The sequence below is a fragment of the Leuconostoc citreum genome, assembly GCF_004354555.1.
GTDB lineage: Bacteria > Bacillota > Bacilli > Lactobacillales > Lactobacillaceae > Leuconostoc > Leuconostoc citreum.
Map to the genome: position 1 here is coordinate 461,063 of NZ_PUFH01000004.1, position 57,671 is coordinate 518,733.

57 protein-coding genes and 2 riboswitches (2 of these 59 running past the window's edge) are annotated in these 57,671 nt (G+C 39.4%); of the genes, 48 read left to right on the forward strand and 9 right to left on the reverse strand.

The annotated features are described in order from the left end of the window. Both C5L21_RS04025 and C5L21_RS04030 read right to left on the reverse strand, forming a co-directional pair. A protein-coding gene (locus tag C5L21_RS04025; RefSeq protein ID WP_085698712.1) for an SAM-dependent methyltransferase crosses the window boundary here: on the reverse strand, positions 1–547 show its 5' portion. Its footprint begins 170 nt before the window's first position; the window shows 547 of its 717 coding nt (coding positions 1–547); the start codon lies at positions 545–547; the stop codon falls past the left edge of the window. 8 nt (positions 548–555) lie between these two features. Next, positions 556–1,140: a DsbA family protein gene (locus C5L21_RS04030; protein ID WP_133286079.1), complete on the reverse strand. Its 585-nt coding sequence runs from the start codon at positions 1,138–1,140 to the stop codon at positions 556–558. A 247-nt stretch (positions 1,141–1,387) separates the two neighbouring features. Here C5L21_RS04030 and C5L21_RS04035 point away from each other — a divergent pair, with 247 nt between their 5' ends. The 8 genes from C5L21_RS04035 (at position 1,388) to argF (ending at position 10,048) form a co-directional block, all read left to right on the forward strand. Then, on the forward strand, positions 1,388–1,966 hold the full coding sequence (locus tag C5L21_RS04035) for a GTP pyrophosphokinase (protein ID WP_004903269.1): 579 nt from the start codon (positions 1,388–1,390) through the stop codon (positions 1,964–1,966). Then, a complete protein-coding gene (locus C5L21_RS04040) occupies positions 1,963–2,760 on the forward strand; it encodes an NAD kinase (protein ID WP_004905897.1) in 798 nt (265 codons plus the stop codon). Before C5L21_RS04035 ends, C5L21_RS04040 begins: the two co-directional genes overlap by 4 nt. Positions 2,761–2,832: 72 nt before the next feature. Beyond that, on the forward strand, positions 2,833–3,735 hold the full coding sequence (locus tag C5L21_RS04045) for an RluA family pseudouridine synthase (RefSeq protein ID WP_004903264.1): 903 nt from the start codon (positions 2,833–2,835) through the stop codon (positions 3,733–3,735). 38 nt (positions 3,736–3,773) lie between these two features. Then, positions 3,774–5,138: a magnesium transporter gene (mgtE, locus tag C5L21_RS04050; protein WP_085698713.1), complete on the forward strand. Its 1,365-nt coding sequence runs from the start codon at positions 3,774–3,776 to the stop codon at positions 5,136–5,138. Positions 5,139–5,199: 61 nt separating this feature from the next. Continuing rightward, positions 5,200–6,180 carry an LCP family protein gene (locus C5L21_RS04055; RefSeq protein ID WP_004903258.1) on the forward strand — a complete coding sequence of 327 codons (981 nt, stop codon included), beginning with the start codon at positions 5,200–5,202 and terminating at the stop codon, positions 6,178–6,180. A 154-nt stretch (positions 6,181–6,334) separates the two neighbouring features. Then, on the forward strand, positions 6,335–7,567 hold the full coding sequence (locus tag C5L21_RS04060; protein WP_004903257.1) for an argininosuccinate synthase: 1,233 nt from the start codon (positions 6,335–6,337) through the stop codon (positions 7,565–7,567). 79 nt (positions 7,568–7,646) lie between these two features. After that, the gene (gene argH, locus C5L21_RS04065) at positions 7,647–9,035 is read left to right on the forward strand and encodes an argininosuccinate lyase (RefSeq protein ID WP_085698714.1); all 1,389 of its coding nucleotides are present in this window, start codon (positions 7,647–7,649) and stop codon (positions 9,033–9,035) included. Further along, the gene (gene argF, locus C5L21_RS04070) at positions 9,032–10,048 is read left to right on the forward strand and encodes an ornithine carbamoyltransferase (RefSeq protein ID WP_085698715.1); all 1,017 of its coding nucleotides are present in this window, start codon (positions 9,032–9,034) and stop codon (positions 10,046–10,048) included. Before argH ends, argF begins: the two co-directional genes overlap by 4 nt. A gap of 31 nt (positions 10,049–10,079) precedes the next feature. Here the strand turns inward: argF and C5L21_RS04075 are convergent, their stop codons facing one another. From C5L21_RS04075 to C5L21_RS04100, 6 genes are all read right to left on the reverse strand, one after another. Further along, entirely contained in the window at positions 10,080–11,423 is a 1,344-nt protein-coding gene (locus C5L21_RS04075; RefSeq protein WP_085698716.1) for an MFS transporter, read from the reverse strand. A 148-nt stretch (positions 11,424–11,571) separates the two neighbouring features. Then, on the reverse strand, positions 11,572–13,269 hold the full coding sequence (locus tag C5L21_RS04080; protein ID WP_085698717.1) for an NFACT RNA binding domain-containing protein: 1,698 nt from the start codon (positions 13,267–13,269) through the stop codon (positions 11,572–11,574). Between the two features lie 112 nt (positions 13,270–13,381). Next, positions 13,382–14,017 carry a copper homeostasis protein CutC gene (locus C5L21_RS04085; RefSeq protein ID WP_004901095.1) on the reverse strand — a complete coding sequence of 212 codons (636 nt, stop codon included), beginning with the start codon at positions 14,015–14,017 and terminating at the stop codon, positions 13,382–13,384. A gap of 120 nt (positions 14,018–14,137) precedes the next feature. Then, the gene (gene rpmF, locus C5L21_RS04090) at positions 14,138–14,308 is read right to left on the reverse strand and encodes a 50S ribosomal protein L32 (protein ID WP_004901089.1); all 171 of its coding nucleotides are present in this window, start codon (positions 14,306–14,308) and stop codon (positions 14,138–14,140) included. A gap of 97 nt (positions 14,309–14,405) precedes the next feature. Then, complete coding sequence (pnuC, locus tag C5L21_RS04095) at positions 14,406–15,221, reverse strand: nicotinamide riboside transporter PnuC (RefSeq protein WP_004901086.1); 816 nt, start codon at positions 15,219–15,221, stop codon at positions 14,406–14,408. A gap of 93 nt (positions 15,222–15,314) precedes the next feature. Further along, positions 15,315–15,851, reverse strand: coding sequence for a nucleoside 2-deoxyribosyltransferase (locus C5L21_RS04100; protein WP_004901083.1), 537 nt, complete (start codon positions 15,849–15,851; stop codon positions 15,315–15,317). A 241-nt stretch (positions 15,852–16,092) separates the two neighbouring features. On the opposite strand from C5L21_RS04100, the gene C5L21_RS04105 reads away from it, so the two are divergent. The 39 genes from C5L21_RS04105 to C5L21_RS04295 all read left to right on the forward strand — a co-directional run bounded on the left by C5L21_RS04105 (position 16,093) and on the right by C5L21_RS04295 (position 55,700). Continuing rightward, positions 16,093–16,770 carry a VTT domain-containing protein gene (locus C5L21_RS04105; RefSeq protein ID WP_085698718.1) on the forward strand — a complete coding sequence of 226 codons (678 nt, stop codon included), beginning with the start codon at positions 16,093–16,095 and terminating at the stop codon, positions 16,768–16,770. 37 nt (positions 16,771–16,807) lie between these two features. Further along, a complete protein-coding gene (locus C5L21_RS04110; RefSeq protein ID WP_085698719.1) occupies positions 16,808–17,356 on the forward strand; it encodes a transcriptional regulator in 549 nt (182 codons plus the stop codon). Then, positions 17,353–18,729 (forward strand): nicotinate phosphoribosyltransferase, encoded by a 1,377-nt coding sequence (locus C5L21_RS04115; RefSeq protein ID WP_040177165.1) that lies wholly within the window; start codon positions 17,353–17,355, stop codon positions 18,727–18,729. Before C5L21_RS04110 ends, C5L21_RS04115 begins: the two co-directional genes overlap by 4 nt. A gap of 9 nt (positions 18,730–18,738) precedes the next feature. Then, positions 18,739–19,074 (forward strand): hypothetical protein, encoded by a 336-nt coding sequence (locus tag C5L21_RS04120; RefSeq protein ID WP_085698721.1) that lies wholly within the window; start codon positions 18,739–18,741, stop codon positions 19,072–19,074. A 58-nt stretch (positions 19,075–19,132) separates the two neighbouring features. Continuing rightward, a riboswitch (Lysine riboswitch) is annotated at positions 19,133–19,307 on the forward strand. A 114-nt stretch (positions 19,308–19,421) separates the two neighbouring features. Continuing rightward, positions 19,422–20,723, forward strand: coding sequence for a diaminopimelate decarboxylase (lysA, locus tag C5L21_RS04125; protein ID WP_085698723.1), 1,302 nt, complete (start codon positions 19,422–19,424; stop codon positions 20,721–20,723). Positions 20,724–20,741: 18 nt separating this feature from the next. Further along, positions 20,742–21,446, forward strand: coding sequence for a 2,3,4,5-tetrahydropyridine-2,6-dicarboxylate N-acetyltransferase (gene dapD / locus C5L21_RS04130; protein WP_004905310.1), 705 nt, complete (start codon positions 20,742–20,744; stop codon positions 21,444–21,446). Then, on the forward strand, positions 21,446–22,609 hold the full coding sequence (locus C5L21_RS04135) for an N-acetyldiaminopimelate deacetylase (protein ID WP_085698725.1): 1,164 nt from the start codon (positions 21,446–21,448) through the stop codon (positions 22,607–22,609). Before dapD ends, C5L21_RS04135 begins: the two co-directional genes overlap by 1 nt. Before the next feature lies 1 nt (position 22,610). Beyond that, positions 22,611–23,486, forward strand: a complete 876-nt coding sequence (gene dapA, locus C5L21_RS04140) for a 4-hydroxy-tetrahydrodipicolinate synthase (protein WP_085698727.1) — start codon at positions 22,611–22,613, stop codon at positions 23,484–23,486. Next, on the forward strand, positions 23,486–24,211 hold the full coding sequence (dapB, locus tag C5L21_RS04145; RefSeq protein WP_040177154.1) for a 4-hydroxy-tetrahydrodipicolinate reductase: 726 nt from the start codon (positions 23,486–23,488) through the stop codon (positions 24,209–24,211). The genes dapA and dapB overlap by 1 nt, the downstream gene beginning before the upstream one ends. Before the next feature lie 62 nt (positions 24,212–24,273). After that, the gene (gene recX, locus C5L21_RS04150) at positions 24,274–25,074 is read left to right on the forward strand and encodes a recombination regulator RecX (protein ID WP_004905306.1); all 801 of its coding nucleotides are present in this window, start codon (positions 24,274–24,276) and stop codon (positions 25,072–25,074) included. 2 nt (positions 25,075–25,076) lie between these two features. Next, on the forward strand, positions 25,077–25,349 hold the full coding sequence (locus C5L21_RS04155) for a hypothetical protein (protein WP_012305310.1): 273 nt from the start codon (positions 25,077–25,079) through the stop codon (positions 25,347–25,349). Between the two features lie 68 nt (positions 25,350–25,417). Then, positions 25,418–25,987: a nucleoside tri-diphosphate phosphatase gene (gene ntdP / locus C5L21_RS04160; RefSeq protein WP_004901051.1), complete on the forward strand. Its 570-nt coding sequence runs from the start codon at positions 25,418–25,420 to the stop codon at positions 25,985–25,987. Positions 25,988–26,070: 83 nt separating this feature from the next. Continuing rightward, positions 26,071–29,586: a PD-(D/E)XK nuclease family protein gene (locus tag C5L21_RS04165; protein WP_133286080.1), complete on the forward strand. Its 3,516-nt coding sequence runs from the start codon at positions 26,071–26,073 to the stop codon at positions 29,584–29,586. 2 nt (positions 29,587–29,588) lie between these two features. Further along, positions 29,589–33,299: a helicase-exonuclease AddAB subunit AddA gene (gene addA, locus C5L21_RS04170; protein ID WP_048801540.1), complete on the forward strand. Its 3,711-nt coding sequence runs from the start codon at positions 29,589–29,591 to the stop codon at positions 33,297–33,299. 37 nt (positions 33,300–33,336) lie between these two features. Then, positions 33,337–34,026, forward strand: a complete 690-nt coding sequence (locus C5L21_RS04175; RefSeq protein ID WP_004901043.1) for a rhomboid family intramembrane serine protease — start codon at positions 33,337–33,339, stop codon at positions 34,024–34,026. Then, the gene (locus tag C5L21_RS04180) at positions 34,023–34,235 is read left to right on the forward strand and encodes a YqgQ family protein (RefSeq protein ID WP_004901042.1); all 213 of its coding nucleotides are present in this window, start codon (positions 34,023–34,025) and stop codon (positions 34,233–34,235) included. The genes C5L21_RS04175 and C5L21_RS04180 overlap by 4 nt, the downstream gene beginning before the upstream one ends. Positions 34,236–34,394: 159 nt before the next feature. Beyond that, positions 34,395–35,354, forward strand: coding sequence for an ROK family glucokinase (locus C5L21_RS04185; protein WP_004901040.1), 960 nt, complete (start codon positions 34,395–34,397; stop codon positions 35,352–35,354). Positions 35,355–35,508: 154 nt separating this feature from the next. After that, positions 35,509–36,297, forward strand: coding sequence for a type I methionyl aminopeptidase (map, locus tag C5L21_RS04190; RefSeq protein ID WP_004901039.1), 789 nt, complete (start codon positions 35,509–35,511; stop codon positions 36,295–36,297). Between the two features lie 15 nt (positions 36,298–36,312). Then, positions 36,313–36,948, forward strand: coding sequence for a sugar transferase (locus C5L21_RS04195; RefSeq protein ID WP_004901037.1), 636 nt, complete (start codon positions 36,313–36,315; stop codon positions 36,946–36,948). Positions 36,949–37,008: 60 nt separating this feature from the next. After that, a complete protein-coding gene (locus tag C5L21_RS04200; protein WP_004901034.1) occupies positions 37,009–37,791 on the forward strand; it encodes a DUF4422 domain-containing protein in 783 nt (260 codons plus the stop codon). A gap of 22 nt (positions 37,792–37,813) precedes the next feature. After that, positions 37,814–39,388 (forward strand): teichoic acid glycosyl transferase, encoded by a 1,575-nt coding sequence (locus tag C5L21_RS04205; RefSeq protein WP_085698731.1) that lies wholly within the window; start codon positions 37,814–37,816, stop codon positions 39,386–39,388. Between the two features lie 151 nt (positions 39,389–39,539). Continuing rightward, positions 39,540–40,730, forward strand: a complete 1,191-nt coding sequence (gene glf, locus C5L21_RS04210) for a UDP-galactopyranose mutase (RefSeq protein WP_004901024.1) — start codon at positions 39,540–39,542, stop codon at positions 40,728–40,730. 47 nt (positions 40,731–40,777) lie between these two features. Further along, positions 40,778–41,722: a glycosyltransferase family 2 protein gene (locus tag C5L21_RS04215; protein WP_004901022.1), complete on the forward strand. Its 945-nt coding sequence runs from the start codon at positions 40,778–40,780 to the stop codon at positions 41,720–41,722. Between the two features lie 18 nt (positions 41,723–41,740). Beyond that, positions 41,741–42,172: a glycerol-3-phosphate cytidylyltransferase gene (tagD, locus tag C5L21_RS04220; RefSeq protein WP_004901020.1), complete on the forward strand. Its 432-nt coding sequence runs from the start codon at positions 41,741–41,743 to the stop codon at positions 42,170–42,172. Between the two features lie 72 nt (positions 42,173–42,244). Further along, complete coding sequence (locus tag C5L21_RS04225; RefSeq protein ID WP_085698733.1) at positions 42,245–43,201, forward strand: glycosyltransferase family 2 protein; 957 nt, start codon at positions 42,245–42,247, stop codon at positions 43,199–43,201. Positions 43,202–43,219: 18 nt separating this feature from the next. Beyond that, a riboswitch (purine riboswitch) is annotated at positions 43,220–43,314 on the forward strand. Positions 43,315–43,370: 56 nt separating this feature from the next. Further along, positions 43,371–44,819, forward strand: a complete 1,449-nt coding sequence (locus C5L21_RS04230) for an NCS2 family permease (RefSeq protein WP_004901018.1) — start codon at positions 43,371–43,373, stop codon at positions 44,817–44,819. Between the two features lie 81 nt (positions 44,820–44,900). Further along, a complete protein-coding gene (locus tag C5L21_RS04235) occupies positions 44,901–45,125 on the forward strand; it encodes a cold-shock protein (RefSeq protein WP_004901017.1) in 225 nt (74 codons plus the stop codon). A 2-nt stretch (positions 45,126–45,127) separates the two neighbouring features. Continuing rightward, the gene (locus C5L21_RS04240; RefSeq protein WP_004901016.1) at positions 45,128–45,679 is read left to right on the forward strand and encodes an NUDIX hydrolase; all 552 of its coding nucleotides are present in this window, start codon (positions 45,128–45,130) and stop codon (positions 45,677–45,679) included. Between the two features lies 1 nt (position 45,680). Next, positions 45,681–45,977, forward strand: coding sequence for a hypothetical protein (locus tag C5L21_RS04245; RefSeq protein WP_133286081.1), 297 nt, complete (start codon positions 45,681–45,683; stop codon positions 45,975–45,977). 45 nt (positions 45,978–46,022) lie between these two features. Continuing rightward, positions 46,023–46,697: a 5'-methylthioadenosine/adenosylhomocysteine nucleosidase gene (locus C5L21_RS04250; protein ID WP_004901014.1), complete on the forward strand. Its 675-nt coding sequence runs from the start codon at positions 46,023–46,025 to the stop codon at positions 46,695–46,697. A gap of 81 nt (positions 46,698–46,778) precedes the next feature. After that, the gene (gene ytpR, locus C5L21_RS04255) at positions 46,779–47,435 is read left to right on the forward strand and encodes a YtpR family tRNA-binding protein (protein ID WP_004901012.1); all 657 of its coding nucleotides are present in this window, start codon (positions 46,779–46,781) and stop codon (positions 47,433–47,435) included. Position 47,436: 1 nt separating this feature from the next. Next, a complete protein-coding gene (locus tag C5L21_RS04260) occupies positions 47,437–47,577 on the forward strand; it encodes a hypothetical protein (protein WP_004901010.1) in 141 nt (46 codons plus the stop codon). Continuing rightward, positions 47,577–48,911 carry a UDP-N-acetylmuramate--L-alanine ligase gene (gene murC, locus C5L21_RS04265; RefSeq protein WP_004901007.1) on the forward strand — a complete coding sequence of 445 codons (1,335 nt, stop codon included), beginning with the start codon at positions 47,577–47,579 and terminating at the stop codon, positions 48,909–48,911. Before C5L21_RS04260 ends, murC begins: the two co-directional genes overlap by 1 nt. A gap of 164 nt (positions 48,912–49,075) precedes the next feature. Beyond that, the gene (locus C5L21_RS04270; RefSeq protein WP_004901002.1) at positions 49,076–49,795 is read left to right on the forward strand and encodes a Bax inhibitor-1/YccA family protein; all 720 of its coding nucleotides are present in this window, start codon (positions 49,076–49,078) and stop codon (positions 49,793–49,795) included. Between the two features lie 78 nt (positions 49,796–49,873). After that, positions 49,874–52,555 (forward strand): DNA polymerase I, encoded by a 2,682-nt coding sequence (polA, locus tag C5L21_RS04275; RefSeq protein WP_004901000.1) that lies wholly within the window; start codon positions 49,874–49,876, stop codon positions 52,553–52,555. A 116-nt stretch (positions 52,556–52,671) separates the two neighbouring features. Then, on the forward strand, positions 52,672–53,007 hold the full coding sequence (locus C5L21_RS04280; protein WP_004900997.1) for a MerR family transcriptional regulator: 336 nt from the start codon (positions 52,672–52,674) through the stop codon (positions 53,005–53,007). A 45-nt stretch (positions 53,008–53,052) separates the two neighbouring features. Beyond that, positions 53,053–54,399 (forward strand): type I glutamate--ammonia ligase, encoded by a 1,347-nt coding sequence (glnA, locus tag C5L21_RS04285; RefSeq protein ID WP_004900994.1) that lies wholly within the window; start codon positions 53,053–53,055, stop codon positions 54,397–54,399. A gap of 119 nt (positions 54,400–54,518) precedes the next feature. Continuing rightward, a complete protein-coding gene (locus C5L21_RS04290; protein ID WP_004900991.1) occupies positions 54,519–55,499 on the forward strand; it encodes a YitT family protein in 981 nt (326 codons plus the stop codon). Positions 55,500–55,514: 15 nt separating this feature from the next. Next, positions 55,515–55,700 carry a 2-hydroxymuconate tautomerase gene (locus C5L21_RS04295; RefSeq protein WP_004900989.1) on the forward strand — a complete coding sequence of 62 codons (186 nt, stop codon included), beginning with the start codon at positions 55,515–55,517 and terminating at the stop codon, positions 55,698–55,700. Positions 55,701–55,744: 44 nt separating this feature from the next. Here the strand turns inward: C5L21_RS04295 and C5L21_RS04300 are convergent, their stop codons facing one another. Further along, the gene (locus C5L21_RS04300) at positions 55,745–56,707 is read right to left on the reverse strand and encodes a LacI family DNA-binding transcriptional regulator (protein ID WP_004900986.1); all 963 of its coding nucleotides are present in this window, start codon (positions 56,705–56,707) and stop codon (positions 55,745–55,747) included. 185 nt (positions 56,708–56,892) lie between these two features. Here C5L21_RS04300 and C5L21_RS04305 point away from each other — a divergent pair, with 185 nt between their 5' ends. Next, on the forward strand, positions 56,893–57,671 hold the 5' portion of the coding sequence (locus C5L21_RS04305) for a sucrose-specific PTS transporter subunit IIBC (protein ID WP_085698735.1). It continues 1,180 nt past the right edge of the window; only the first 779 of its 1,959 coding nucleotides appear in the window; its start codon is at positions 56,893–56,895; the stop codon falls past the right edge of the window.

The window sequence follows — 57,671 nt, forward strand, 5'->3', positions numbered from 1 at the left end:
AATTTAAGATTTTTACATCTGTTTGTGCTGTGTCGGGCGCCCAGCTCATAATAACGACATCGTATGATATGTTCTGTAAGGCTATTTCAGCATCTAGTGGTATAATTTGAGTCCAAGGATCGGCTATTTCGATATCTTGTTCTTGCCATTGAAAGGTGTCTGTGGCTGTAACCAGCTCATTGCCCAGTGCCCGTAGGCCATAGGTAATGAGACCGTTGCCTGCCATGATTTCCAGTACGCGGCGGCCAGCAATAAAATGATTGAGGTCAGCCAACCACTTCAGATTAGGCAAATACCATACGCCAAACTGCGTAATCAACCATTGCCTAAAATTAGATAATAAATCATCTAATGGCATTAAGCTAGGATTTTTCAATATTTGTTTTTCTGTAAAACTGAGATTTGGTAGTTGCTTTTGCGGTAGTTTGTGAACTGCCAAACGCTGTAATACGTCTTTGGCAGCTTGAATTTTGAATTGTGCTAATCGGTCATCGGAGAGGCTTTTTTCGTAATCACTTAATGCCTCGAAAAAGGTTGTGTCCATCATCGTTTAATTTAAATTGATAAGTGTTGACGTAAAATGTCTGGTGCTAATGACTTGGCACAATGTGGCGCGAAAGTCGCAATTAGGTTGTCAATTGATAAGTTAGTTAATAGTTGTGTATCGATTGCTGTCGGGTCATCGATGGCAATACAAGGATCAGCTTTGGATAGCATTTGTTTTGCCAAAGCCTGATCTTCTAATACGGCCTGAAATGTTTCTGTGGCCTCGCGGTTAACCAAAAAATCATCAACATTTAGACGTGCTGTTTCCGCTATATCAGTGACTAATGCCAGTGAATAAGCTTGACTTGTTAGGGCATGCTGTAAATTAATTAAAAAACGGCGCGCTTTTTTGTTGCCTTCAACTTGAGCTGCCTTATAGTCCATAGCAATATGACAACTTTTTTGATCGTTATTGTCCGTAGTGATGTCGCGCAAGTAACTTGGCGTTAGCTTTGCCACAAGGTGATGATCTAAGAGTGGAATAAAGCGCAGATGAACACGCTCAGATAAGTCGTAGCTGAGTTGTAATAGCCGTTCCTCAGTTTTTAAACAATCCGTGGAAAGCGGATTAGAAAAATGATAAATGTCAAGCATGATAGACCTCCGAGATAGCCGATTATAAATATAGGGTTCCTTATCCAAAACCATATTTTACCTGTAAATGATTGTCTTGTCGACTGATAAGCTCAAAACCAAACAAGATGTGTGTTAAAATGGAGTTTGTAAACTAAACGAACAATCATGCTGCGCTATATTGCATACAGATATAGTGCAGCATAACTATGTGAATAAAGATGGGGCGGATGAGCAAGTAAGCATCCGTTTAGAAAGAGGTGTCGTCATGGAATGGGAACGTTTTTTTGTTCCGTATCAACAGGCGGTAACAGAGCTGAAAGTTAAGTTACGTGGTTTACGTGACCAGTACGAAAAAGAGGGGAAAAACTCTCCGATTGAATTCGTGACAGGTCGAGTAAAATCAAAGTCATCGATTGAAGAAAAAATAGTACGTCGTCATCTAGAGGAATCGCGTTTAGCATTAGATTTGCAAGACATTGCTGGGGTACGTATTATGACGAAGTACGTAGAGGACGTTTACACTGTTGTTGAATTGTTACGTGATCGCACAGATTTTCAGATTCTTGAAGAGCGTGATTATGTCATGAATGCCAAGCCTTCTGGATATCGTTCGTACCATATTGTAATTGAATACCCCGTACAAATGTATGGCGGGGAAAAGAAAGTATTAGCTGAGATACAAGTGCGTACAATCGCTATGAATGTTTGGGCTACGATTGAGCATGATTTACGTTACAAGCATGGCGATGAGTTACCAGCTGAAATGGCAGAACAACTGACTATTTTGGCAGAAGAAAACTTCGAATGGGATCAAAGAGTCAGTGAGATTCGGGCGACAGAATGAAGATAGCAATTTTTAATAATGATGCTAAAAATTCACAGATGATTACGCAATCGTTAGTTGCTTCACTTGAGAAAAATGGGCTAACCATTGATAATCAGCATCCAGATATTGTCATTACTGTTGGGGGTGATGGCACGTTGCTGGGTGCTTTTCAGCATTACGTCGATCAGATTGATACAATCCGTTTTGTTGGCTTACATACAGGCCATCTGGGATTTTATACCGATTGGTTGAGCACCGAGCTTGCCAATCTGGTGAGCAGCTTAACGCATGACAATGGTCAGCGTGTAAGCTATCCCTTGTTAGACATGACGGTTGTTCATGAAAGCGGTGAGCAGTATCATTTTTTGGCGCTTAATGAAGCCGCAATTAAGCAACCGGTCGGTACATTAGTTGCTGATATATACTTAGGTGGTCAATTATTCGAACGCTTTAGGGGTGATGGCATTGCCGTTGCTACGCCGACCGGCTCAACAGCTTACAATAAAGCTAATGGTGGCGCTGTATTACATCCAAAATTATCAGCAATCCAAATGTCAGAGATTGCTTCGATTAATAATCGTGTGTTTAGGACATTGGGGTCGCCATTAGTCGTTCCCAAAGGTGAAGAAATTATCGTCAAGCCAAAAAGTAATCATTTTTTGGTGATGTATGATCAATCTGAAATCAAAGGCCGACATATTAATGAGCTGCGTTTTCGTGTCGCTGATAAACAAGTGCATTTTGCGGCATATCGACATGTCGATTTTTGGCAACGTGTCCATCGGGCGTTTATTAATGATATTGAGTCATAACAATATTTTATATTTATTGAGAGGAATATATGCACAAAACGGCTTTGTTTTGCTGCATTTACATAGTTAGTCATGCAATTTACTTGGACATATTCAGGCACAGAACAACGAAAGGTGAGAACATTTTTACAAGCGCATGGGGTCTCACATCGTATGTTTAGCCAAATGAAGCATAATGGTGGTGCCATTTTAAAAAATGGGCAACAGGTTTATACCTCGGATTATTTAGATCATGGGGATCAAGTGACGATAGTCATGCCAACTGAAAAAGGGAACGATTTAGTTGTGCCTGATTATCGACCACTCGATATTATTTTTGAAAATGAGCATTGGTTAGTTGTCGATAAACCATATGGGGTAACAACTGTACCTGGCCACGCTGACCGTCTACATACACTGGTTAATCAAGTGAAAGGTCACTTGGAAGAGATTAATGCCGAAGATTTAGTGCCTCACGTGGTGACAAGACTAGATAGAGATACATCTGGTATTGTGCTATTGGCTAAACATCGCTTTGCGCACGCTGTTTTGGATCAACAATTACAGGATCACACAGTAGAAAAATTTTACTTAGCTTATCCCAGTGGTATTCTTACCGAAGATCATGGTGACATTAATGCTCCGATTGGGCGTGTAGAAGGCGATTTTATTAAACGAGAAGTTCGTGATGATGGCAAACCTTCACGTACCGAATATTGGGTCGAACGCCGTTATGATGAAAATGGCGAGCAGCCAATGACGCGTGTGAAAGTGCAATTACATACGGGGCGCACACATCAAATCCGCGTCCATTTTAAAAACATTGGCCACCCACTGGTTGGCGATGATTTATACGGCGGCCCATTGTGGCATGGCTTAAAAAGACAAGCATTACATGCTTATCACATGCGTTTTTACGACCCATTCATTGAGGATTACCGTGAATTTAATACAAAGTTACCAGAGGATTTAAAAGGGTTGCGTGATTTGATTTAAACGATAATAAGCATAATAGCAGGAGGTGTACGGTTAATATGACTGAGCAAATTGAAGAATTAAACCAGACAATTCAGCACCTTTCAGACTTAATTCAGTCTGGACAAGACAATACATTTATCGATAGTTTTGAAGCACTACATGAGTATGAAATGGCACAAGCGTATGCTGGTTTGCCAGAACAATTTCGTAGTGTTGCCTGGCGGTTACTTTCTGATGATATCCTAGCCAGCGTTTTTGACAATCTGGATGTTGATGAGGTTGACATCGTTGCGTTACTGAAAGAAATGCCACCAAGACGCGGTGCTCGTATTTTGCAAGAAATGTACGCCGATAATGCGGCCGACGTGTTACAAGAAATGCCACCGCGGCTAGTTGCAACCTATCTTAGTCTGATGCCAAAATCAGAAGCCGATGAAGTGCGCCAACTCATTAATTATGATGAGCAAACTGCCGGTTCGTTAATGTCGACAGAATATTTAGCTGTTGAAGAAAATTTACATGTTGACGATGTGATGCATTTGGTTAAAAAGCAAGCACTGGAAGCGGAATCAATTAGTTATGTTTACGTGCTCGATAAGCAAGAACATTTGATGGGTGTTATTTCTTTACGAGATTTGCTGACCCATGCTGATGATTTACCAGTGATTAATATTACCAATGAGCGTATCATTAGTGTTAAAGCTGGTGATGATCAGGCAGATGTTGCACAAATTGTGGCTAATTATAACTTCCTTTCTATTCCTGTTACCGATGATAATAATCGTTTGTTAGGTGTTATTACAGTTGATGATATTGTTGATGTTATTGACGAAGAGGCCGTCGAAGATTACTCTGGTTTGGCGGCCGTTAACGTCAGTCAAATTAACGATACGCCTTGGCACTCTGCTGCTAAGCGTATTCCTTGGCTAATTGCATTATTGTTATTAGGTATGACAACCGCAACTTTAATTAGCTCTTACGATGGCTTAGTGAGGCGTGCTTCAATCTTAGCTGCTTTTATTTCTTTAATTACTGGAACAGCTGGAAATGCTGGGACACAAGCCTTAGCCTTAGCGGTGCGTCGTATTGCCGTGGGCAGTGATAAAAATGGCTTAAGAGATTTCTTTAGCGAAGTTATTGCTGGCATTTTGGTGGGTATCGCTACTGGTTTGTCAGTGTTTATAGTGGTCGCGCTATGGAAACAAAATGTTGTCTTAGGCTTTGCTGTAGGATTAGCAATGACAATTGCTATTATTGTTGCCAATCTAGCAGGTTATCTCATTCCTGTTGTGATTGATAAAATTGGCTTTGACCCAGCAGTGGCGAGTGGGCCTTTTATCACCACATTATCCGATTTAACCTCTGTGCTAATTTACTTTAATGTCGCACAACTGTTTATTACACATTTCATTGGTGGTTAGGGTTACAATGATTACCTTTTGCTAATTTTTTTAGAAGTCGTTTAATTAAGGAGTAAGTGTCATGACACGTGAATCATTACATCGACAGGGTAAACAAAATGGCCGCAAAAAAAGCCATACAGTTCGTCGTATCATTTTAATTATTGTTGGCCTATTGTTGCTGTCTGGTGTTGCTGTAGGTGCGGTAACCTATTATAAAATGAATCGCACAATTAGTAAGATGCAGAAACCTTCTGCAACAACGAAAAAAGCTGATCAAGTCACTGCAAGCAAAGCGCCAGTATCATACTTATTGCTGGGTACTGATACTGGTGAGCTAGGCCGTGATTATAAAGGCCGCACAGATACTATGATGGTTATGACAGTTAATCCATCGAAACAAACGACGACAATGACATCAATTGCGCGTGATACCTTAGTCACTGTCAATGGCCAACAAATGAAAATTAATGCGGCTTATGCCTATGGTAATGCTGATTCAGCGTTATCTGCTGTTGAAAATTTATTGAACATTAAAATCAATGGTGGCTATTTCCTGGTTAATATGGCAGGCATGATTAAAATGGTTGATGCCGTTGGCGGTGTTGATGTGATATCACCATTAACATTTACAACTGAAGGGGATGACACGCAAGCTGACTCTAAAAAGCAATATTCGTTTGTTGCTGGTCAAAGCTACCACATGGACGGCAACGAGGCGTTGGCTTTTTCAAGGATGCGACACGAAGATCCAGATGGTGATTATGGTCGTCAAAGAAGACAACAATTAATCATTCAAGCAGTCCTCAAGCATGCGGCAAGTGTTGGATCACTGTTTAATGATACGTTGTTAAACATGTTATCTAATAATATTCAAACTGATGTGTCTAGCAGTTCTATGAGAAATTTGGCGTTTAACTATCGTTCAGCGTTATCTCATGTTAAGCAAGATCAGCTGCATGGTACAACACAAAGCATGGGGGATTTAGGTGCGGTTGAGGTTATGACGCCAACTGAAATTGATCGTGTCCACCGTGCCATAACTGAACAAATGACGAAATAAAAAAGCAGATTAAGGTTATCTGCTTTTTTTATTGCAAAAATATACATTTTTATCGCTGTTATTCAGCCTTAAAGTGTATATAATCAGTAAATGGTTGAATAAAAAAACGGTGGGCGGTATTATTAATGCATACATAAACACGGAGGTCACTAACATGACAGAAAAATTAGTATTAGCTTATTCAGGTGGTTTGGATACTTCAGTTGCTATTCCTTGGTTAAAAGAAAAAGGATACGATGTTATTGCAGTGGTCTTAAACGTCGGACAACATGGCAAAGATATGGTTGCTATCCAGGAAAAAGCACTTAAAGTTGGCGCTAGCCAGTCTATCGTTATTGACGCACAAGCTGAATTTGCAGACCAATATGTTGCACCAGTGATTAAAGCCAATATGTTATATGAGGGCGAATATCCAATGGTTTCAGCTCTCTCACGACCTTTAATTATTAAAAAATTAGTGGATATCGCACACGAAAATGAAGCAGTTGCTATTGCACATGGCTCAACAGGACACGGTAATGATCAGGTTCGGTTTGAAGCAGCAATCCATGCTTTGGACCCAGATATGAAAATTGAAGCACCTATTCGTGATTTTCAATGGTCTCGAGAAGAAGAAATTGAATATGCTCAGCAACATGATGTGCCTGTACCAATTAATTTAGAGTCACCATACTCAATAGATGAAAACCTATGGGGACGTGCTAATGAAGCGGGTATTTTGGAAAATCCTTGGCATCAGGCACCCGAGGATGCTTATGCTTTAACGACAGCAATTGAAAATACACCTGATATACCAGAATTTGTTGACGTCACATTTACTGCTGGCATTCCAACAGCATTAGATGGTAATGAAATGCCATTAGCCGATTTAATTATTAAACTCAATATCATGGCAGGCACGCATGGTATTGGGCGTATTGATCATATTGAAAATCGTTTGGTTGGTATTAAATCACGTGAGATTTATGAAGCACCGGCAGCAGCTGTTTTGATGACAGCACATAAAGATCTCGAAGATTTGACATTGGAACGCGATGTGGCTCACTTTAAGCCAATGGTGGAACAACAACTTGCTAATTTAGTTTATGAAGCTAAATGGGTATCACCGCTATTTGATAGTCTTATGGCTTTCGTTGATGAGACACAGAAAAATGTAAACGGTGTTGTGAAGATGAAGTTATTCAAGGGAAGTGCCATTGCTGTCGCACGTCAATCAGAGCATAATTCACTTTATGATGAGGATTTAGCAACATATACCAGTGCCTCATCCTTCGATCAAGCCGCGGCAGTTGGCTTCATCAAATTATGGACATTGAGTAACACGGTGTACGAACAAGTGAATCATGTTCACAGTCAAAAGCCCAGTCAATTGAAGCTTAAAAATTAAAAAAGATGGCGAAAGCCATCGTACATAAATAGGGAAAGGATTATATTGTTTATTGGCAAAACAATATTGTTAAAATGTTATGACAACAACAAAACTATGGGGTGGCCGCTTCACTGCTAAGGCGGCAGAATGGGTCGATGAGTTTGGTGCATCAATTCATTTTGATGAGCAAATGGCAGCCGAAGATATCGAGGGTTCAATTGCCCATGCTAAAATGCTTGGTAAGCAACAAATTATTTCAGAATCTGAGTCAGCAGAAATTGTTGCTGGATTGGTGGCCTTAAAAAAAGAGTTAGATGATGGCATGCTAGCATTTGATGTTAAAAATGAAGACATTCATATGAATATAGAAGTGCTGTTAACACAAAAAATTGGGGCGGTAGCAGGTAAATTACACACAGCACGTTCACGAAATGATCAAGTTGCAACAGATTTTCATTTGTGGGTGAAACATCGCTTGCCACATGTATTGGATGCGTTAACTGAATTACAAGAAACTCTGTTACAGCTAGCAACACAACATGCTGGAACAATTATGTCAGGCTATACACATTTACAACATGCGCAACCAATTACTTATGGTCATTATCTTTTAGCGTATTGTGAGATGTTTCAACGTGATTATGATCGTTTTGAGTTTAACCAAAAGCATACCGACATGTTGCCACTCGGAGCAGCAGCTTTAGCTGGCACAACGTTTCCAATCGATCGTGAGTTTGTTGCAGAGCAGTTAGGTTTTAATGATATCTACCATAACTCATTAGATGCCGTGTCTGATCGTGATTTTGCATTAGAATTTTTATCTAATGCGGCCATGCTGATGATGCACTTATCTCGTATGGCAGAAGAATTGATTTTATGGTCAACGTATGAATTCAATTATATCGAATTGTCTGATGATTTTTCGACAGGATCATCGATTATGCCACAAAAAAAGAACGCAGACTTTGCAGAATTAGTGCGTGGTAAAACAGGGCGCACGTATGGTGCATTAATGGCACTTTTGACAACGATGAAAGCACTTCCTTTAGCATACAATAAAGACATGCAGGAAGATAAAGAACAAGTCTTTGATGTGATGGATACTGTGCTGGCTGCGATTAAAATTTTTACGGGTATGTTGAGTGAAATAACAGTGCATAAAGAACGCATGTTAGCTAGTACGCAAGATGATTTTTCTAATGCCACCGAACTAGCTGATTATTTAGCAACAAAGGGTGTTCCTTTTCGTGAAGCACACGCGATTGTCGGGCAATTAGTGTTGACTGGTATTCAAACCCATACGCCTCTTCAGAACATGGCTTTAGCTGATTTACAGGCAGCGGCACCGCAGATTGAAGCTGATATTTATCTTGTGTTGCAATCAGAAACAGCTGTCAATCGACGTACTTCAATTGGTGGTACTGCTGTAGCGAACGTACAAAAAGAAATTGCACGTCAGTATAAAAATTTGGAGGCGCGTCAATGAGTTCACATTTTCAAGGGAAATCTTTTTTAAAAGAAATTGATTTTACCAAAATTGAGTTAGAAACCTTAATTGATTTAGCAGCACATTTTAAGTATCTCAAGCAACAGCATATTCCTCACCAATATTTACAAGGAAAAAATATTGCGTTGTTATTTGAGAAAACCTCAACACGGACGCGTTCTAGTTTTACAGTGGCGGCAAATGATTTAGGGGCACATGCTGAATTTTTAGGACAACATGATATTCAATTGGGTAAAAAAGAATCATTAGTAGATACGGCTAAAGTATTTGGTCGGATGTATGATGGTATCGAGTATCGTGGCTTTTCTCAAAAAACTGTAGAAGATTTAGCGACGTATTCAGGGGTGCCGGTTTGGAATGGCTTAACCGATGCATGGCACCCCACACAGATGTTGGCCGATTTTCTAACAATTAAAGAGAAACTAGGTTCACTTGATGGTGTGACACTAGCATACATGGGCGACGGTCGCAATAACGTTGCACATTCACTATTAGTTACGGGTGCTATTTTGGGTGTTAATATTCATATTGTAGCACCTAAGTCTTTACAACCGAATCGCGATGTACAAGATATAGCACAGCAGAAAGCAGCCGAATCTGGTGCAACATTGATGATAACCGATGATATCACAGCGGGTGTTGCTGGCGCTGATGTTTTGTATACAGATGTCTGGGCCTCAATGGGCGAAGAATCAACTTTTGCAGAGCGCATTAAGTGCCTATTACCCTATCAAATTAATCAGGCATTGGTATCGGCAACAGGGAATCCTAACGTCATTGTATTACATGATTTGCCAGCTTTTCATGATTTAAATACAACAGTTGCCCAGCAAATATATGAAAAATACGGTTTAACCGAAATGGAAATTACTGACGAAATATTTAATGCACCCTTTGCTTATCAATTTGATCAGGCAGAAAATCGTTTGCATACGATTAAGGCTGTGATGGCAGCAACATTAGGTCATATGTTTTTACCGATAGGATACTAAAAAAGTTCGCATTGCGAACTTTTTTAGTATCCTAATTCTTTTTTTGGCGAACATGCAAGAAGACAAATAAAACAAGGGCACAGCTGATAAATATTGCTAAATAACCAATACCTGTCTGCGCGCCAGTGAGTACGCCTTGGTGTGGTTGTTGGCGCATGGCTTGTCCCAAAATTTGGGCCACAATAGCAGTCGCTGCAGCGCCAACAAGTTGTTGCATCGTGTTTAATACCGCATTCCCATCAGCTGTTTCGTGGTTCTTAAGTGCACCTAACGTTAAAGTCATGAAGTTAGCATAAGCTAGACCAACGCCTACCATCATCAAAACGTGTAGACCAAGTAGGGACCAGAAATTAAGTAAGGGTAAGAATACAACAAAGCAAATGAGTGCGGTTGTTGAAAAGCACAAGCCAACAAAAACTGGCCAAAAACGACCGATACGATCTAACAAAGCACCAGCTATTGGTGCAAGCAGTGCGCCGATTAAAGCACCTGGAAACATAAACATACCAGCAACAGTCGCATTATGTTGCTGATATAACTGCAAATAATTTGGCAAGATAAACGACAAACCGAGTAAGATAGCTTGATAGACTAGCATGCCATACATATAGGCATCGAAATACACATTACGAAAAAGCGTGAGATTAATCATTTTTTGTTTTTTGTTCACATGATAAAACATAAAGAGTGCTAGTAATCCGATAAAGTATAACGGTAGTGATTTCTGTTCAATGGCTAACAATCCAGTTGCCAAGCCGATTGAAAGGCAGACAAATGATCGCAAGGGAAAAGGCTCAGTTAGACGAACAGGCTCTTTAGGAATACTAAACATGCCAATAATGAGCGAGATAACTAACAAGATAACAAGTGACCAAAAAATAGCCCGCCACCCAAAGCTGTTCAACAAAATGCCACCATAAGTTGGGCCAATGGCAGGTGCTAACGAAGTAATCATGCTGCCAATACCCATCATCATGCCGCGTGTTCTCATTGGTGAGTGAGTCAGTATAATATGAAACATCAGTGGTAAAGCAATGCCAGTGCCAATGCCTTGTAAGACACGTCCAGCTAATAACCAAGTTAGTGTTGGTGAAAAAGCATCACAAATAATACCGACCAGAAACAAAATATTTGCCGTCATAAATAATGTACGTATTGAAAAATTACGAATTAAAAATGCTGAAATGGGTATAATAACAGCAATTGCTAATAGGTAACCCGTAGTAATCCACTGCACAGCATTTGTCGTGACACTAAACTCAGTCATTAACTGTGGAAAAGTAACATTCATAGCTGTCTCAATCAAGACACCACTGAAACTTAATATGCCAGAAGCAATCACTGCCGGCATAACATGCCAATTGTTTGTTCTCATGAATTAGCTCCTTAAAAAATAAAAAGAGGTGTGACATTATCTAAAAAGATAATGTCACGCCTCTTTTGTCGGCATGTGTTTTAACACATGCTATCTGTACGAAACAACAGTTTTAAATTTACCAGACAAATAGGTGATTTGTCAAGGGTTAAGATTTTATTTTTAAGCGTGCTATAAGGTCGGGTTCGGGTGTTACATAAAGCGTTTGTTGACCTTCAAAAATAACGAATCCGGGTTTGGAACCATTGGGTTTACGTAGTTTTCCAGCTGGTAAATAATCTACGGGAACATTTGCCGATTGCCTTGCTTTACTGTAGTAGGCGGCCAATTTAGCAGCCTCTAGTAATGTTGTTTCAGAGGGCTGAGGTGAGTGGATAATAACATGTGAACCAGGTATTTTCTGAACGTGAAGCCAAATGTCACGGCGGTCGGCTTGTTTCAAAGATAAACGCTCATTTTGCAAATTGTTTTTGCCAACTTCGATTAGTGTGCCATCGGAACTTTCAAAACGGTCGGGCTTGGAAATTTTCGGCTTTTGCTTACTTTTTTTTGTAGTGCGAATGTAGCCACCGTTCATCAATTCAATGCGTATGTCAGCAACATCCTTGGGTGAGGCGACCTCTAATTGTGCAACAATGTTGTTAAAATAATCAATTTCTGCCGTTGTTAATGCCAATTGGGTATTGACATAGTTTACAGCAGTTCTTAACTTACGATACTTATTAAAATATTTTTCAGCATTCTTTAGTCCGTTTAATTTTGGATCAAGCGGAATATTTAATAACTTATTGTTGTCATAATAATTTTCAATCGCGACAGATGTCATGCCCTTTGTCACTAAATGTGGGTAGGTGATGAGTAAATCACCCATAACTTTCAGTGCATCAGCATTTTCAGCATCAGTTAAGGTCGCTAATAATTTTTTCTTTTTAGTATTATTTTTTTTCAGTTCGTTTTTAACGACGCGTACAAGTGAGCCGGCTTGTTGATTGACACGTTCACGTTCAGCCTTACCAACGTAATAGGCATCTAGCATGATCCCAAGACTATCGAAATGTTGCTTGGTCGCAAAGTCTTGTAGCCAATCAATGGCTGCATAACTCAGATTCCCCTGATCAGAGTGAAACAGTGTTGGCTTGGGTTGATCAAAAGCTGCTAGCCAATTTTTTGCATGCTGAATCCGATCGCCAGTTGTATCGATGGCTCGCGTTAAAGCTTTTGCTGAATCCCGACTAAAGCCTTGATAAGTTGCTTGAATATAGGCTGGCCATGCTTCAACCGGTTGGTCAAGAATCATTGTCGCTAAATCAGTTAAATCATTAGTGAAAGGGTTAAGCTTATGTTGTTCAGGCGGTAGAATGTAACGAGCACCGGGCATTAACGAGCGGACACGATTTTGGTCAGCGGGGACGTGTTTGATTAATTCTAAAATACGGGCGTCGCTTTCACGTACCAAAAAAATATTAGAATGACGCCCCATCATTTCAATTGTTAGTCGAATTTCTTGCACATCACCTAATTCGTCACGCGCATTAACGTAAAAATTAATCATACGATCATTAGCAACTTGTTCAATCTTTTGCAGCTTGGCGCCTTCAAGATAACGCCTTAGAAACATCACAAAGTTCGGTGCTGTTTGCGGATTTTCATAAGGAATATAGGTGATTTGTGCGCGAGCATAAGTCGGGTGGGCGCTTAGCAACAAAGGATAGTTTTGGCCATTTTGTCGCACGACTAAAACAATCTCGTTAGCATAGGGTTGGTGAACTTTTGTAATACGGCCACCAACAAGTTTTTCATTAAATTCATGCACAAGGGCATGTGTAAACAGACCATCCAGTGGCATTTCTTGTTCCTCACTTTTTGAATGTTGTTGATTCCAATACTAGTCATTTAAAAATGGTCACTTTATAATAATTAAAGCGACCATTCAATCAATATTTATTGTGATGTGACAGCTAAACTATTTTTGAGCCATGTACTTCTGTAACGCCTAATGTGTTGGCAATACGTTGCGCATTTGCGACAGTTACGCCACCACCAGGGAGAATAGTTAAATCCGGTGGTGAAGTATTGACTAAAGTTTGCAACTCGGATAGAAGATCGGTAATTGGTGTTTCTAACATGCCACCATGTGTTAGAATACGTTTGACATGATGATCAGACAGCCATTGCATCACGTTTTGTTGGCTTTCTTGGGCAATATGGTCAAATGCCATGTGCATAATGACTTCTAAATGTAACTCATGAGCATGATTAATGAGTAACATCATGGCATCAAAGTCTAGTTGATGGTTACGGACGACACCAAATGTCACATATTGACCACCGAGGTCTGCAATTTGCTGAAGACTATCTTGCATTTGTTGCAGTTCTGCATCATCGTAAGCAAAATCACCACCTCGTGGGCGAACCATAATGACGACAGGAACGTCTTCGACAGCCATCAAGGTGTCAATGATTGTACGCGTATCAGGTGTTAAACCACCGAGTTCTAAGTGGCTACTGAGTTCAATTCGATTAGCGCCTTTGCGGCGCGCTTGTTTGGCAGCTTCAACAGAGTCAACAGCCGCTTCTCTAATTGTAATTGTCATGTCACTATTCTACCACAAAAGTGACATGATGATGTTAAATGAGATGAAAAATCATTGTAATTTGTTATGTAAAGGAAATAAAAAGCCTACTTCTTAAATTAGAAGTAGGCTTTTATGTGATTACTTTTCAATCACTTGCTTGCCGTTATAAACACCAGAAGGTGATACACGGTGAGCTACGCGGTATTCACCAGTTGTCTTGTCCAAAACAATGTTAGGAACATTCAAACCGATGTGTCCGCGGCGGTTACGCTTATGAGACTTAGAGTTCTTGTTTGATGGGGTAGCCATAATGGCACCTCCTTTCGTTTCAATTTATCAACTAGTCAAGTTTATCTAAAATTGAGCCATTTGTCAATAGGTTTTTAAAAAATCGTGTCAAGGTTTTTTACTTGACACTGTTTTTTGCAAGCTGTGCGGTGATATCTTTGTGGTGGAACCAAGAAGATTGTAATAAGGCCAATATATCATTAGCAAAATACATTAAATAGGTTACCAGAATGACAATAGCTGAAGCACCTAAGGCACCACCAGCAGCAACCGTTAATCCCCACAAGATAATTTGCATGATACCTTGTAATAACCAAGCAAACCAACTCTCAGAAAAACGAAAGGTGGTTAGCACGGCACCAATTAAACCAGTACCAAGCACAAGTGAGTCAGATATTGGTCTAGGTGTATGCAAAATTTTTGTTTCAAAAAGATAAGCCGCAACGAAAGCAATAATTGCAACGACAGTTAGCATTGTGTACCAGAAAACTTTACCGTGTTTTTCACCACGTATATCAGTTTCATGAATGAAGCGGACATGCTGATTCGTATTTTTTACCCACCCTGGCATAATGAGCACGGGGATGTCAAGTAGAATCACGTAAGTGAGCTGTAGCATAGCATCAGCTGGATTACGGTGTAGCCAAGCTACATAAATATAGATAGCTGCAGATAACAGACCAAAAAGGCCATTCATAGGTTTGGCTTCTTTGAGACCAAGGACAGTAATCCAACCGAATGCTGCAGCAAAAAAAGTGGCGAATGTCATTGACGTGATGGCCGCGCCCATAGCAAAACTAGTGTAGGCAATAATCAGTAACCCGACACCCAATAACGTGTAAGATAGGCGAGTCCAACCTTTGAACTGCTGGCCATACCAGATTGGATTTAGAAGTTGCCAATGTGAAATGTGATTTGTTTGATTAATGTTCATGATAATTATCGGAATTAAGGCACTCTGATTGGTTGCTGTTTTTTAAACGGAGCTTTGAGAGAGCGGCCCGATACCTTTCTTAAATTTTGTGCTTTAAATTAACTTACCCATATACTTGTTTGGTGTAATATCAAAGAAATCATAATCAGCCAATGCATCAGTAGAGGTGACATGGGCATCTGTACCAAATGATAGCATTAAGTTAATTGGATGCTCATCAATATTACCAGCAAAAACAGAGACCACTGGTGTATGAGAAGCAACTGAGTAGCCAAGCTCCATAGCTGTTCCAGTATCTGCATCTTCAGCTTCAAAGACAGCAACGGTCAAGTCTGAATTGTCAATGGCTTTAATATCAGCCTTATAGGTCATGGCGCCCCATTCAAAATCTGGGGTGTTATTAGATGTGCCTAATGCTACACCGCCATACTGATGCAATAATGGCACATGAATATGGGCAATCGTTGGGTTAGCGCTTAACTTTGTAAAAGCTTCTTTAAGTAATTGTTCTTGGTGATCTGAAAACCAACCGGCAGCTAAATAAATATTTTTTGCCCCTGGTAATTTTTTACTATTATCAACGTGACGACTAATTTCTTCTAATTCTTTGATGAGCTTTGCTTCATTCATGTGTTTTCTCCTTCTTGTTATGAGTAACGTATTTAACTTTACATCAGATTATTTTCAAGATGTTGTAATATCAGCTAAATAGACAAAACTTGTCCAAAATCTATCTTACCTTATTCGGGAAAGATTTAAAATAATGTTGCACGATTTAGGTTTACTATCCAATATGTGATACACTTGAATTACTATAAAATGAGGAGTAACGTGTTTCTCTTGCATTAGAATTAAGGAACACAATAAACACATGTTTTTAATTGATTTCATCCTCCATATTGATGCACACATTGCCTCGCTTGTGACACAATTTGGACCATGGACCTACTTGATTTTATTTGCCATTATTTTTATTGAGACTGGTGTGGTCATTATGCCATTCCTGCCTGGTGATTCGTTGCTTTTTGCTGCCGGTGCCGTTGCAGCAACTTCTGCAGGTATTGCTGCTGGTTTAAATCATTGGGTCTTTATGGTATTATTCTTTATTGCTGCTGTTGCCGGTGATTCACTTAATTTTTGGATTGGTCGAACAGGTGGCTATCGCTTAGTTAAGCATCCAATTATTGGCCGCTTTATTAAGGAAAATCATATTCGAGAAGCTGAAGGTTTTTTCGAAAAGCATGGGGCAATGGCCATTATTATTGGGCGTTATATGCCAATTGTTCGTACATTTGTGCCATTTGTTGCCGGTATTAGTCAGTTTCCCTTTGTGCATTTCTTAAGAAACACAGTGATTGCTGCTTTTTCATGGAGTTTTATTGCGACTGGGGCGGGCTATATGTTTGGTAATATTCCCTTTGTTAAACGTCACTTCTCTGTTATTATTATCGGTATTGCCTTGGTGACTTTACTACCAACCATTATTGGGGTTATTAGATCACTAGTCATTAACCATCGTACAAAAAAAATTAATCAATCAAAAAAGTAAAGCTGCCTGAGGGTAGCTTTTTTAGTATAATAAGAGCATGAATAATATAGAAAAATTACAACAATTAACACATATAACAACAGCAGAAATCGCAGACGCACTTGATGTTGACGTGGCAACTGTGACAGCTTGGCAACAAGAAGAAAGTATGCCAACCGTCGGCGAATTTGAAGCACTAGTTGGCATTTTTTCAAGCCAGTTAGATGCGCAAGGTATTGTAACACAATCAGAAAAACATCCTATTCATATTCGCTTATCACTAGACTATCTGATGAATCTTGGGATAACAATGTCTGACTGGATTACACTTAAATGGGCATTTGAGGGACAATGGTCCGGCTTTAATCTAGCAGTGGGCTTCTTTGATAAAGGTCATTTGGTGCGCGTTGTGACGTTGCCAGAAGAATTTATGTCTGCTTTTGCAGGGTATTTAATTTTACAGACTGAGGGTGAATTTGAACCCTACATTGATGAATTTGACGATGACAAACTATATGACTGGCGTCTGATTAAAGTAGCTGGTGATCGTTTTGAAGATGTTACGCAAATGTTAATATCGACTGACTTACCGGAGATAACCTTATGACAGAAAATCTCATTTTGGCCACTGATGCTTATAAATTAACACATCATCTACAATACCCAACTGACATCACGAAACTATATTCTTATGGCGAGGCACGTGTTGGCGGGCGTTTTGATACAGTGAGTTGGTTTGGTTTGTCAATGATTCTACATGATTACTTTAGACAGCCAATTACGGATGAAATGATTGATGAAGCTGAGAGAGTAGCAAAACAGACGTTTAATACGACTGCTTATTTTAACCGTGACGTTTGGGAAAAAGTAAAAACGTTGGGCTATTTTCCTGTGAAAATTAAAGCATTACCTGAAGGTATGACAGTGCCAGTAGGTAATGCCTTGTTTACAATTGAGTCGACACAGGATTGGTTTGCAACAAGTTTAAATGCTTTGGAAGTTGTATTAATGCACGTTTGGTATCCAACGACTATCGCAACAAATTCTTTATACATAAAAAAAAGTTTGCAACCCTTGTTTGAAAAAACAGGCACACTAACAAATTTACCAGTTGCTGTTAACGATTTTGGATTACGTGGCGCAACATCTTTGATGTCTGGAAAACGTGGCGGGGCAGCCCATTTATTACATTTTCAAGGTTCAGATAATATGGCTGCTTCAAGTTATTTTGAGGCAGTTTACGGTGTTTCAGGTCGAGCGGCATCGGTCTGGGCAACCGAACATTCAGTAGCCACAGCTTACGGTCCGGGACAAGGTGAAATAGATTATGTTAATGCACAACTTGATCGGGCACCTGATGATGCGATTTTATCAATTGTGATTGATTCATATGATGCGCTAAATTTCGTGACCCATGTTATCGGATCAGCGACGATTAAACAACGAATACGTAGCCGTCAAGGTCGCATTGTGTTACGACCAGATTCTGGTGATCCTGAAATTATTGATTTGCAGGTCTTGAATTTGCTTGCTGATATCTTTGGAACAACCTTAAATGATAAAGGCTATCGTATTTTGAATGACAATGTTGGTATTATTCAAGGCGATGGTATGAAAGCAGATACAATTGTGTCATTATATGAAAAAATAATAGCTGCAGGCTGGTCAGCTGACAATCTCATTGTTGGATCAGGTGGTGGTCTTTTGCAAGAAGGATTCACACGTGATACGGAAAGATTTGCAATCAAAGCCGCTTACGCAGAAACAGCTGATGGGCGTCACATTAACATTCAAAAAAATCCTAAAACAGACATGACCAAAGCGTCCAAAGCTGGTTTATTGAAAGTCATTCTAGATGGCAATACAATTAAAACAGTAGCGCAAGATGTAGCTGGCGATGATTTGTTAGCGACTGTCTATGAAGATGGGAAACTTTCGGCGATTGATGGTCCAAGTATTATTCACCGTGCTAGTTTATGAGGTCAGTTAATGAATTATCAATTTAAAAAAGCAGCAGATATCAATCAAAATGTCACAACGCAGCATTTAGACGAAAAGGCTGCAGCACAAGCTTATCGGGATTTAGAGTCAAGAGAAAGACAACCAAAAATAGAGGTAGATACTACGCTAGTCGGTCATGGCATTCAGGCTTTAGCAACAGAATCAGCTATTGGCAAAGATGAACGTCAAGCGAAAGTATTAGCGCTTTTTAATAATGGTATGACGAGCTATATTGATTTAGCCTTTGAAATGAATTTAGCTGAATCAACAATTCGACAGTATGGGCGTGAATTAGGTTTAAAATTTATTGATACTGAATATTAGATTAAAAATTTGACATTTTTTAAACTGTCAGTTATGATTAAATCATAATAAAAATATAATTTCACATAGAGGTCGCGATAGACATAAGTCGCTTATCTGAGCTGTTGTAGCAGCCATGACGTTAAGCAAAAGGGGATATCGCCGAAATAGATAAAAACTACTACTTTGTCTGTTGGGCTAACAATTAATAATTGTTAGACTGTCGTTACATGTAACGGTGAGCTATGGAAACTGTCAAAATTGCTAAGCAAAAGCCTTTTGTCCGTGACCATGTCTCGAACAAAGGGCTTTTTATGTTGATAATGATGGCATATGATACTAAATCTATATGTCGTTTAGGAGGGCACATGAATTATCCAACAAATGAACAAAATCACCTCACCATTGACCATGTTGATGCGGTTGACCTTGCTAGTACTTACGGTACACCACTTTATGTTTATGACGTGACTAAAATTAGGCAAACAATGCGAGCATTTAAAGCCATTTTTGAAAAAGAAAATGTCCCATACGTTGTTAGTTATGCTTCAAAAGCATTTGCGACAAAGGCAATTTATCAAGTGGCACAGCAAGAAGGCATTCACGCAGATGTTGTTTCAGGTGGGGAACTTTATACTGCTATTCAAGCTGGTTTTAACCCAAAGCACTTAAGCTTTAATGGCAATAATAAAAATTGGGATGAACTGATGATGGCTGTTCAACAGGGTATTGGGACAGTTATTGTGGATAATTTTTTGGAGTTGCAATTATTGTCTGAAATCGCTGAAAAATGTCAAGTAGTACAAGATATTTTGTTGCGTATTTCACCAGGAATATCGGCCCACACCCATGAATTTATTAGCACCGGTCAGCAAGATTCAAAATTTGGCTTTGATTTACTAACCGGTCAAGCGAAGGCAGCGTATGATATTGCTAGTCAAGATAGCCATTTTCATCTACGAGGTCTACATGCGCATATTGGGTCGCAAATTTTTGATGTCACTGGCTTTGAAAAAAATGCTGCCTTATTAGCAGATACAGCACAAAGTTGGGGATGGCAGCCGGATATTATTAATGTCGGGGGCGGTTTTGGTATTCGTTATACTGATGAAGATGAACCACTACCAGAAAGTGACTATGTAAGTGCTATTATTCGTACCTTAAAAGGAAAAGCAGCCGAGTACGATTGGAAAATGCCAGAAATTTGGATTGAACCAGGACGTTCAGTGGTAGGTCCAGCAGGACAAACGCTTTACACTGTTGGCGCGCGAAAAGACATTCCTGATATGCGACACTATATAGCAGTCGATGGTGGTATGGGAGATAATATTAGGCCTGCATTATACGAGGCCAATTATGAAGCGGTTTTAGCTAATCAACCAAATATTCCAGCACAAGAAGTGGTACGTGTTGCTGGAAAATATTGTGAATCTGGCGATGTTCTTGTTTGGCAACAAAAATTGCCCAAGACGCAAGCAGGTGATATTTTATCCGTCTTAGCAACAGGTGCTTATGGGTATGCAATGGCTTCAAACTATAATCGCAATCCACGTCCAGCAGTTGTTTTTGTGGAAAATGGACAGCATCAGCTTGTCGTTGCACGCGAAACATATGAACATATTGCGGCCCTGGATCGTGACTACACGCTATCAGCAAATATGACACATTAAAATTGGGAGAAAAATATTATGACAACAGCAAATGATGCACAACAATTAATTAATTTTATTGCTAATGCGAAGAAAGTAACGCCCGTCAAAGTGACTTATAAGGGTGTATTAACTGGCGAAATTCCAGCTACTGTGCAACAGTTTGGTGGTGTATCTTTTGGACAATTAATTGGGGATTGGTCAGAAATTCAACCGTTAATTGCAGCATTGCCGGCCGAAAATGTGTTTGTCGAAAATGATGCACGAAATTCAGCCGTACCACTACTTGATAAAAAGGCTGTCAATGCACGTATTGAACCAGGAGCAATTATTCGCGAGCAGGTAACAATAGGTGACAATGCGGTGATTATGCTAGGTGCTGTGATTAACATTGGTGCTGAAATCGGTTCAGGAACAATGATTGATATGGGTGCCGTTTTGGGCGGAAGGGCAATTGTTGGCGAACAATCGCATATTGGTGCTGGCGCTGTGTTAGCAGGCGTAATCGAACCAGCTTCAGCCCAACCAGTTCGTATTGGAGATCATGTTTTAGTTGGGGCGAATGCGGTAGTCATTGAAGGTGTACAGGTTGGAGACGGTGCTGTGGTCGCAGCAGGGGCAATCGTGACAAAAGATGTGCCAGCTAATACCGTTGTCGCAGGCGTACCAGCCAAAATTATTAAGCAAATTGATTCAAAAACGCAACAAAAGACTGCTTTAATCGATGCCTTACGAGGTCTCTAATGTCTGAAATGAATTTTGAAACACTACAAACATTTCGTCGTGAATTACATCAAATACCTGAGACGGCACTTGAAGAATTTAAGACACATGATTATTTGTTAACCAAACTTAAGTCTTGGCAACAAGATTATATGACAATTAAGACAGTTGAAGCTTTGCCAACAGCCATTTTAGTCTATTTTCAAGGCACTAATCCAGTACGGACAATTGGTTATCGGACAGATATTGATGCCTTGCCTATACAAGAGGCAACGGGGTTAGACTTTGCATCACAGCATCCTGGCAAAATGCATGCCTGTGGGCATGATGTCCATATGACAATGGCCCTGGGATTGGCACAATATTTTAGTCAGCATCAACCAAAAGACAATCTTATCATTTTCTTTCAACCTGCTGAAGAGGCTGAAAGCGGTGGTAAAGTTGCCTACGATATGGGATTATTTGAAGGTAAATGGCGACCAGATGAGTTTTATGGGATTCATGACCAACCAAATTTGCCAGCCGGGACGTTAAGCACGTTGGCTGGTACGTTGTTTGCTGGCACAGCAGAATTAAAAGTTGATGTGATTGGTACAGGTGGGCATGCGGCGTATCCTCATTTAGCTAAAGATCCGATTGTTATTGCTGCCGAATTAATTATCCAACTTCAAACTGTTGTGTCGCGATCTGTTGACCCAATTGCTGGTGGGGTTGTGAGTGTTGGCGTCATTAACGGTGGATTTGCAAATAATGTCATACCAGACCAAGTGCATTTTGAAGGGACAGTCCGCAGTATGACGCGCACAGGGTTAGAAACAATGCTGACCCGTATTAAGAAAATTGCTGAGGGACTGGCAATTGCCAATGAGGTTACCATTAATGTATCGTTAGAAAGTGGCAGTTATTTACCAGTAGAAAATGACCCCATATTAGCGACCCAAGTAATTAATTTTATGCAAAAACAGTCAGATATTAATTTTGAATTAGCACAACCAGCTATGACAGGTGAGGACTTCGGTTATTTGTTACAGCATATTCCAGGAGTCATGCTGTGGCTTGGTGTAAACGACAGCCATCCATTACACAGTGCACAATTAACAATCGATGAATCAGCACTTTTACCAGGTTACAACGCCTTGAAATCCTTCTTATTGTGGCGTATGGCAACATCCGAGGAGAAATAAAATGTATGAGCATATCAATTTGATTACGGCAATTATTACCCCATTTAACGCAGAAAATGAAATCGATTATCCGGCCCTAGATCGTGTGATTGATCATCTTTTGGAGACAGGAACACAAGGTTTAGTCATTGCAGGGACGACAGGTGAATCACCAACGTTGTCACATAAAGAGAAATTAGCGTTAACACAACATATTGCAGCGTATGTCCCAGTTGATACATTATTAATTGCTAATGCGGGTACCAATAATACAGTCGAATCGGTACGTAACGCACGTGAACTCAGCGAAATACCAAATGTTGATGCTATTTTAGCCGTGACGCCGTATTACAACAAGCCGAATCAACGCGGCATGATTGCACACTTTACAGCTATTGCTGATGCATCAAATCGGCCAGTGATGCTATATAATATTCCAGGCAGATCAGCTGTTGGCCTCACCGTAGATAGTGTTGTAACCTTGGCACAACATCCTAATATTAACGCGATTAAAGAAACAACTTCGGTGGCATTTATTGCTGCGGAAATCGAACAAACGCAAAATGATAATTTTGCTGTTTATACCGGAGAAGATGCACAAACACTTGCAGCTTTTGTACACGGTGGCGCTGGGACTATATCAGTGGCGTCCCATTTATATGGGCGTGAAATGTCTGCACTATTTACCGCTTTAGCTGTTGGTGATTGGCAGGAAGCAGGTGTGTTACAGCGCTATTTAACACCAAAGATGAACGCCCTATTTGCTTTTCCATCTCCAGCACCAGTGAAGGCAAGATTACATGATTTAGATATGGTTGAAAATTTGACACGTCAACCCATTTTGCCATTAAATGTAGCGGAAAAAAAGGCATTAGATAAACTGTTGGAGGATATGTAATGGTGGATATTATTTTGGCCGGTGGTTTTGGTAAGCTTGGTCAGGCCATTCAATTAGGATTAAAAAACACAGATTATCGTATTGTCGGCATACTAAGTGGGCATCAACATGAAAGTACCTACCCAGTATGGACAACACGAGAGGCAATCGATGTCAAAGCTGATATTTTTTTGGATGTCAGCACACCAAAAACAGTTTTTGATAATGCAAAGTGGGCGATTGCACATGATATGTTGCTTGTTGTTGGTGCAACTGGGCTTAGTGATTTCGAGGTTGATACGCTCAGACAAACAGCAACACGTGGCGTTTTGATTGTGCCTAATTTTAGCTTGTCAGCAGTGCTATTAATGGCATTTGCACAACAAGCGGCAAAGTATTTTCCAGACGTTGAAATTGTAGAGACACACAATCCTAAAAAAGTTGATGCGCCATCAGGTACAGCGATTCAAACAGCAAAACTCATCAGTGAGGCACGTTCAACAACTGGTGCAAAAACGACTGAAGGGCCAGCTAGAGGTATGCGAGTTGAAGACATCCCAGTGCATGCTTTACGTTTACCTGGTTATATTGCGCAACAAAGCGTTTTATTCGGTGGGACTGATGAGCAATTGACCTTGACACAAAGTACCACAAGTCGGACGGCTTTTGTCCCGGGGGTTTTACGAGCACTGGTCGGTGTACAAGAATTAAAGGGATTAGCAATTGGTCTTGACAAAGTGTTATAGCGCATATAGCGCTTTTTTTTGTAAATTAGCACTAGGCAGCATTTTTGCGTACAATAGATGGTATGAAGACGATTACAAAAATTGCAACACAAAAAAGAGCTGGACGTTACAGTATTGAACTGGATAACCAGTTTGCTTTTGGTGTGGCTGAAAGTGTGCTCATTAAATATGGACTTGCTAAGGGGCGCACGCTCGATGAAGATTTAATTACGCAAATTAAGTATGATGATGCCATTGCAAAGGCTTTGACGATTGCCTTAAATTATTTAGGTCATGCATTACGCACAACGAAACAAATAAAACAAAAAATGCGTGATAAAGCAGTGGATGAAGATATTCAAGCGCAAGTTATAGCACAATTAACGCAATTAGGTTATGTCGATGACCAAAATTATGCAAACCACTATGTTGCAACAAAAAAACTTATTACGCCTAAGGGACCACACGTTATTCGTCTTGCTTTGCAACAAGCAGGCGTAGCGGAGAATATGATTGAGCAGGCGTTAGCAACCTATACTTTTGATGAACAATGCCGCATTGCTACAAAAATAGCTGAGAAATTAGCACAAGGGTATCAACGTGAATCGACACGGCTAAGACAGCAAAAAATGGTTCAGGGGTTGGTTAACAAAGGGTTTTCTTTTGAGACTGCTCAGTTGGTCGTGGATAGTATGAACATAGATAATAACGCTGAGGATGAGCAGAATAATGCTAAACGACAAGCCGAAAAACTGTGGCACCGATATCGTCATGATGAGTCACAGCAACGTTTTTATAAAGTTAAGCGACAATTATATGCAAAGGGTTTTACGAGCGAATTAATTGACGCAGCTCTGTTATCCTTAGAGCAAGAGGAAGTTTGATTATGGGATTTTATGACCAAAAAGTATTAGCAGATAAACAGAAAAGTGCACAAGCACAGCTTGATAATATTGATTTTAAGTTAAAAAAAATAAAGGGTCGATCCGTACAAGATTTATATGACCAACATGAAATCAGGACATTAACGACACAACGAGATAGATTAAAAATTATTTTACAACAACTCGAACGACAATTGCGGCACTCTAAAAGCGCGAACAAGCATGCAGCAACTCAGCACTTTGTACGAACAAATACACACCAGCATGATTTGTAGTCTATCAATTATTCGTAAGATTTGATACAATAAAATAGCATTCGGTGTTTAGAAGAGTAGGTACGATCATGAGTTTTGATAAGTCAAATCGCGGACCGCGCGAGGGTGATTTCATCACGATCAAAAGTTACAAACATGATGGCTCGTTGCATCGCACTTGGCGTGATACCATGGTACTAAAAACCAGTGAAAACGCTATTATTGGTCTAAATGATCATACGTTAGTAACCGAAGATGATGGGCGACGTTGGGTCACGCGTGAGCCAGCGATTGTCTATTTTCATAAAAAGTATTGGTTCAATATTATTGCGATGATACGCGATAATGGCGTGTCCTATTACTGTAATCTAGCGTCACCATACGTGCTTGATAAAGAAGCATTAAAATATATTGACTATGATTTAGATATTAAAGTTTTTCCAGACGGTGAAAAGCATCTATTAGATGCTGATGAATATGCTGCCCACAGCAAAAAATGGCACTATCCACCAGAAATTGATAAAATTTTAAAAGCACATGTTAAGATATTGGTCGACTGGATTAATGAAGGCACGGGTCCATTTTCACAAGGTTATATTGATGTTTGGTATGCCAGGTATCAATATTTGATGCAACAACGTCTCAAAGATCGTCGTTGACAAAAAAACACGCTTATATTTTGCGTGTTTTTTTGTTGTGATAAAATGGGGTCAAGAAGTATTACGTTAGAAAGAGGAAACGGATGTCGTTAACGGTTTATATGAATCATGGCCAAATTGATATGCGTCATGCACTTTTAAGTCATGCGCATGAAGCCCTAAATCAAGATAATAATTTAACGGTTTATTACATTGTGCCAAACCACGTTAAGTTTGATAGTGAAGTCGATGTATTAAGGCGCTTTGCTCGGTTAACCGGTCAGAACCCGGATACGTCGTTGTATGCTCAAAGTCGCTTGCAAGTTTATTCTCTATCACGATTAACATGGGCGCTATTAAAAGATATGGCCACAATGCAACCTAATGTGATTCAAGGTACAGGCTTATTTATTATGGTATCAGATATTTTAAGAGACTATGCCGCACAATTACCTATTTTTGCCCGTATGCAATCTAAGGCAGGGTTTGTGACAACTTTGGTAGCTCAATTGGTTGAATTACGCGCTAGTCGTATTTCACCGGAAGATTTGTTAACCATTTTAAATCAGGAAAGTGATGATGACACGTTTTTACGTCAGACACTATCAGGCAAACTTCGTGATTTAGCAATAGTTGCTGATGCTTTAGATAAAAAAATGGGGCATACATATATTACGCAACAAGAGGTTTTATCTTTTTTTGCCACGCAATTGGCGACAACACAATTAAAAAATGTCGCTTTTTATTTTGATGGTTTTAATGGTTTTACAAGTCCAGAAACGCAAGTCATGATTGAACTTATGGCACGTTATCCGGTAACAGTTGCTTTATTAGGGGATGTTGAAAAGTTAGGGTCACAACAACCAGGAGACTTGTTTTATAAACCAATGACAACCGCACAGCGACTGGCACAGTTTACTAAAATTGCTAATCAGCAGGTCGTGTGGCAAGTGCCAACACAAGCACGTTGTTTGGACGATTCAATCATCTCAGTGATGTCTGCTTGGGAAAAGTTGGGAGAATATCGTCAATTCAATTCAGAAAATAAAAAGACCGACTTAGCGGCTTTTGTAGCCGAAAATACAATGGTTGAAATTCAGGAGGTTGCACGCCGGATTCGGCAATTACTAGTGGCGCAGCCCGATTTACGTTTGCGCGATATTTTGATTTTGGCGCGTGACTCAACGCCGTACACAGGCCATATACCAGAAGTCATGCAGCAATTTGATTTGCCTTATTTTTTAGATACAGATCAAAAAATGACTAATCATCCATTGGTCGAATTATTGCTGAATCTATTACGGCCGGCTAAGGAACGTTTTCAATATCAACAAGTCATGGCTATCTTGAAAACAGGATTATTGCGACCCTATACTGATGGCAGTTTAGTGCCTGAAGGCGATTTTTTTGACATTGTGAGTTATTTGGATAACTATCTTTATGCGAACCAACCATTCGAGCGGACTTGGCGAGACTTGGATCATCCCTTTACACTGTTCACAGTGTCAGAAGACGAGGATGATGAGGATGCTCGTGTGGTTTTAGATGATAAGACTGTTAACCGTCGAATTGAAACGTTAAGACGCTTTGTGATTGACGCGTTCGATTCATTACAGCAACAATTAAATCAAGCACAGACTATGCGACAAGCTGCTACATTAATTATATTGTGGCTTGAAAAATATCATGTGACAGAAGCTATACTGTCTCAAAGGGATACTTTGTTAGCTGCAGGCGAGTTATCGCGATCACGCGAAGGGGAAGAAGTTTGGGAAATGATGACCCAAACTTTAGACGACATTGTTGCAATAGATGGTGACGAACGTTTCGAATTAGAAACATTCAAAGCTATTTTGGTTGCCGGTTTTGAAGGTGCAACATTTTCAGGTATTCCGAATAACCTTGATCAACTGACAATATCCGAAGCTGGTATTGTTCAAAGTAATGATTATCAGTATTTGTTTTTCATTGGTGGGACAAGAAATAATCTTCCTGCACAACTTAAATCTCGTGCGCTGATTAATGATGCTGAACGCTTGATTGTTCAGCCAGCATTGCAAGAAAATAGCACCCCAAAGTATTTACAAAATACGGCACAACAACAAATGGCTGAGGAAAACCTACTGTTTTATGGTGCGTTAACCGCGGCTACTAAAAATATCGTTCTTTCTTATCCCGCACTAGATGCCGGTGGACAAATTTCAGATATGTCGCCGTTTTTTAAGCGATTAGTTGATGCATTTAATATCACTGTGAACAAAGTAACTGCTACGCCTGCGACAAGTCAAGCATTATTAAAGTATTATGTGGGCTCAGTTCGGTCTACTTTGGGCGAATTGGTCAAAATAGCAGCATCACAACAGCAAACCTCAGCCTATCAAGCGCTCAGAAATACGATTAATCAGTCTGAACCAGAACGATTAGAACGGGTGTTGTCAGCACCAAATTATAAAAATCAAACAGAAACATTGAAACCAGAGTTTGTTCAAGCTTTATTTGGTGAAACACTAAATATGTCAATATCACAGTTAGAAAGTTATTATAACAATCCATTGGCTTATTTTTTGCAATATGGCTTAGCGTTAAAGGAACGATTAACGAATCGTTTGAATGTGGCACAAACGGGCACACTGTATCATGCTGTTTTTGAAGGGGTTGTGCAGCAACTTATCATACAGCAACTCAGTTTGCGTGACATTTCTCAAAAAGCGTTACAGCAATTAGTGGCTGATAATATGGCTGAGATAACTGCACAACCAGCTTACCAAATGCTTCAAGAAACAGGAAAAATGCGTGCCACACAGCATTATTTAGCTAAAGTGAGCGAGATACTTGCAGTCAATATGCAGCGTGCGGCAAGAGTAAATCACGCTCAACCAAAAGCTGTAGAACGTTTATTTGGTTTTCCTAATCGTCAATCATTGCCAGCGCTAGTTGTCTCAACACCACAGGCAACAGTTCATTTACGTGGTAAAATTGATCGTCTAGATAGCCAAGATCCTTCACAAGTATATGGGACAATTATTGACTATAAGTCAAATGGTAAACATTTTGATTGGGGCCAGGCTTATGATGGGCGACAAATGCAACTATTAACCTATTGGCAAGCAGCACAATTATCCGCAGAGCAATTGGGCATCGAAGCAATTGGGGGTGCTTTTTTCGCTAAAATTGCCCCAGAAAAATTGACGATAAAAGATTTCAAAGGTGATGTACGTGCCATGCTGAGAGGTGAGATTAAGCCTGAGCAATTTAAATATCGTGGTTTATTTATATCTGAGCCAGCATATATTGATAGCTTAGAGACGCTAGCTGAAGGTGAAGGGTCACAATTTTATCAATTGAAAAAGAAGGCAAATGGTGAGTTATATGCTAATAGTGATGTGATTTCGCCCGAAGATTTTGAATTATTACTGAAGCGTAATCTTGACAATATTCAGCGTGCAAGTGCAGCTATTTTATCTGGTGATTTTCCTTTGTCACCAGCTGAAGGGAGCCTACAATTTACACCATTTACTGATGTTTTGCGTTTTGATCGTGCTTTGGGGGATCAGTATAAAAACAACACGCCTAAAAACAAATCAGATATTTTGAAGCTTTTGAAAGCAGATGAGGAATAAAGATGGCAACACGATTTACGATTAATCAGCAGCGTGCAGTTGAAGAAACAGGTCATAATATTTTAGTTGCTGCATCAGCAGGCTCAGGGAAAACAACCGTCCTGATTGAACGTTTAATTCAAAAAATTTTATCGGGTATTAGCGTTGAAAACTTTCTGATTGTTACTTTTACAAATGCTGCTGCTAAGGAAATGCGAGAGCGATTGGAAATTGCCATAGAAAAGCGCCTTCGTGATGCCAATGATGGCATGAAACGCTTTTTGCAAGAACAATTATTATTGCTGCCTGCTGCAAATATTTCGACCATTGATGCTTATGCGTTACGTCTGATTGAAAACTATTATCATGTGATTGGTTTAGACCCCCAATTTCGTTTGTTATCAGATACAGCTGAACGAGATATGATGCGTCAAGATGTTTTAGATACAGTTTTTGAAGCATTCTATGATGAAACGCACCCACAACATGAAAACTTCATTGCCTTAGTCAATAATTTTGGTAATCCAAATCAAGATGATGCGTTACGTCAAGCTGTGCTGAAGTTATCAGACTTTGCTGAAGCTCGGCCTGATGGTCAACAATGGTTAAAAGAACTAGATAAGAACGATCTAGCCACAGCAAACGGGCTGACGCAATCACAAACCTATCGCCTAACAATTTTGCCGATGATGATTGCACGTCTTGAACAACTCCTAGAAATAGCACAAGCAACACAGACTAATCTATCAGGTGTTCCTGAACTCAAAAAAACGCAACAAGCTTTTGACGAGATTATCGCTTATCTCGTGAACGTTCAACAGGCGTTAGTTGACGACGATTGGGACACACTGAGAGGTAAATTAAGCCAGTTACCTAAGGTGAGCTTAGAGACGAAAAGAAGTAAAGGCATAAAAGATGAACCAGAATTGTTGGCCTTATTAGCGCAAGCGACAACAGTTAAAAATAATATTTTAGGGGCTAAATCTGATTTAAAAAACGTGATTGATACTTTTTTTAAGTTTGATCAAAATGATTGGCAATATGTAGAAAAGCAAGCAACTGAGTTAGTTAATACACTTGTGACATTAACTCAAGCCTGTCAGTCTGCCTTTACGACAGCGAAAAGAGACGCACAATTAGTTGATTTTCCTGATTTAGGCGCTTTAGCATTAGAGATTTTGAATGATGATATGACCAGAAAAACTGTGAGTGGCCAGTTTCAAGAGATTCTGGTTGACGAGTACCAGGATATCAATCAATTACAAGAAACTTTGCTAACAAAGGTATCTAATGGTCATAATATGTACATGGTTGGTGACGTTAAACAAAGCATTTATGGTTTTCGACAAGCTGAACCAACATTATTTGCACGTAAATATCGACAGTTTGCGCTACCAGATAATCCTGACAGTAGAATTGAGCTAGCGGATAATTTCCGGTCGCAGAATAACGTGACACGGGTAACCAATTTAATTTTTACACAATTAATGGACGAAAAGTTGGGGGATATTGCTTATACAGGAGAAGCTAAACTTGTACCTAAGGCAAACTATCCAACAGATGTCACACCTGTTTTTAATATGACAATCATAAAGCAACCTAACGTCACAACCTCTGAAGATGAAGATGAGAGCCAAGAATTTGAGAAACGGCAGGCACAGTACGCACAGCTGGCAAACCAAATTTTATCTCTACGAGATACAACGATTTTTGATCGCAAGGCAGAACCGGCAGGCATGCGACCCGTACAGTATGGGGACATTGCTATATTAACAAGATCAAAAACTGGTTACATTGATTTAGTCGCTACTTTGCGTCAAGCGGGGATACCCACACAAGTTGATTCAGTCGGCAATTATTTTCAGACAATGGAAGTTTATTTGATGCTAGATGTATTACGTGTTATTGATAATCCACATCAGGATATTCCATTGGCAGCAATATTAAGATCACCAATGTTTGGCTATTCGGAAAATGACTTAGCGGCAGTGCGTTTAGCGGATAAGAAGCATGATTATTGGTCAGCTTTGACGGTTTTTGCGCAGGCAGATCAACGAAGTCAAACCGTAATCGATTTGATTAAAAAGTGGCACCAATTAGCAATCCAAAATGATTTGGTCGCTTTAATTTGGGCAATATTTGATGATACTTCTTGGTTAGATTATGTCGCTGGTATGCCAGGCGGTGGACAACGGCAAGCTAATTTGCATGCGTTATATGATTATGCCAGAACGTATCAAGAAAATACACACGCTGGTTTGTTTCGTTTTATTCGCTATATTGAACAGCTCCAAGAAAATGATGGGCAATTAGGCGAAGCACCGCAAGAAGCAAATGAGCAAGCAGTACGCATTATGACGATTCATGCCTCAAAGGGCTTAGAGTTTCCGATAGTCTTTTTACCTGAATTTGATAAATCTTTCAACACACAAGATTTGTCGGGTAAAATGTTAATTCAAAAAAACGCGGGAATTGGTTTGGAATATTTGCAGCCAGAGGCTTTAGTAGCCATGCCGACATTAAAAAAATTAACTGTTCAGCAAGCCCTAAAAAGGCAAAGTTGGTCTGAAGAAATGCGATTATTGTATGTTGCGTTGACACGTGCGGAACAGCAAATATATGTTGTAGGCACAGTTAAGCTTGACGAAAATGAAGAAAATCAGCGACTAATAGCGCTCTGGCAACGTGCAAAAGAAACATCAGGACAGTTTTTAGCAGAAGACCTACGCTTGTCAGCAAAATCATATTTCGATTGGCTACTGATTAGTTTGGCACGAACAAAAAATGATGATCTTGAATCGTGGTTAGGCGATGGTCATTTGCCACACGTTTTGGGACCGGAAACGACGTTAGATAGTCAGATTTCAGTGCGATTTATTAATGAGTCTGATGTGGTAATTCCTGAACCCCAAGGTAATGAAACCAAAGAAATTACAAGAGCATCAACCTATCAGGCTGAAGATTTTGCCCGAGCAAAAGCGATATTAGATTATCAGTATCCTTTCCAACAAGCTACTCGTACAGCAGCTTATCAATCTGTCAGTGAAATGAAACGACTGTTTGAGGACCCAGATCGTGCCGATTTGAAAACGTTAAATGTTTTAGAAAATGGCCAATTACAACCGGCAAATGAATTAGTCAGCGATAAACTGGTATTACCAACATTTATGACTGATGGATCACAAAAACCGTCAAGTGCAGCAGTTGGTACAGCAACACATTTGATGCTTCAATTGTTAGATTTTAAACAGATACAAACACACCAGTCACTGACAGCATTGCGTGATGATTTAGTTACACAAGGCCGCGTGACAGCATCAGTAGCAGCATTAATCGATATAGACCAGATTCTTAATTTTTTACAAACACCATTTGCGCAAAGATTGCGTTTACATGCCGATTCGTTATGGAGAGAGGCAACTTTTGCCATGATTATGCCGGCTAACCAAATATATGAGCATGTTCACGATCAAGCTTCTGTTTTAGTTCATGGCATCATTGACGGTTATTTTATTGATGAAAAGACAAAATCAATTACGTTGTTTGACTATAAAACCGATTTTGTCAGACATGGGCGCGTTGAAGAAGATATTTCAAAAATGATGGTCCGTTATCGGGGACAACTAACATTGTACAAACAAGCTTTAATGCAAGAATTTCCTGATTATACTTTTTATGAGCCACAGTTAATTATCTTAAATGTGGGTCGGGTGATACCAATAACGACCAAATGAGGTGGTGTTTATGCTGGAGTAGTGTAGAATAAAAAGCATGATAGAAGCTTTAAAGCAACAAGTTAAGCACATGCCGGTAACGATGGGTTTATTCACAGTAACCACGGTGGTATTTATTTTCGAGCTTATCGCTAGTCATGGTCAGACCGATAATGCGCGTTTTTTGGTAGCTGTTGGTGCGAAATGGGGACCCGATATAGCTCACAATCAAGCTTACTGGCGATTACTAACGCCAGTGTTTTTGCATGCGGGCATCATGCATATTGTGACAAATATGCTGACACTATGGTTTGTTGGGCCGATTGCTGAACGTGCTTTTGGCAGCTGGCGGTTTTTGATGCTTTATGCATTTGGCGGTATTGTTGGTAATATTTTTTCATATTTATTATCACCTTTAGCTATCTCTGTTGGTGCATCATCAGCGCTTTTTGCGATGTTTGCTGGACTCATCTTATATGGTGTGCGCTATCGTGATAATCCAACTATTCGCGCACAAGGCGCAACGTTTTTACTGTTTGTTGTGTTAAATCTATTTAGTGGGCTATTAGCACCGACAATTGACCTTTGGGGCCACATAGGTGGCTTAATTGGTGGCATGATGTCAACTGTGATGCTAGGATTTGTTGGCAAATCCGGTCAGTATGCTCTCAGCATGCGATTGACAATGTGTGCCGTAACAATGTTGTTGCTTATTTTGACAATTTACGCAGGAGGTAGCGTTTCATGAGAACTTTTTATGATGTCTTACAATATTTGAAATCTTTTGGTATTTATATTCATGTGGGTAAGCGATTATGGGATATTGAGGTAGCAGCCCTTGAAGTAGATAATCTTTATCGTGCTGATGTGTTAACGCCAAAAGATTATGCGGTCATGAAGTTAATTTTAGAGCGTGAGCATCGCTTAGAAGAAAGCATGGCACCCGAGTTAAATTAAAATGGTAATTGTTTCCTGAAAACTATGAAAACGCTTGCATTTTCTGATGCTTTTCTGTTAGAATAAGTGGGTAATAATTTCTTAGGAGGAATGTGTCTGGCGTCGATTCACGCATATGTGATATTTGCCAAGAACGATGACCTCACACTTTAAACAATTATGGCTAAAGATAAGCTCATTGGTGTTGATTTAGGTGGTACAACAATTAAGTTTGCTATTTTGACTGATGCAGGGGAAATACAACAAAAGTGGTCAATCAAGACTAATACTTTTGATGAAGGTTCACATATTGTACCTGATATCATCGAATCAATTAATCATCATCTTGATTTGTATCAATTAGATCCAGAACGAATCATTGGTATTGGCATGGGAACGCCTGGGACAGTTAATCGCGATACAGGAACTGTGACGGGTGCGTTCAATTTAAATTGGAAAACAGAACAACCAGTAAAAGCTAATATCGAGACAGGCACAGGTTTCAAGTTAACATTAGACAACGATGCGAATGCAGCAGCGCTCGGTGAAGCTTGGAAGGGTGCTGGCAATAATGATGATGAAGTATCGTTCATCACATTAGGGACAGGCGTTGGTGGCGGTCTGGTATCAAATGGCCAGTTAATCCATGGCACGGCCGGTGCTGGTGGTGAAGTTGGGCATGTTGTTGTTGAACCCAATGGTTACTTGTGCACTTGCGGGAATCATGGTTGTCTAGAACAATATGCTTCAGCAACGGGTGTTGTACGCTTGGCACAAGATTCTGCTGAAGAATATGTCGGTTCGTCTAAGCTCAAACAAATGATTTCAGACGGTGATGAAGTGACTTCAAAAATTGTCTTTGACTTAGCAAAAGATGGTGATTTTTTGGCTAATGAAGTTGTAAATAAGGTAGCTTATTATCTTGGTTATGCTACTGCGGCAATTTCAAATATTTTAAATCCTTCTGCTATTATTATTGGCGGTGGTGTTGCTGCTGCGGGCGAATTTTTGCGTGCACGAATTGAAAAAGAATGGACAAAGTTTGCCTTTCCAACTGTTCGTGTATCAACGCGTGTCAAGTTAGCTGAATTAGGTAATGATGCTGGTGTAATTGGCGCGGCATCATTAGCGCGTGTATAATGAACAACAGCATTACTAGGCAGCCGTATGGTTGCTTTTTTTATAGACTCTTTAACAATTAATACTTTGTTGATCGAAAAAAGGTATAATAGATGGTGATTGTTATTTAAAATTCAAAGTTAAAACAGTTTAATATACAGAAAGAAGAACACAAATGATTACTTTAAAGTCGCCAAGAGAAATTGAGGCAATGCGCCAATCTGGTGCGATTATTGCCGGTATGCATCATATGTTACGTGATTTAATTAAACCAGGCATTGATACTTGGGAAATTGAAACAAAGTCACGTGAATATATTGAGGGGCATGGCGGTGTAGCTTTGCAAATTGGTTTTGAAGGTTTCAAATACGCGACCACGATTAGTGTCAACAATGAAGTAGCCCATGGGCTACCACGTAAAGGCTTGCATTTGAAAGATGGCGACATTGTTAAAGTTGACACAGTTGTTGGACTTAACGGTGCAGTTTCTGATTCAGCCTGGTCCTATGCTGTTGGTCATGTGTCACCAGAAGTCGAAAAGTTGATGGCAGTGACTAAAAAGGCGATGTACTTAGGTATTGACCAAGCCATTATAGGAAATCGCATTGGTGATATTGGGAACGCCATACAACAATATACTGAAGTTGAGCATCATTATGGTGATGTACGGCAGTATATTGGTCATGGTGTGGGACCAACAATGCATGAAGATCCACAGGTACCACATTATGGCAAACCAGGCCATGGCGTACGTTTGCGCGAAGGGATGGTCATCACTATTGAACCCATGATTAATTTAGGTAGTTGGGAAGTCGATACTGATGAAACAGAAGAAGATGGTTGGACAGTGAGAACTAGCGATGGTTCTTGGTCCGCACAGTATGAACACACGTTGGCAATTACAAAGGCTGGCCCAAAAATTTTAACAAGTCAAGATCCTGATTTTGATGCGAAATACTTGTAAAGGTGAGTTAGAAATTTGAAAATTAAGCCAAAACACAAATCATATTTAATTGCTAAACGTCTCATTGATGTGGTTTTTGCGTTACTTGGATTAATAATATTATCACCTATATTTTTAATTGTATTCGTGATATTGAAGATTGATAGTCCAGCATCACCCGCTTTTTTTAAACAAGAACGTGTGGGTCGGTATGGTAAGCCGTTTGCGATATATAAGTTTCGCTCAATGGTTCCCAATGCTGAAGCTATTTTAAAAGCTGATCCTGAATTATATCAGAAGTACGTCGATAATGGTTACAAATTACCAAAAAAAGAAGATCCTAGAATTACTTCGTTAGGTGCTTTTTTACGACGCTCAAGTATTGATGAGTTGCCACAGTTTTGGAATATGTTACGTGGCGATATGAGTTTAGTTGGGCCACGTCCAATTGTAACTGAAGAGTTAAAAGAATATGGCGACCAAGTCGATTTGTTTTTATCAGTCAGGCCTGGTGCACTTGGTTTATGGCAGGCCAGTGGTCGCTCTTTGATTGAATACCCAGAACGTACGAAAATAGAATTAGAGTATGTTGCCAATGCAGGTTTTTGGTATGATATTGGCATAGTTTTTAGAAATGTGATTGCGATTTTTAAATCCGAAGGGGCTTATTGAGCACGCATTTTTATTTTTGTCTCGTAGTGCATCCTAGAATAGATTATGTGGTGAGAGTTAATGACTGAGAGCATCCAAATTTTAGTAGCAGCGCATAAAAATGTGGCGTTAACAGATTTAGCAGCAATATACACGCCGATTCAAGTCGGTGCAGCGTTATCAGCAGAAATGTTTAACGATTTTATACAAGATAATACGGGTCGTAATATTTCTGAAAAAAATCCGTACTTTAATGAATTAACAGCACTTTATTGGGCACGATACAATAGTCAGGCAGATGTTATTGGACTCGTCCACTATCGTCGCTTTTTTTCGTTTTCAAGTAAAAAGCAGCTTAACAACGTATTATCTCAGGAAACCTTATCAGACTTGTTAAAAAACACACCGGTGATAGTCCCTAAGAAAAGGCACTATTGGATAGAAAGTAGTGAATCGCATTATCGACATGCGCATCATAACTTAGGTTTGGATGTTTTACGCGATGTTATTGCGACAAGGTATCCTGATTATTTGACAACCTATGACAAAAATATGCAACGTACATCCGCTCACATGTTCAATATGTTTATTATGAAACGACCAGAATTTGATGCTTATATTGACTGGTTATTTGATATTTTATTTGCGGTAGAGTCAACGATACAACCACAGGTCATCTCTTGGTCGCCTTATGAACAAAGAGTCTATGGCTTTTTGAGTGAAAGATTATTGGATGTTTGGTTAGATTTTAATCAGGTAGATTATCAAGAAGTCCCAGTGACTTTTATGGAAAAACAGAACTGGTTACTGAAGGGCACGAAATTCATTGCGCGCAAAGTAGGCTTTGGTCGTGCTGAATTGTAAAAAATTGTTTTTGGGGGAATAAATGAAAAATCGTATACGTTATTCTGAGAAATTTTGGGTGCCTATAATTATTTTGGCAGTGGTGACTTTGCTGACGGTAGGCTCCTCACCGTTATTCCGAACAAATCCATGGGATGATAGTAATGCTATGTTAACTATGGGCAGATCTATGCTGCATGGTGTTGTACCGTATCGTGATGTCATTGACCAACGTGGACCAGTCCTATATGCGGTGTTTGCTTTAGGCGCTTTATTCAAAGAAACTAACTTTTTTGGGGTGTTTATTGTTCAATGCTTGAACTTGCTATGTACTTACATCATTAGTTATCGTATAGCAAAAGATATGACGAGTGAGATGATAGCGCCACAGTGGGCGGCATTGTTTGGGCCACTAGCTCTAATTTCAACGAGCGCCTTTGGGCTAAGTGGTGCACCAGAAGAATTTGCTTTCACCTCAGTTTTGTATTTACTGTATATTATTAATCATTATCATAGACACGTGTCTACTATTCCTGTGACTGTGTATTACTTTTTAGGGTTAAACCTCAGCCTGGTTTTTTGGAATAAATATTCCCTAATTGGCGCATTTTGTGCGTTTTTTATATGGGTCGCTATTGAATTATTACGTCAATATGATTTTAGAAGACTCTTGCGAGTAGTTATTGCTTCTCTTGCCGGTTTCCTGACGATTAGCATGCTTGTTGTAGTTTACTTTCTTTACCACCATGCATTAGATGATTTAATTAATATCTATTTTGTTCAAAATTTAACGTCATACGGGAAAACAGATCAAATAATTTTGATGCAATTGTGGCGTTTATTACTTCTTGTTGCCACAGAAGTAGGGTTACACCCATTTGTCAGTGCATTCATTATTTTTGGTTGGTTAAAAGCCATTTATAACCGTGAAAATATGATTCTTGAAATTGTATTATTCCTAAGTAGTCTCTTTTTTGTGGCAATGCAACATTGGGTCATTGATTATTATAATATTGTATGGTTACCTTTCTTAGCTATTGCTTTACTGCGTATAGCATCAATTAGATTACCTGAATCACTCATGAGACCGACTGTCCAAGCCCAAATACCTTTGCTCATGACAGCGCTACTTCTTATTTTGCCTATGGTTAATAATAGATCCGCATTGGGCAGGTTGGTAATCAGCAATGAAGAAACTGCCATCGACGGACAAAGTTATGTGGCACAACCACAATTTGCCACAGCTATGAGAAAAAATACCGATAGTAGGCAACAACCGACAATGATTATGATTAACTCATTGGATAAGGGATTTTACTTGTCCGCGCAGGCCTTACCAACAACCCGCTTTTGGCATAGATTAAATATGAGCTATCAACAACTGCCTCAAATGTACGATGCTTTTGCCAACACGATGCGTCAGAAACAAGTTCAATTTGTTATTATAAAATTAAATACCCCACCAGAAAATGATGCCACGTTATTAAAGCAACAAATTAATCGTGCTATTGATAGTCATTTGCAGCAACCCTTGTTTAATAATTACCGCATAGACGAAACGGCCAGAAATGGCAATAATGATTCTTACGTGCTGATGCGTTTAAAAAACTTAGAGTAAACATGTGTAAAATCAATCTATGATATAATATATTAAGTATTCTCATGATTGAGAATACTTTTTTATCTGTTTGCAATGACATGTTGATTAATTAATTAAATAAACTATAAAACAAGCGCACTGCTTTTTGCTTGCACTGTACGGAGATATAATGACAAATAAATTTAACACAAAAAATTATGATTACCTAATTGTTGGTGCTGGGCCGTTTGGAATGATTTTTGCTTATGAAGCAGCTAAACGTGGGAAAAAGTCACTAGTGATTGAAAAGCGACCATATATCGCCGGAAACATGCACACACATACAGAACATGGTATCACCGTGCATGATTTTGGTGCGCATATTTTCCACACTGACAATAAGGAAGTTTGGGATTATATTCGTCGGTTTGCTTCATTTAATGGTTATCAAAATCAAGTTGTTGCGAATTACAAAGGCACACTGTATAATTTGCCATTCAATATGAACACTTTTTACCAGATGTGGGGAACGAAGACACCCGACGAGGCTAAAGCTAAAATTGAGGCACAAAAGCAAGTCGCTCTTAAAGACCTTGGGGATAAACAGCCTAGCAACTTAGAAGAACAAGCCATTTCTTTGATTGGGACAGATATCTATGAAAAGCTGATCAAGGGATACACTGAAAAGCAGTGGGGTAGACCGGCAACAGAATTGCCAGCTTTCATAATTAAGCGTTTGCCAGTGCGTTTTATTTATGACAACAATTATTTTAATCACCGCTATCAAGGTATTCCGGTCGGCGGGTATACACAAATCTTTGAGCAAATGCTATCTGAGGCTGATGGCTTAGTAGATGTTTTGACAGACACTGATTTTTTTGACCATAAAGAAGAATTATTAGCTGAATTTCCACGTGTTTTGTATACTGGGATGATTGATCAATTCTTTGATTATAAATTTGGTGAGCTGGAATACCGCTCATTGCGATTTGAACATGAATTAATTGATTCTGAAAATTATCAAGGCAATGCGGTAATTAACTATACTGATGCCCAAACTCCCTACACACGTGTAATGGAGTGGAAGCACTTTGATGGCCTTGCGGATGAAGGCAAAACAATTATTACACGTGAATATCCACAAGAATGGAATCGTTCAAAGGAGGCTTATTATCCAGTGAACAACGATAAAAATACACAAATATATAAGCAATATGCCAAAGAGGCACGTCAAAATCACCCAGAAATTATTTTTGGTGGTCGACTCGGTAAGTATCGTTACTTTGATATGGATCAAGTATTTAACGACGCTTTAAACACAGTCCGTGAAGAGTTTAATGTGCCAGAATCGTTTAACTTTGCGCATGATGTTACTAAATAATATGCCTTTTTAGGCGTACATAGGATAAATTAGCAGGTTTGTATACAATGCAAGAAGTAAAAAATAGTCAACCAATATTTTCAATAGTGGTGCCTGTTCATAACGAAGAAGAGACGATTCAAATATTTTATGATGCAGTCCAGTCTTTGAAACAATCGTTACCAGTGACACTACACTATCACTTTGTTGATGATGGCTCAACAGATCAGACACTGTCCATATTACGAACGTTATCAAATCAAGATAGCAACGTTCATTTTTTGAGTTTCTCAAGAAATTTTGGTAAAGAAGCTGCATTGTATGCAGGATTACAACAAGCAGATGGTGATTTTGTTGCAGTGATGGATGTTGATTTACAAGATCCACCAGAATTGTTACCAGATATGTTGTCACCTGTGATGGCTGGTGAGTACGATGCTGTCGGGACTAGACGAGCTGATCGCAAAGGGGAAGCACGGTTGCGGTCGTGGTTTTCAGAACAGTTCTATGTTTGGATGAATAAGATTAGCCAAACGCAACTCGTGGACGGTGCGCGTGACTATCGTGTGATGACACGGCAAATGGTTGATGCCGTTTTGGACTTGAGCGAAAATCAAAGGTTTAGCAAGGGCATTTTTAGTTGGGTTGGTTTTAAAACAAAGTATCTACCGTTTGAAAATCGTGAACGTGTTGAAGGTGAAACATCGTGGTCATTTTGGGCATTGACGAAGTATGCCATTGAGGGTATTGTATCATTTTCAACAGTGCCGCTGACTTTCATCACAGTAGTGGGCTTTACATCATTTTGTTTATCTATTTTAAGTGCTATTTTTATTGTTTGTCGTGCGCTAATTGATAATCATAGTGTTGCAGGTTGGCCATCAATGGTCACAATTATTTTATTTATTGGTGGCATTCAATTATTGAGTTTAGGTGTTATTGGTCGATATATTGCGGCTATCTTCCTAGAGACAAAACGTCGCCCGATTTACGTTAAAAAAGAAGAAAAATAGAGACAAGAAGGATTAATTGTGAGACGAGTTATTACATATGGTACTTTTGATATGCTACATTACGGTCATATCAACCTATTAAAACGTGCTAAAGAATTGGGCGATTATTTAATCGTCGCTTTGTCAACAGATGAATTTAACTGGCATGAAAAGCAAAAGAAAACATATTTTTCATATGAAAAGCGTAAACAGCTGCTAGAGGCAATTCGGTATGTTGATTTAGTAATTCCTGAAACGTCATGGGACCAAAAAATTACTGATGTGTCGCTTTATCAAGTTGATACTTTTGTCATGGGTGATGATTGGCAGGGCAAATTTGACTTTATTCAAGAGCAGACTGATGCCAATGTTGTTTATTTGCCAAGAACGCCAGAAATTTCAACAACCCAAATTAAGCAGGATTTGAACACCAAAGATTTGGCGACAAATTATGATTCCAAGGCCAAGTAATTAAAAGACGCATACCGTCTTTTTTTATTGGTAGATGATGGTAAAAAATCATTTCAGTTCAAAGGACTTGATATGAACCCAGAGGAAACGAATATGCAGAAAAAAGTGACAGCAGTTATTGTGACGTACAATCGTCTCACACTGCTTAAGTCATCCCTTGCCAAAGTTTTGTTACAAACCACAACTGCATTAAAACATGTGATTGTTATCAATGGTGCGAGTACAGACGGCACACACGAGTATTTGGATACTTTAAATGATGACCGCTTGTTGGTTGTTCATCTTGAGAAAAATTTAGGCGGTGCCGGCGGATTTAATCAAGGAATACGTCAATTTTATGAACAAACGCGTGATAACTTTGTTTGGGTTATGGATGATGATTCGATGCCACGCAGTGATGCCCTAGCTAAGCTACTCTTAATGTTTGATAGCGTACCCAGAGCTGGTTGGGGTGCTAGCAAGGTAGAATGGCTAGACGGCAATTGGTCAAAAATGAATGTGCCAGGGGCGTTAAATACCAGTAACAATATACTGCAAGTGAGTCAGGATAATTTAATTGCAATTAAGCATGCTACTTTTGTTTCAACAATTTTTCGGCGTGAATTAATCGAAAAAATTGGTTTACCACAAAAAGAATATTTTATTTGGGGAGACGATATTGAGTTCACAGAACGTGCTACGCGGGTTATGCCAGGCTATTTCGTTAGAGACTCCGTAGTTGTTCATGAAAGCAAAAGCAATGCGAAGCCTGGTGATATTGTTGGGGAAACAACAGAAGAACGTTTACCACGTTATTTGTATGAATATCGTAATCGGATTTTGACTGCCAGACGCCGGCAGTCAAACATCAAACTCTTCAAAACATTAGCCCATAGTTCACTTGATTTTCTAAAAACATTGTTTTTACCAAGGATTACTTATCGGCAAAAGAAACTCAGTATCATTATTAAGGGCACATACCAGGGCCTATGGTTTCATCCAAGCATCGAATATGTGACGTATTCGAATGATCAACTGCTTAACAAATAATAACATCAGTGTTAGAATAATATTTAGTGAAAAATAATTGATATAGTATCGGATAATGGCCGATTGTTTCTAGCCAACACCTATGTTGGACTATCAAAAATATGAATTTGGTTCGCCCATCATGATTTTTGGTGGGCGAACTTTTGTGTCAATGGGAGAATTAAGCATCATGTCTAAATTTTTTAAATTAACTGAAAATAAAACCACTTTGCGTCGGGAGATTGTTGCGGGAATAACAACCTTTGTCTCCATGGCTTACATTTTTTTCTTGAATCCACAAATATTGGGTCAAGCTGGTATACCAGCACAGGCTGTTTTTTTGGCCGCCATTTTGGTTGCTGTTTTTGGTACATTGTTTATGGGTATTTTTGCTAATGTGCCATTTGCCCTAGCACCAGGTATTGGTATGCAGGCCTATTTTACTTACACCATTGTTTTTGGTTTTGGCTTCAGTTGGCAACAGGCCTTGGCCGTTGTTTTCTTGGTCGGCGTTGTTGATATTATTATTACATTAACTCATGGTCGACGTGCCATTGTAAAAGGCATTCCAACTGAATTAAAAGCGGCCATCGGCGGCGGTATTGGTCTGTTTGTGACTTATATTGGTCTGAAAAATGCTGGTTTTATTAATTATTTAGTTGATGCAGCAAATATCAAAACACTAAATGACAAGCCTTTTACCGGTAAAGCTTCCGGTGCCATCCACACACTGTTAGCTAATGGTGGTGTGACACCAGAATTGACAAAATTTAATCAACCAGATGTGTTACTGGCTTTAATTGGCTTTATCTTATTGCTTGTTTTAGTTATTCGTCGTATTCCTGGCGCTTTTTTAATAACACTAGTTGTCACAACAGTTATTGGAATTCCAATGGGTGTAACAAACACACATATTGCGCCAGGTACATCTATTGGCTCTGCTTTTAGCTCACTCGGGACAGTGTTTGGTCAAGCACTGGGTTCGAAAGGCATTGGTTCGCTATTTTCAGATTGGCATCATGCATCGCTAGCTATCGTGACAATTTTTGCCATGGGATTAACTGGATTATTTGATGCCATTGGTACTTTGATAGGAATTGGTAACCAGACAGGTATCTTTTCTAAGTCTGATACAAAAGCATTTGAAGAAGACAAAGGTTTTAATTCGAAAATGGATCGTGCGTTAGTCGTTGATACATTTACGACAGCCTTTGCTGGTATTGCTGGGACGTCTAATACAACAACATTTATCGAATCTGCAGCAGGCGTTGCTGCAGGGGCACGTACAGGTCTAGCAAATGTGGTCACAGCAGCAGGGTTTGCGCTCATGATTATTTTCGCACCATTTGTCGGTGTTGTGCCATCAGCAGCGACAGCACCACTGTTGATTTTGGTTGGCATAATGATGATGGGGGAATTTAAGAAAATTTCCTGGGAAAATCTTGAAGTGGCTGTACCAGCATTTTTCACCTCCGTTTTCATGGCTTTTTCTTATTCAATTTCTTATGGTATTGCTGCCGGCTTTTTGTTCTTTATTATCGTTAAGCTTGCCTTAGGTAAGTTTAAGGACATTTCACCTGTCTTATTGATTGTTTCTGCATTTTTCTTAATTAATTTTATTGTCCTTGCGTTCATGTAATCAGATTAATGTGAACATCCTTGTCTGCTATTTATCAAAAGAAAACCGCCTAAATGGTGGTTTTTTTGATACAATAATATTATGAAAACAGGAATAGTAAAAATTTGGCAAAAAGAACGTGGTTATGGCTATATTACGCCCGATGCCGGTGGTGAAGATGTGTTTGTGCACTTTAATGGCATTGATATGCCTGGTTTTAAGGCACTTAAGCAGGGAGAAAAGGTTAGCTATGTTTTAGTACAAGGCTATAAGGCACCTCAAGCAGCACAGGTCCAACCAATAATGAAGAAAGCTTCAGAAGTGTAATCATGGCAGAACGCGAAACGTTAGTTCAGCAAAACACTGTTTATCAGGGACCCATTTTTAGTGTGTCTCAGCAAAAAGTGCAATTAACCAATGGTAAGTATGCACAGCGCGATGTTGTGCGCCACGTGCCGGCGATTGCTGTATTAGCCTTATCAGATGATAATCATATCATTTTAGAAAAACAGTATCGTGCCACAATTGGTGATTTTATTTTCGAAATACCGGCAGGCAAGTTAGATGAACGTGATTTTGATCAACCTGAACATGCTGTACGACGTGAGTTAAATGAAGAATTACGTATGTCAGCAGGCATCATTGAGCACATCACGGGTTTTTACGAGACCGTCGGTTTTTCTGACGCCTACATGCATTTGTATTTGGCGCGCCAGTTACAACCAGTTGCGCCATCTGACCAATTGGCACGTGATTTTGGTGAATCATTAGATATTATTGAACTATCTTTTGATGACATGCAATTATTATTTGAACAGGGCAAAATAAACGATCAGAAAACTTTGACAGCTTTCTTGTATTGGTCGTATATACGAGGTTAGTATGTCTGAAGAACTATCACGTAGAGCAGCAAAAAAAGCGCAAAAGCAACGAGAAAAAGAACGAATTCGTGTTGAAAAAGCTTATGCAAAAGCACATCCAACACCAATAACTGTTGTCTCACCAGAGACACGAGAAGAAATGCGTCTAACACGTAAAGGCCGTTACGAACTGGGTTCTGATGGTAAGCTAACGCCTAATGGTAAATCAAAAAGACTCACACATCGCTACAATATCACAATTATTATTTTGTTGCTGTTAATTATCGCAACGTATGCGTACTTTTTTTTCGTACATTAAGCTTGAAACATTTGATAGACCAAAAAATGAAAGGTATCACACACTATGAAAATCGGCATTATCACGCCAATGGCGGAAGAAAAAATATCACTTCTTGCTGCTTTGTCAGACACAAAAACGAAACAACATGGTGGTACTGAAATTACCACTGGACGGTACAAAAATCATGAAGTAATTTTAACTGAATCTGGAATCGGTAAAGTAGCAGCAGCATCAGCAACAACAGTTATGATTGATAATTTCAAGCCTGACCTAGTTGTTAATACAGGGTCTGCGGGTGCATTAGACCCAGCTCTGAAAATAGGAGATGAAGTTGTTGGAACGCGTATTGCCTACTCTGATGTCGATGTCACTGTCTTCGGCTATGATTTCGGGCAATTACCCAACAAACCATTGTATTATGAAGCAGATATTAATACGGTTGCTGATTTTGAGCAACTAACTGCTGTTAAAAAGGGCCTAATTGTATCAGGAGACCAGTTTGTTCAAGACGAGGCTAAGCAACGGATTTTGTCTCATTTCCCAGATGCACTTGTTGCAGAAATGGAGGCCGCTGCGGTAGCACAGGTTGCTTACCAATTTAACACGCCATTTATTGTGCTACGTGGCGTATCTGATTTAGCTAATGGTGACTCAGGTGTTGTATTTGATGATTATGTGATAGAAGCAGGTAAAGCCTCAGCTAAGTTATTATTGGCATATCTTGATAATAAAGCGTAACACAGGCCGCTATGCGGCCTTTTATCATTATTGTACAATAAACAAATAATAATAAAATATTGATAGATTAAGGATTTAAAAATGATAGCAAGCTATAATTATGACGCAATGGGTGATGTATTAGTGATTGTCTTGGCACCTAATGCTGAAAAGCAATCAGTAATGACAGTTGAACAAGTGACACGTATTCAAAATGATGAGACAAATGAGGCAACAGGTTTTAATATTCGTGGCCTCGGAAAAAAGTTGGGACTAGTTAACATTTCTGGTGGCGTAGCGCTGAATGACAAGCAAGTGGCATTAATCAATCAAGCGATTAGCATGGCTGGTTTTCCAGAAATGTTGGCAGCGACAGCCAGTAAATTAGTCATTGGTCGTGTTTTGACGATGGCGAAGCACCCTGATTCAGATCATTTACACGTCACAACCACAGCTGTGGCTGAAGATAAAACGCTACAAATTGTTTCAGGGTCACCCAATATGCAAGAGGGTATTAAAGTTGTTATTGCGCAACCTGGCACGATGATGCCTTCGGGTGCGATTATTTGGGACGGAGCGCTTCGCGGTGTGCCATCAAGTGGTATGATTGTATCCGGTCGTGAATTACAAATACCAGGTGCACCAGATAAGCCAGGGGCCTTGGTCTTACCTGAAGATTTTGGGCATATTGGCGAACCGTTTGATTTGACAAAGGCTCAGACGCTTTATAGTGATGGCTTAGTGGATATTGATTATTAATATGGCAAAAGATAGAATACAAAATGCACCACGTGTGTATCGTACATTAAATGATGAAAATACAGCATATAAGCGATTAATATTTGAATTGCGTAAAGGTGAACTACAATACTTTACTTTTGTGCCAAATGAGGAGAAATAATGACAAAAACATATTATTTTATTGGCATTAAAGGGACCGGCATGGGACCATTAGCACAGATTTTACATGACCAAGGAAATACGGTTTTGGGATCTGATATTGATAGCTATACGTACACGCAAGCACCTCTTGAGGCTGCAGGAATTAAGATTTTACCCTTTTCGGCGGATAACGTCGACCGCTACGCTGATGCTATCTTCGTACGAGGCAATGCTTTTAATGACGATCATGTTGAAGTTCAACGTGCCTTAACTTTGGGTGTTAAAATGATAAGTTACCCAGATGCTGTACAAGAACAAATTGCACAAACGACTTCTATTGCAGTAGCCGGTGCGCATGGCAAAACGTCAACGACGGGGCTATTAGCACACGTTGTTAAAAATATTGCACCCACCTCTTACCTTATTGGAGATGGTACGGGACGTGGTGTACCAAACTCTCAATTTTTTGTTGTTGAAGCGGATGAGTATCGACGACATTTCAAGGATTATGCGCCTGATTATGCAATTTTGACAAATATCGATTTTGACCATCCAGATTATTATGAAGATATCGATGACGTCACACGTGCCTTCTCTGATTTTGCAAACCATGTAAAAAAGGCTATTTTTGCATGGGGAGATGACCCCCATTTGCGTTTATTGCAACCAAAAGCAGACGTCTATTATTATGGCACTAACTCTGAGCAAGATGATTTTGTGGCAACCAATATTAGAAAATCAACGCAAGGATCGCATTTTGACGTTGTTTTTAAAGGACAATCTCTCGGCGAGTTTTCAGTACCACTATTTGGGCAACATAGTATTTTGAATGCGTTGTCTGTCATTGCGGTTGCCTATATGGAAAAAATGGACTTAAGTTTAATCAAATCATTTTTGATGACATATCAAGGTGTAAAAAGGCGATTTAGCGAAAAGCAAATCGCTGATATTACTGTAATTGACGACTATGCACATCACCCAACTGAAATTGATGCGACTTTGGATGCTGCTCGCCAAAAGTATCCTAATAAGCAAATCATCGCAATTTTTCAGCCACATACTTATTCACGTGTAATTGCTTATAAGGATGAATTTGCTAAAAGTTTGGAAGCAGCCGACAAAGTATATCTAGCAAATATTTTTGGATCGGCACGAGAAAAACAAGGGGCAGTGACTTCCGCAGAAATCGGTGCTGAAATTAGCAAATTCGGTGGCATTATTGAAGAAGACAACATGAGCCTGTTAATGCCATATGAAAACGCTGTAATGGTATTCATGGGCGCTGGTGATATTGAAAAATATGAATTTGCTTATGAAAAATTATTAGGGCAGTTACGTACAGACTTACAATAATCAAAGTGAGCACTTAGTATGAACGGATTCGCGATATACTAAGTGCTTTAATGTATCTTTAATATATATTTTGGTATAATGGAGATAACCAGAAATGGCAACTGGAGTAAATCCATTACTCGAAGAAACAACTGGGGAACAAAATGTAATGTGAGGAGACTCGAATGGATAATTTTAATTTTAATACACGTCGTGATGTGACGGGGATGGACGCTGGTATGCGGGCATTCTTTAAACAAACATATAGTTTTATGGGACTTGCTGTGTTAGTAACTGCGCTGACCGGATTCATTGTACAAAAGTTCTTTTTGGCACAAGTTTACGCTTTGATTGCTGGTAATTTAATTGGCACATTGGCTTTATTGGGTATTCAATTGTTGATTATCACAATGATTGGACGCGCAACTTTTAAGAACCCAGCAAGAGCATTTGGTTTATTAATGGCTTTCGCTGTCGTTGAAGGTTTAACCGTCGGCTTATTATTGGCCATTTATACTGGTGCTTCAATCATGATGGCCTTTGTTTCTGCGGCCGCAGTCTTTGGCGGTATGGCACTCTACGGTGTCTTTACTAAGCGCGACTTAAGCGGTATGGGCGGGGCACTGTTTGGCATGCTGATTGGTTTGTTTGTTGCCATGTTGATTAATATGTTTTTCCCAAATGGTATCGTGTCGTTGTTGATTTCGTTTGTCAGTGTTATTGTATTTTCACTTTATACAGCATATGATAATCAGTCGCTCAAAGTGATGTACAGTCAGTTTGCTGGTCAAGCAGATACAACCGGTTTAGCAATTAATGGTGCGTTACGTTTGTACCTTGACTTTATTAACTTGTTCTTTGCACTTGTTCGCATCTTTGGTGTTGCTGGTGGATCAAGAGATTAAGTTACCACAATTTATCAAGTAAAAGCAGCCTGTAGGCTGTTTTTTTGTTACACTAGAAAGTAGGTAAAGGAATATAAAATGACAAAAAAACTACTTTTAATTGATGGGAATTCATTAGCTTTTCGGGCATTTTATGCAATGTATAATCAGCTGGATCGCATGATTTCACATAAGGGTTTACACACAAATGCGCTTGTGGCCTTTAATAATTTTCTAGATCAAATTGTTGATCCCATGCAACCGGATTTGGCTGTTGTTGCATGGGATGCGGGATCAGGTAAGACAACTTTTCGTGGTGAACTGTTTTCTGAGTATAAAGATGGCCGCTCTAAAGCGCCTTCAGAATTCACTGAACAATTTCCATATCTTCGTGAAATGGTTGCATTACATGGTCTACGAAACTATGAACAACCGGGGTTGGAAGCTGATGATATCATTGGTACTTTTTCTCGTATGGGTGAACAGGCTGGTTACAACGTCATTATTGTTACGGGAGACCAAGATTTAACGCAATTGGCAACTGACAATATTACTGTTAATGTCACGAAAAAGGGAGTCACAGAAATTGAAGCTTTTACCCCAGACTATATTATGGAAAAATTTGAACTGACGCCAAGCCAGATTATTGAGAAAAAGGCGTTAACTGGTGATACATCAGATAATTACCCAGGTGTCACTAAAATTGGTGAAAAAACAGCTTTAAAACTGTTGAAGACCTATCACGATATTGATAACCTCTACAGTCATATCGATGATATGAAGCCTTCAAAAATGAAAGAAAACTTAATTAGCGATCAAGCATCAGCCTTTCGTGCCCGACAACTGGCAACAATTCTGACTGATGCGACGCTGGATTTGCCATTAGAAGAGTTAGAGTACCGTGGTATCGATTATGATAAGCTTGTACCATTCTATGAAAATATTGATTTCAAAAAGCAGCTGGCTAAAATTAAAGCCAGTCAAAAGTCAGGACAATTAGTGAGCCATAATCAATCGACAGAGCGGCCCTTATCAGTTGTTACCTTAAATGAAAATAATTTACGGGCAATCGCCATGATGGTTGATAAGGTGGCGGTTCATATTGAGATGAGTGGTTCAAATTATCATACAGCTGATATGATTGGTTTTGTGATTGGGAATCCCGTCACTGGTTATTATGCTAGTCGAGATATGTCGTTGTTACAGAAACCAGAATTACGTGCTGTCATCGAAAATGGGGACATTAAGAAGAATGTCTTCAATGTCAAAGCACAGTTAATTCTGTTTAAACGGTTAGGGGTCACCTTAAAAGGCGCGCAATTTGACTTTTTATTAGTCGCTTATCTTCTTGATACAACAGATAATGATAATGAGATGTCTACATTAGCACAGCGATTTGACGTTTATTTGACTGAAGACGAAGAAATTTATGGTAAAGGTGCTAAATATGCTGTTCCTGATGATGAGGGACTTGTCCTCATGCATTTAGCACATAAAGCTGATGCCTTGATACAGCTAGAAATGCCTGCTTTATCAGCACTGCAGAGTCATCAACAAACTCATTTATATACAGAAATTGAGTTGCCTTTAGCTCATGTTCTGGCTGAGATGGAGTACCAAGGCTTTAAGATTGACCGAAAACGTTTACAAGCAATTGGAGAAGATTTAGAAGCACGTATTCATACGATAGAAGAAGCAATCTATCTTGAAGCTGGGGAGCAATTCAATTTAAATTCACCAAAGCAGTTAGGCGTACTACTCTTTGAAAAAATGGGCTTACCGATTATTAAAAAAACTAAAACAGGCTATTCTACAGCTGTTGATGTGTTGGAAAAACTGGCATCACAAGCACCAATTGTCGAGCATATTTTGCAGTACCGTCAATTAGCTAAGATAAAGTCTACTTATGTTGAAGGGTTATTAGCGGTTGTTCACACAGAAGATAGTAAAATTCATACGCGTTTTTTACAAACATTGACGCAAACAGGGCGACTATCTTCTGTTGATCCTAATTTACAAAATATCCCTATGCGTACGGAAGAGGGCCGTCAAATAAGACGTGCGTTTGTCCCTAGTCAACCTAACTGGCAGATTTTTGGTGCTGATTATTCACAGATTGAGTTACGCGTATTAGCACATATTACCGGAGACCAGAATATGCAGCGTGCCTTTTTGAATGGCGAAGATATCCATGCTGAAACGGCACGTGCGGTTTTTGGCTTAGATAATAATGCGCCAGTTGATCCTTTGATGCGACGAACTGCTAAAGCTGTTAATTTTGGTATTGTTTATGGTATTTCCGACTATGGTCTGTCAAACAACTTAGGTATCTCTCGTGCTGAAGCCAAAAGATTTATTGAGACGTATTTCAAGGAATTCCCACAAATCCATGAATGGATGACAAAAATTAAAGCACAGGCACACGAACAGGGTTATGTTGAAACCATTGCTAAGCGCAGACGCTATTTACCTGAAATTAAATCAAAAAACTTTAACTTACGGAGTTTTGCGGAGCGTACTGCGATGAACTCGCCTATTCAAGGTTCAGCTGCTGATATCATTAAAATTGCTATGATAAAGGTTGCTGATGCTCTGAAAGACAATCAATTACAAGCAAATATGCTACTACAGGTTCACGATGAACTTATTTTTGAAGCACCAGAAGATGAGATTGAAACGCTACGAGACATTGTGACACGAGTAATGGATTCAGCGGTTGCTTTGGATGTGCCGATGCAAGTTGATAGCCATTATGGTAATACTTGGTATGATGCCAAATAAACGTACTGTATGTACGTTTTTTATTTACTGTTTTTCTTATGTTAGAAAACCTGACACGTATGTGCAAAATAATGCATTTTGCATTAAAATAAAAGTATGTTAACGGAGGTTGTCAAATGAGCGAACGTGAACTGAGAAGAAACTTAGCGATTTTACCCATAGGCACAGTACGTGAATTAACATTGTTGACAGATCGCCAAATTCGTTACTATGAACAAAATGAGTTAATAGCACCGAATCGAGGTAAAGGTGGACAACGACGTTATTCACTTAATGATGTTGATCGTTTACTTGAAATTAAAGATTTTTTGGATGCGGGTGATTCAATAAAAGATATTCAGGAAATTTTCGCAAAACAACGCCGTAAAGCAATCGAAAAGCAGGATTCAGAGTCAGCATTACGTCGATCATTGCAAAAAGAATTTGCACAGATTGGACGATTTGGTCGTTAGCTTCTATAGCATTTGTTGTCGTATGGTAGATAGGAAAGGGAAATCATGGCACGAAAGTCGTTTACAAAAGAAGAAATTAAAGCAATCATTGCAGATGAGAACGTGGAATTTATCCGTGTAACATTTACAGATGTTCTTGGTGCAATTAAGAATGTTGAAGTGCCAATCTCTCAATTGGATAAAGTTTTGGATAATAACCTAATGTTTGATGGGTCATCAATCGAAGGGTTTGTTCGAATTAATGAATCAGACATGTATTTGTATCCTGATTTATCAACATTTATGATTTTCCCATGGGCGACTGATAGCCATGGTGGTAAAGTTGCGCGGTTAATTGCTGATATTTATACATCTGACCGTGAACCATTTGCTGGTGATCCAAGACATGCTTTACGTAAAGTTTTGGCTGATGCCAAGGCTGAAGGCTTTTCTGCATTCAATGTTGGGACCGAGCCTGAATTTTTCTTATTTAAATTAGATGCCAATGGTAATCCAACAACCGAGTTGAACGATAAAGGTGGTTATTTTGATCTAGCACCGTTAGATATGGGCGAAAATGTCCGACGTGAAATTGTGTTGACATTAGAAAAGATGGGCTTTGAGATTGAAGCAGCGCATCACGAGGTTGCCGAAGGGCAACACGAAGTTGATTTCAAATATGCATCAGCACTTGAGGCCGCAGATAATATTCAAACGTTCAAGCTTGTTGTTAAAACAATTGCGCGCAAAAATGGTTATTTTGCCACATTTATGCCGAAGCCAGTTGCTGGGATTAATGGTTCTGGTATGCACACGAATATGTCGCTTTTCCGAGGCGATGCCAATGCTTTTGAAGATACGGCAGATGAGATGGGACTATCTAAAACAGCCTATAATTTCTTAGGTGGTTTGTTAGCACACGCCACAGCGTTTACAGCTTTAGCGAATCCAACTGTTAATTCATACAAACGCTTAACACCTGGGTTTGAAGCGCCAGTATATGTTGCCTGGTCTGCTTCAAATCGTTCACCAATGGTACGTGTACCAGCATCACGCGGTAAGTCAACACGTTTAGAATTGCGCTCGGTTGATCCTACTGCAAACCCTTATACTACATTGGCAGCAATCTTAGCAGCTGGTTTAGATGGTATTAAGCACGAGCTTGAGCCACTAGCTTCGGTTGATAAGAACATTTATTTAATGGATGAAAACGAGCGTGCACGTGCTGGTATCACTGATTTGCCAGATACATTGCTCGCAGCTGTGAGAGAATTGTCTCAAGATGACACCATCATTGCGGCAATTGGTAGTCACATTGCTGATAAATTTATCGAAGCCAAGAAAATCGAGTATACGTCTTACCGTCAATATGTTTCGAAATGGGAAACGGACGCTTATCTTGAGAACTACTAATCACTATGCATTCAATTTTATCTTTTAAAACATCTGAGTTACTGAAAAGCCACGACAAGTCGTTGCTTTTTTGTTATGATGAAAGAGGTGTTTTATTAGTCTGAGGAGCGTGTGATGATATGAAAAAAATCACAATCAATTGGCGTAAAGCCATGTTAATTACTGTCATTTTTTTGGCCAGTGCAGTAATTCAAGTGTTGGCATTGAATGCTTTTTTAATCCCCAATCAAGTGTTTTCAAGCGGATTTAATGGTATTGCACAGTTGCTATCCATTTTCTTTGCACAAGTTTTTCATGTCAATATTCAAACCGGAATGTTCATTATGATTTTTAATATTCCAATCGGTGTTGTTGGTTGGAAAATGATTGGCGGACAATTTACCATATTGAGTTTTTTAAATTCTATTGTGGTTTCGGTATTACAGATTTTTGCGCCAACGCAAGCACTTACGAGTGAGCCATTATTAGCTTCTCTATTTGGTGGCCTCTTGTTGGGTGTTGCCATAGGCTTAGCGATGCGATATGGTTTCTCTACCGGTGGTATGGATATTGTGGCAATGGTCGTTCAAAAGCGTACGGGTAAGTCGATTGGCGTCTTGATGAATGGCATTAATTTCGTGGTAGTTATTGTTGCGGGGACTTTTATTGGTTGGCAAAACGCACTGTTCACGTTAATTGGTATATACGCTACGGGTCGCGCAGTTGATGCCATTTATACCGGTTACCAGAAGATAACCGCTATGATTGTGACGTCTAAAGGTGATGATGTTGTCACAGCTTTGCATAAAGACTTAATTCGTGGTATTACGATTTTACCATCGAAGGGAGCTTACACAAAACGTGACTCAACAACGCTAATGATGGTTTTATCGCGTTATGAAATTGTTGAGATGCAAGAAATTGTTCATCGTACTGACCCAAAAGCTTTTATTAATTTGATGAGCACAGTCAGCGTATCTGGCGAATTTTTTGATGCAGACCGTCAATTACAAATGAAAAAAGCTGTTGCAGTACCAAAATTAGAAACGGTCAACGCACAGCTTGAAGCTGAGCAACAGCTTGAATCACAGTTAGATAAAATTGAAGAACAAAAAAAATAAGAAAAGAGTAACACAATGCCAATTGTACAAGTTGAATTATTAGAAGGTCGTACCCATGAGCAGTTAGCAAAAATGGTAAAGGATATTACTGATGTGATTGTTGAAGATGCTGGTGCAGCACGTGAAGCAGTTCATGTCATTTTACGTGAAATGCCAAAAGATCACTACTCAGTCGGTGGTGTTCTAAAAAGTGATCAATAAAAATAACAGATCAAAAAAACCTTTGCATTAAGCAGAGGTTTTTTTTATTCTGTTGATTCACGTACAACCAAATGACCGTTCATGATAACACGTTGAACATCGACTGGCTTGTCATCACGTACTTTTAGAAATAGCCGGTATAATTGTTTTCCAGTCTCATAAAAATTAAATTCAAAACTTGTGAGATTGGGAGACACTGTCTCACTAAAAAATGATTGTCCAAAACCAATAAATTTAGGATGTTGCTTTAAAGCGAAAGCGGACTGCATTGCACCAACGACAATACGGTCAGTTGCACCAATAACAAGATCAAAATCATCAGTTTGCATGGCTTGGTAGGAATCAGCCTTTGCAGTATCGAGTTTGAAATCTGTAATAATTTCCTGATGTGGTGTCTTAGCTAACGCTGCTTTAATGCCAACAAAGCGGTCATGTCCAACTGCCTGATCTATTTTTGTATCAACATTGAGTAGCAGTACATTTTTGGGGGCTAGGGTTTGAATGTACTGACCGACAGCTTTTCCTGCTGCTAAATCATCCATAATGACACGGTGAAAATTGGGCTCATCCTGACCTTGAATGACAATTGGTAAGGGTGAGGCTTTTAAGACATCACGAATTTCGTCTGTTAAGTTAGCAGTCAATAGAATAATACCACCCACATTTTGAGAATGGAGCTTTTCAATAGCCGCAAGTTCCCGCTTAGCATCCTGATAAGCATTGACAATTAAGAAGGTGTCATCCTTGTTGAGATCATCAAGTCCGCGTAACATATCTGATTGGGCAATTGAATCTAGTCTAGGGACTATGACACCAATTGTATGATTTTTTTGCTGCTTTAGGCTTTGTGCGAATGTGTTAGGGGTGTAATTGTATTGTGCCACAATGCGATCAATTTTTAGTCTGGTATGCTCACTAACAGAACCGCCATTCAAATAACGAGAGACGGTACTTTTGGCGACATTGGCTATGGTTGCAATGTCATTAATTGTAACTTTCTTATTCATACTGTTAATCATATCAGAAAAATAGCATTTTTATTGTCACATATTTGTAACAAAACAAGCGCTTGCAAAATAATATGTAAGCGGTTACAATAATAGTGTAATAAAGAACCGGTTCCGTAGTCACACAATATTAGCATAAGCCAGTAATTGAGTTTACGCTGATGAGCAGAGTAGAGGAAATTGTTATGAATTATAAAGAAGTCGCCAAGCGCGTTGCTGATGCAGTCGACAAGGAAAATATTATTGCTGCGGCGCATTGTGCCACTCGTTTGAGATTGGTTGTCAAAGATGTCAAGAAAATCGACCAAAAAGCTTTAGATAATGATCCTGATTTAAAAGGCACATTTAATGCTAACGGTCAGTATCAAATTATCGTTGGACCTGGTGATGTCAATGGTGTTTACGATGCGTTTGTTAAATTAACTGGTGTTAAACAAGCTTCAACTGACGATTTAAAGCAAATTGCTGCATCGTCAGGTAAGCAAAATCCATTAATGGCTTTGATTAAAGTGTTATCAGATATCTTTGTACCATTGATTCCAGCCTTGGTAGCCGGTGGTTTGCTGATGGCATTGAACAATATTTTAACTGGTGCTGGCATGTTTGGTCCAAAATCACTTGTTGAAATGTTTCCACAGATTACAGGATTAGCCCAAATGGTTAACCTTATGGCATCTGCACCATTTGCCTTCTTACCTATTTTGATTGGTATCACGGCTACACGGCGTTTTGGCGGTAGTGAAATTCTTGGTGCTGCAGCGGGTATGATGTTGGTGATGCCAAGTTTGATTAATGGTTATAGTGTTGCTGAAGCGGTAGCGAGCGGTAAGATGCCAACATGGGATTTGTTTGGTCTGCATGTTGCACAAGCTGGCTATCAAGGTCAAGTGTTGCCAATCATCGGTGTAGCCTTTATCTTAGCTAATCTGGAAAAGTTTTTCCATAAGCATTTAAAGGGTGCAAT

Bases quoted from the DNA above. Each gene is read 5' to 3' on its own strand.
- C5L21_RS04030 (WP_133286079.1), bottom strand. From the start codon at position 1,140: ATGCTTGACATTTATCATTTTTCTAATCCGCTTTCCACGGATTGTTTA.
- C5L21_RS04035 (WP_004903269.1), top strand. From the start codon at position 1,388: ATGGAATGGGAACGTTTTTTTGTTCCGTATCAACAGGCGGTAACAGAG.
- C5L21_RS04040 (WP_004905897.1), top strand. From the start codon at position 1,963: ATGAAGATAGCAATTTTTAATAATGATGCTAAAAATTCACAGATGATT.
- C5L21_RS04045 (WP_004903264.1), top strand. From the start codon at position 2,833: ATGCAATTTACTTGGACATATTCAGGCACAGAACAACGAAAGGTGAGA.
- mgtE (WP_085698713.1), top strand. From the start codon at position 3,774: ATGACTGAGCAAATTGAAGAATTAAACCAGACAATTCAGCACCTTTCA.
- C5L21_RS04055 (WP_004903258.1), top strand. From the start codon at position 5,200: ATGACACGTGAATCATTACATCGACAGGGTAAACAAAATGGCCGCAAA.
- C5L21_RS04060 (WP_004903257.1), top strand. From the start codon at position 6,335: ATGACAGAAAAATTAGTATTAGCTTATTCAGGTGGTTTGGATACTTCA.
- argH (WP_085698714.1), top strand. From the start codon at position 7,647: ATGACAACAACAAAACTATGGGGTGGCCGCTTCACTGCTAAGGCGGCA.
- argF (WP_085698715.1), top strand. From the start codon at position 9,032: ATGAGTTCACATTTTCAAGGGAAATCTTTTTTAAAAGAAATTGATTTT.
- C5L21_RS04075 (WP_085698716.1), bottom strand. From the start codon at position 11,423: ATGAGAACAAACAATTGGCATGTTATGCCGGCAGTGATTGCTTCTGGC.
- C5L21_RS04080 (WP_085698717.1), bottom strand. From the start codon at position 13,269: ATGCCACTGGATGGTCTGTTTACACATGCCCTTGTGCATGAATTTAAT.
- C5L21_RS04085 (WP_004901095.1), bottom strand. From the start codon at position 14,017: ATGACAATTACAATTAGAGAAGCGGCTGTTGACTCTGTTGAAGCTGCC.
- rpmF (WP_004901089.1), bottom strand. From the start codon at position 14,308: ATGGCTACCCCATCAAACAAGAACTCTAAGTCTCATAAGCGTAACCGC.
- pnuC (WP_004901086.1), bottom strand. From the start codon at position 15,221: ATGAACATTAATCAAACAAATCACATTTCACATTGGCAACTTCTAAAT.
- C5L21_RS04100 (WP_004901083.1), bottom strand. From the start codon at position 15,851: ATGAATGAAGCAAAGCTCATCAAAGAATTAGAAGAAATTAGTCGTCAC.
- C5L21_RS04105 (WP_085698718.1), top strand. From the start codon at position 16,093: ATGTTTTTAATTGATTTCATCCTCCATATTGATGCACACATTGCCTCG.
- C5L21_RS04110 (WP_085698719.1), top strand. From the start codon at position 16,808: ATGAATAATATAGAAAAATTACAACAATTAACACATATAACAACAGCA.
- C5L21_RS04115 (WP_040177165.1), top strand. From the start codon at position 17,353: ATGACAGAAAATCTCATTTTGGCCACTGATGCTTATAAATTAACACAT.
- C5L21_RS04120 (WP_085698721.1), top strand. From the start codon at position 18,739: ATGAATTATCAATTTAAAAAAGCAGCAGATATCAATCAAAATGTCACA.
- lysA (WP_085698723.1), top strand. From the start codon at position 19,422: ATGAATTATCCAACAAATGAACAAAATCACCTCACCATTGACCATGTT.
- dapD (WP_004905310.1), top strand. From the start codon at position 20,742: ATGACAACAGCAAATGATGCACAACAATTAATTAATTTTATTGCTAAT.
- C5L21_RS04135 (WP_085698725.1), top strand. From the start codon at position 21,446: ATGTCTGAAATGAATTTTGAAACACTACAAACATTTCGTCGTGAATTA.
- dapA (WP_085698727.1), top strand. From the start codon at position 22,611: ATGTATGAGCATATCAATTTGATTACGGCAATTATTACCCCATTTAAC.
- dapB (WP_040177154.1), top strand. From the start codon at position 23,486: ATGGTGGATATTATTTTGGCCGGTGGTTTTGGTAAGCTTGGTCAGGCC.
- recX (WP_004905306.1), top strand. From the start codon at position 24,274: ATGAAGACGATTACAAAAATTGCAACACAAAAAAGAGCTGGACGTTAC.
- C5L21_RS04155 (WP_012305310.1), top strand. From the start codon at position 25,077: ATGGGATTTTATGACCAAAAAGTATTAGCAGATAAACAGAAAAGTGCA.
- ntdP (WP_004901051.1), top strand. From the start codon at position 25,418: ATGAGTTTTGATAAGTCAAATCGCGGACCGCGCGAGGGTGATTTCATC.
- C5L21_RS04165 (WP_133286080.1), top strand. From the start codon at position 26,071: ATGTCGTTAACGGTTTATATGAATCATGGCCAAATTGATATGCGTCAT.
- addA (WP_048801540.1), top strand. From the start codon at position 29,589: ATGGCAACACGATTTACGATTAATCAGCAGCGTGCAGTTGAAGAAACA.
- C5L21_RS04175 (WP_004901043.1), top strand. From the start codon at position 33,337: ATGATAGAAGCTTTAAAGCAACAAGTTAAGCACATGCCGGTAACGATG.
- C5L21_RS04180 (WP_004901042.1), top strand. From the start codon at position 34,023: ATGAGAACTTTTTATGATGTCTTACAATATTTGAAATCTTTTGGTATT.
- C5L21_RS04185 (WP_004901040.1), top strand. From the start codon at position 34,395: ATGGCTAAAGATAAGCTCATTGGTGTTGATTTAGGTGGTACAACAATT.
- map (WP_004901039.1), top strand. From the start codon at position 35,509: ATGATTACTTTAAAGTCGCCAAGAGAAATTGAGGCAATGCGCCAATCT.
- C5L21_RS04200 (WP_004901034.1), top strand. From the start codon at position 37,009: ATGACTGAGAGCATCCAAATTTTAGTAGCAGCGCATAAAAATGTGGCG.
- C5L21_RS04205 (WP_085698731.1), top strand. From the start codon at position 37,814: ATGAAAAATCGTATACGTTATTCTGAGAAATTTTGGGTGCCTATAATT.
- glf (WP_004901024.1), top strand. From the start codon at position 39,540: ATGACAAATAAATTTAACACAAAAAATTATGATTACCTAATTGTTGGT.
- C5L21_RS04215 (WP_004901022.1), top strand. From the start codon at position 40,778: ATGCAAGAAGTAAAAAATAGTCAACCAATATTTTCAATAGTGGTGCCT.
- C5L21_RS04225 (WP_085698733.1), top strand. From the start codon at position 42,245: ATGAACCCAGAGGAAACGAATATGCAGAAAAAAGTGACAGCAGTTATT.
- C5L21_RS04230 (WP_004901018.1), top strand. From the start codon at position 43,371: ATGTCTAAATTTTTTAAATTAACTGAAAATAAAACCACTTTGCGTCGG.
- C5L21_RS04235 (WP_004901017.1), top strand. From the start codon at position 44,901: ATGAAAACAGGAATAGTAAAAATTTGGCAAAAAGAACGTGGTTATGGC.
- C5L21_RS04240 (WP_004901016.1), top strand. From the start codon at position 45,128: ATGGCAGAACGCGAAACGTTAGTTCAGCAAAACACTGTTTATCAGGGA.
- C5L21_RS04245 (WP_133286081.1), top strand. From the start codon at position 45,681: ATGTCTGAAGAACTATCACGTAGAGCAGCAAAAAAAGCGCAAAAGCAA.
- C5L21_RS04250 (WP_004901014.1), top strand. From the start codon at position 46,023: ATGAAAATCGGCATTATCACGCCAATGGCGGAAGAAAAAATATCACTT.
- ytpR (WP_004901012.1), top strand. From the start codon at position 46,779: ATGATAGCAAGCTATAATTATGACGCAATGGGTGATGTATTAGTGATT.
- C5L21_RS04260 (WP_004901010.1), top strand. From the start codon at position 47,437: ATGGCAAAAGATAGAATACAAAATGCACCACGTGTGTATCGTACATTA.
- murC (WP_004901007.1), top strand. From the start codon at position 47,577: ATGACAAAAACATATTATTTTATTGGCATTAAAGGGACCGGCATGGGA.
- C5L21_RS04270 (WP_004901002.1), top strand. From the start codon at position 49,076: ATGGATAATTTTAATTTTAATACACGTCGTGATGTGACGGGGATGGAC.
- polA (WP_004901000.1), top strand. From the start codon at position 49,874: ATGACAAAAAAACTACTTTTAATTGATGGGAATTCATTAGCTTTTCGG.
- C5L21_RS04280 (WP_004900997.1), top strand. From the start codon at position 52,672: ATGAGCGAACGTGAACTGAGAAGAAACTTAGCGATTTTACCCATAGGC.
- glnA (WP_004900994.1), top strand. From the start codon at position 53,053: ATGGCACGAAAGTCGTTTACAAAAGAAGAAATTAAAGCAATCATTGCA.
- C5L21_RS04290 (WP_004900991.1), top strand. From the start codon at position 54,519: ATGAAAAAAATCACAATCAATTGGCGTAAAGCCATGTTAATTACTGTC.
- C5L21_RS04295 (WP_004900989.1), top strand. From the start codon at position 55,515: ATGCCAATTGTACAAGTTGAATTATTAGAAGGTCGTACCCATGAGCAG.
- C5L21_RS04300 (WP_004900986.1), bottom strand. From the start codon at position 56,707: ATGAATAAGAAAGTTACAATTAATGACATTGCAACCATAGCCAATGTC.